The sequence below is a fragment of the Leptospira harrisiae genome (assembly GCF_002811945.1).
Taxonomy (GTDB): Bacteria; Spirochaetota; Leptospiria; order Leptospirales; family Leptospiraceae; genus Leptospira_A; species Leptospira_A harrisiae.
Genome location: NZ_NPDX01000001.1, coordinates 807,399 through 865,069, shown reverse-complemented (window position 1 = coordinate 865,069; position 57,671 = coordinate 807,399). Strand labels below are relative to the sequence as shown.

Below are 57,671 nucleotides of genomic sequence, written 5' to 3'. Positions count from 1 at the left end.
CGAACGTTTGTATGTATGAAGTGATAGTTGGTAGTTCCCAGACAAAAAGTATTCTTTTGCATGGTCTTTTTCACTTTTTGCCATCACAAGGTATCTTTGGATTTTTTCTTTTGTATCCCACTCCAAAGTTCGAGTTCCAGTTTTATCTTCTCCCTCGAGAAGGATCCATTGTCCCATGGCTTTTTGGTAGAGTCCGTTTGCCGAATCTTCCATGGGAAAACAGAGTTTTCGCTGTGTGACAAGAAGGTCCCCTTCCGCAATCGAAAGTGTTTTTTCAATTTCGACTCGGTTACCTGTACGGTAAGTTTCTTCTACTTGGGAACGAATGGATTCAATTGAAGTTTTCCCAGTATCAGGTTCCAACTTCAACTGTTCTTTGATATCGAGTACAAGTGCTATTTTTCCATCTAATTGTTTTTTGCGCTCTCGGTTGGACATTGTCGTTTTTGCCACAAGCCCCAACGTAAAACTTAAGATGATAACACTTGAAATCCACTTCATTTTATTTTTTCTTTTCTTCTGGGTAGATAGCTTTCCCGTTTTCATCAAACTTCGGAGTAGAAGGAACTGACTCACGCCTTGCTCCTTCTGTCTCTTTGATTTGAGCATTGGCTTCCATGAGTAAGTCTAATTTTTTAGAAGTGATGAGTCCGTAGTTGTCATCATGTTGTTCTAAAAGATCCAGAGGTTTTGCATCTGGATTGCCAGGGGGCACAACCGTTCTTTCCATACGTTTATTTTCTACGAAGTTAATAATCGTATCTCTCACCTTTTCGTAGTTACGTTGTTTTTCTTCGTTACGAGCATCTTTTAGATCTTCATTGGAACGGTATTGGTATTCTGGTTTGTCCTCGTCTGGCGTTTTGCTATAAATCATTGCAAGGATAGCAAATCGTTTCGCACGACGTAAGGTAAGAATCCCTTCTTTATATAAAGTGAGTTTGTATCGGTATTGGTGTGGGCTGGAATTAAGACCAGTTGTATAAAGGTCTTCAGAAGAACGAAGGTCACGAAAACCAAGACGTAACAATGCTTTGGCGTTATTGTCATTGGAACGAATGATGGTAGGAGCTGCGGCTTCGAGGAGTGCTCTTGCATCTTCGATATACTTTTGAAGTACAATTTCAAAAATATTTTTTAATTCCCCTTGGGCTTGGCGGAGCTGGCGAAATCCATACACATAGTTACTTTGCAGATACCACATGTTTCCACTAAAGTCAGATTGGTTGGCTGCTTTTAAGAGTTTGAAATAATCAAAATCCAAATTCTTTTTGGAAGGATCTACAGCCGGAGTTTCAGCTCCTGGTTGCGCCGGTGCTTGAGTTTCTTCTTGCGAAGGAGCCAAATTACTCAGAGCGACGTTGATAAAATTTAAGTTTTCTTTGTTTTCAAAGATTAAAATCCCCAGATTCGTCTGTTCTGGTGATACTGCGCTGATATGTGAGATATGACCCACAACCATTGCAAAAAAGAGGATGAATTTCCATTTTCCCATAGCTCTACCTTGTTTTTATATATCGGAGCTACGGGAAAAACCAGGACTAAATTTTACATTTTTTGGATTCGTTCGATGGCAGAAATCACATCTTCTCGCTTTCCAAAGGCTGAAAGTCGGAAATACCCTTCTCCGGCAGGTCCAAATCCCGATCCAGGAGTTCCAACCACTTGTGCTTTTCCCAGAAGATCGTCAAAAAATTCCCAAGATTTCAGTCCGCGTGGGGTTTTTAACCAAATGTAAGGAGCGTTCGTGCCTCCAAATACAGTATATCCAGCTGTAGCCAAACCCTCTCGGATGAGTTTTGCGTTTTGCATATAGTAGGAAATTTGTTCCTTAATTTCCACTTGGCCCTGTGCGGAAAAAACTGCCTCAGCTCCTTTTTGTGTCACATAAGACACTCCATTGAACTTGGTTGTATGGCGGCGGTTCCAAAGAGAGTTAAAACTAATTTCTTCCCCTGCTTTTGTTTTTCCTTTTAAGTCTTTTGGAATCACTAGGTAGGCACAACGAGTTCCTGTAAAACCTGCGGTTTTGGAAAAGGATCTAAATTCCATAGCCACTTCTTTGGCTCCAGGAATTTCATAAATGGATTTTGGAATTTCTGGATCTTGGATGAAAGATTCGTAAGCCGAATCATAAAGGATGATACTTCCAATTTTTTTAGCAAAGTTCACCCATTCGGTAAGGCGAGCCTTTGTTGCTACCATTCCCGTTGGGTTATTCGGATAACAAAGGTAAATGATATCTGGTTTTTCTTTTGGAAAATCTGGTTCAAAATTGTTTTCTTCCGTTGCTGGCATATAAATGATATTCGCATATCTTCCGTCTGCACCCACTTCTCCTGTTCGACCTGCCATTACGTTTGTATCCACATACACCGGATACACGGGATCCACCACGGCGATTTTACTATCTAAAGAAAAGATTTCTTGGATGTTCCCGCAGTCACATTTGGATCCATCAGAAACAAAAACTTCATCTTCTGCGATTTGTACGCCACGAGCCGTATAATCATGAGTTATGATTTTTTGAATGAGAAAGGAGTAACCTTGTTCTGGACCATATCCATGAAAACCCGCAGAACTTCCCATTTCTTTCGCAGCATCGACCATCGCATTCACGATGGTAGGTGCGAGTGGCAATGTGACATCACCGATACCAAGACGGATGATTTTTGCACTTTGGTTGGCATCGGAATAAGCCTTCACTCTTCTTCCGATTTCAGGAAATAGGTATCCCGCTTTCAATTTTAAATAGTTTTCATTTATCTGAGTCATTTTCTTCTTTATTTTCCTCTATGAGTTTTCTCGATCTAAATCCTTCAAAATAACCGTGTTCGTATAACACATCTTCTTCGCCCCAGGTCCAACAATAGAACCCGGTGCCATGGTCAAAATCAACCAACCACAATCCTTTCACATCAATCTGCATTGCCAAAATTTCATTTGTCCAATGTTTTACAATCTCACTGATTTCTTCTTCTTTAGCTTCTAGAATATTTTCTGGTAATGGTTTATTCCGAATGTCATCAGCAAGAACACTAGCTCTTAAATAATATTCGCGGGTAATATCACGAACCAATGGGAGAACCTCCCTTGCTTCAATGAGTGTCCAAAATTTTTTAGTCAAAATCCACTCCGAGACTCAGACAAAGTAAAACCATTCTGACCACCACACCATATTTCGCCTGACGGAAGTAAGCTGCATTCGGTAAATCATCTACATCCGTAGAAAGTTCATTCACACGTGGGAGTGGATGGAGGATGGTTGTGTCTTTTTTGGAGGCAAGAACTAGTTCTTTGTTCACCTTATAAATATCTTTTAGTTTTTCGTATTCTCTGTGATCTGGAAATCGTTCTTCTTGGATCCTTGTCACATAAGCAACATCAGCATCCCAAAATGCTTTGATGTCTGTGGTTTCTTCCCAAGTCATAGGAAACCCTTCCAAGTTCTTTTTGTACTTTTCAGGGAGTTTTAATTCTTCAGGACTAATGAGATATAAGTGAACTGGATAATGTCTTAAAAGATTGATTAGGGAATGGATGGTCCTTCCGTATTTTAGATCTCCGATAAAGGCAATGTTTAGTCCTTCGATTTTTCCTTTCTCAGAAACTATGGTGTATAAATCAAGAAGAGCCTGTGTGGGATGTTGGCCCGCTCCATCTCCTGCATTGATGACGGGAATGTTCACTGCCCCTGCTGCAATCCGAGATGACCCTTCTACAGGATGGCGGATGACTGCTATGTCCACATAGGCTTCAATCATCTTCATGGTATCATAAAGAGTTTCGCCCTTTGAGATCGAAGAGAACTGGAATCCCACTGTTGAGATGAGCCTTCCCCCAAGCCTCTCCATCGCTGCTTCAAATGACATACGTGTTCGTGTGCTTGCTTCAAAAAATAAGGAGGCAAGGAGTTTTCCATTCAGAATTCCAAACGCTTCCCCCGATTCGTGAAGGACACTCATACGGTTTGTTTTTTCGATTAAAAAATCCAAGTCTTCTTTGGAAAATTGGAGGGTGTCTAAGATGTTTTTGTGGGAGTAGGAGTACATAGTTCGGAAATCTTTTCTCAAGGGTTTTTGGTATCGAATAAATCGAAAACATATTTTTTGGTATTTATGGTCGATACGATTCAGAACAAACTCCAAGATATGGAACTGGTCACCCAACACCTGGTCCAACCAGACGATTTGAACTACCATAATAATCTATTTGGGGGGAAAATGCTCTCTTGGATTGATGAAGGGATGGCAATGTATGTAATGAATAAAATTCGTTATACCAATATTGTCACCATGAGTATGGACAATGTGGTATTTCGTTCCCCTGCTCGGGCCGGAGACATCATCCAAATTTACGGAAAAATTGTAAAATATGGAAAATCTTCTGTGACCTCTCGCACTTTGGCCATCACGAACAATCCACAAACTGGAAAAATGTCTGCGGTGATTGAAAGTGACATCACCTACGTATGTTTAGGTGACAATGGAAAACCAACGGCTTACTTTCGGCACTTTACCCCAACCACTTAGGAAATAGAGTTTGGTTTACGCCCAGTAAACCAAAGATCCTTCCGGCGATAAAATCTCCCAAGTCATCTAATGTTTTTGGCATTTGATAAAATCCAGGAGATGCAGGAAGAATGATGGCACCAGCCTCATCCAAACTAAGAAGATTTTTAAGATGGATGCGGTTGTAGGGAGTTTCTCTTGGCACAACGATCAGTCTTCTTCTTTCCTTCAAAGTGACATCAGCCGCTCTCTCAATTAGATTTTCTGTGAGGCCTTGCGACATCGAAGCCACCGTTTTCATACTGCAGGGAATCACAACCATTGCATCCCAAGTGTTCGAACCACTGGCAATATCAGATCCAATATCGAAAAAATTACGAATATGAAACTTGTGTTTGGTTTGAGGTTTCCATTTTGATTCTACAAAAGATAGAATCTCTTCTGCTGACTCTACCTTCGTTTCATACTCTTCGGAAAAAATACGTAAGGCAGCTGGACTTGCTGTGATGTAGGTTTCGCCTTCTATCTCAGACAAAGCACGAAGGAACCGGGCAGCATAAATACTTCCACTAGCACCGGCAAGGCCAACTACTAGTTTCATTAGAAACTAATACCCGAAGAAATTTTTAATAAAAACTCATTCCACTTATCAAATAAAATCGCAAGGAATAAAACCACACTAATCCATGAATTGATTTGATAAAAAACAATCGGTAAATCTTTAGATTTGTACTCGTATGAAATTTTATGTTCATACAAAACTAAAATTCCAATTACCGAAAGGATAAGGAAATACATAAGTCCAAGTCCGGCACTAATTCCCGCAAAGATAAAAAATAAAAAGGAAAAAACATGGAGAATGATAGCAATGGCCCTTGATTTGGTTTCCCCTAAACGAGAAGGAATGCTATGAAGATTTTCTTTGGCATCAAAATCCATATCCTGAATGGCATATAACACATCAAAGGCGGAGATATGAAAGAGTAATCCCAAAGAAAATAAAATTGGAACCAAGTTCACCGTTTCTGTGATGGCAATCCAAGCACCAAGAGGGGCAAGGGAAATTGCAAACCCCAAAACCAAATGGCAAAACAAGGTGAATCTTTTGGTGAGTGAATAAAGGAATAAAACAAAAAGAGCAGGAAAAGAGAGTAAAAATGCCAGTTTGTTTACAAAGAAACTGGCAAAAATAAAAATAAAAGAGGAAAGCCCAATGAAGAGAAGAGCCGAAAGTTTGGAAATTTTTCCAGAAGGGATTTCTCTATTTTGGGTTCTTGGGTTTTTTTCATCAATTTCCGAATCGACATACCGGTTGAATCCCATGGCAGCACTGCGCGCAGTGACCATACAAACAAGCACAAGGGCTCCAATTCGAAGTAAGTCACCGGTATCTAGAGTGGATTCAAGATAGGCCAGGAGGAAACTAATCCCTGCGAAGGGCAAGGCAAAGAGTGTGTGGGAAAATTTTACCATTTTAGCGTAAAGAATAAGATTTTTAAAGAAGTTCATGGCATCCTTTCTGCCCTTAGATTAGACAGACTGAAGGTTTTTTGGTTCATTCAGATTCGATTTCTTCCGTTCTTAGAACCAAGGTCCCAAATTATGAATATCCGTCTTTCCTTTCTTGGAAGATACCCGTTTCGCAGTGTTACATTCGGGATTTTTCTTCTCTCCACCGTTTCCTTCGCACATCCAAGCCTAGAAGACAGACCTTTACGTATCTTTTTCCACTGCGGGAAAGAACTCTTTACTAGAATGGATGAAGAAGGACGTGGGGGACTCAGTGCCCTACTTGGATTTGTCGAAAGAGAAAAAATGGATTTGGACCTCAAACGTGGGAAAGGGTACATGTTGTACCCTTTTACTCCCAAAGATAAACCATTGGAATTTCCATTTGATGGATTCACTCTTGGGAAACCCAGAGAAATGAACCATGGTCCCGTCAAACTTGGTTTAGGTTCTATCCAGGAGCTCATCGATGTCAAAAATATTGAGGACTATGATGGTTGGATTGTCTATGTCAATAGCGACGACGAAACCAAAATCCCACTCCTCCCTTGGCAGAATCATCCTGAAATTCCTCTCTTCCTTCTTGTCGAGGGGAAACCACTTTCTCGTTTTCGATATTTATCGAACGTACACCAAATTGAATGTCCAAAAGACTATGGTAGGCTTGGAACTTTAAATTTATTCTTTCGTAAACGAAACTTAATTCGTTTGGATTATAAATTAGAATCGATTAATTTATCAGATAGAAATCGTTCTTGGAAACAAAGAAAGGAATCAGAAACTGAAGAAGGATTAGAAAAACCTACTCCGAAAATGAAGGACATAGGGCAGAAAGTGGACAAGCCGAACAAAATGTCCGGCGGGCCTGGCAGTACTTACGACCGAGAAATATTAGGTACAGAGATAGGTTTCGGCAAATCTCCTTAGGGGTAATTTTCATCATTTCCCGTTCAATTTGAACGGGGTCAGTTTTTTTTGTGAAACCCAATCGTTTGGTGAGTCGTTTTACATGAGTATCTACGACAAAACCTTCCACCACTCCATAAATTTCAGCGAGTACCACATTGGCAGTTTTTCTTCCAAACCCAGGAAGTTGGATGGCCTCCTCCATAGTCTTTGGAATTTCACCACCAAATTCTTCTAGAACCATACGAGCAAAACCTTGGATGCTTTTGGCTTTGTTTTTATAAAACCCGGTTGAAAAGATTTTTTTCTCTATGGCCGCAAGCGGCGCTTTGGCAAATGATTCAAGAGTGGGAAAGGTTCGGAAGAGTTCTGGTGTGACTGTGTTGACTCGTTCGTCCGTACACTGTGCACTGAGAATGACAGCAATTGCCAATTCGTAAGGTTTAGTAAAAAAAAGGGGAGTTTCTACGGCACCGAACTCCGCCTCAAGGAGGCGGTAGACTTCGGTGATTTTTGGTGTTTTTCTGGATTGTTTCAATCCAAAATGGCAGTCTTAAAAACTTAAGCTGCTGGTTGTGCTTTTGGAGTGATTCCTACGTATTTTTTAGGAGTGATGGCAGTGATATCGCCGCCGTGGTCTTTAATTGCCACTTTCAAACCTTTTTTACGAAGAGTTCGCAAAGCACGTGTAGAAATCTTAACGCGAACCCAACGGTTCTCGTCTTCTAAAAAGATTTTCTTTGTGATCACATTCACCTTCCAGATACGGCGGTTCTTTTTATGAGAATGGGATACATTGTTCCCTGCCGTCGTTCCTTTTCCGGTTACTACACATGTTCTAGCCATAATTATTACCTTGTTTCGCTATGTTTTTGTACCCTCAGAATGGGTCAATTCGAAACGAATCTTTTCCTGAAAGAATCGAAGTGCATCGATGGGCGTGTCGGCAAACCCAAACAATTGTAGATCTTCTTCCGAAATCAATCGCATCTCTGCCAGTTTTTTGAAATTGATCACCTGAGTCCAAAACTCCGTCCCATACAAAAGGATAGGGATTTTCGTTTTTTTTCCTGTTTGGACCAAAGTTAAGGTTTCAAAAAGTTCATCAAAGGTTCCAAACCCACCAGGAAAGGCAACCATTCCCCTACAAGTTTTCATAAACCAAAGTTTTCTCATAAAAAAATAATGAAATTCAAAAGCAAGTTCTGGATCCACATAAGGATTCACATGTTGTTCATGTGGGAGTACGATGTTTAGGGCGACCGATTTGGATCCCGCCTCTCTTGCTCCCCGATTCCCGGCTTCCATGATCCCAGGTCCGCCACCAGTACAAATATGTAAGTTTCTAGTAGGAGTTTCCTTTTTTAACAAGTCAGCCCATTCGGAAATCAATCGCGAAAATTCGCTGGCTTCTTTGTAATAATGACTTAAAGATTCAATGGGTGAAGGAGGATTTTGTTTGGGAGTTTCCGGGGAAGGAATCCGTGCAGAACCAAATACAACAATTGTATCGGTGATTCCATGTTCTTGGAATTCTGCCTTAGGGTGAAGGTATTCGGAAAGGATACGGATGGGGCCGGCTTCATTTCCCCATAAAAAACTTTGATTCTCAAAGGCTAAATCATTCATCTTGTTATCATAGATCGACCGAATGGTATAAAAAATGCGGAAAATCCAAAAAACACTCCCGATTGCGATTTCTTTAGAACATCTCCCTATGACAGAGACCCAATTGAAACAAATCTGTTTGGACTGGGAGGAGGATGGCTTTTCCTTTTTTCGTCCTGCGGTTGTGATGGATTGGAATACTGAACCAAAAGCATTAGGAAAAACAAAGTTAAGTATCAATCTAAATTTAAGTTTATCATTTTGGCAAAGTCTTAAGCACTGGCTCACACCAAATAGATATACACAAAAAAAACTCGATAATCTAACCGATATTTTACGAGATTTTATTTTCTTAAAAAAAAGAAAAACTATCCAAAATGGTTTTGGATTTATATGGAATCAATTTTGGAACACTCCCCTTTCAATTGTTTGGATGAATTTAGGATTCACAAAACTGCGAATGGATTTGAGATTAGAGGAAGATTCTCTTCCCCATTCCATTCCCATTGTGAACTCAGGAGAAAAAAAAATCTACTTTCGTACGGGATACCTAAAATCCATTCAATATCGATGGATCAAAAAAGAATTTAAACACCCTTATCCAAAGTTTGCAGAAATGTATGTTAAAACACGAGACAAACATATTGATGAAACGATTGGTAAGGTATTTTACAGCTTTTTAGGATATTTACTCGAAAAAGAAACCGACGAATATCTGTTACCTTACTTTGGATTTCGTTCTGTTTTGCCGAACACGATCAGAAACCAAATTCCTAAAGAAATATGGAATGTGATCCAACCCCAAATCCAATCAGAATGGAAGGAGGAAAATCTTTTTGAAAATGAATTAGAATTTAGGACTGTCTACCAGGTTTCCACTTCTTCGCAGAATCATCCAAAATGATAAAACGAGAGTTTTTTCCAATCACGACTTCATTGATTTTTTTATCTTGCAAAGCTCGGTAAACAGAAGTTCGGCTAGTGTTTTTCTTTTCAGCGAAATATTTAATCTCTAATAAATTTTTACTGATTTGTTTGCATGTGTTCACTAGGGCATCTGACATTGTTGAACTAACCTCTCTACCTTAGACAGATTGTTCGTTAAAGAGATGATATTTTTTTAAAAACGATCCAATCGAATGCGAAATTCGATCATTTTTTCCGTCTTAGGTGCAATCGTTTTAGGATTACCACCAGGGAAATGTAAAAAGTTCCCAGTGCCTGTCATAGGTTCTATCGCTATAGATCTTCGATCTTGTGGAGTATATACCTGATAAAACTCACCCCCTTCGATGATGAGTTTTTCTTTTTTATTCATAGAGAAAAGACCAATATAAGAATTATTTCCATCAATGGATGCATATAAATCATCCAAGTTTTTTCCCATAAGAGTTTCTTCTGAATTCAAAACCACATCTTCTTTCTGGATTTTTTCAGGCAAAAGATAGTCTCCTAACTTCACTTTATGAAACCCACTTCCAATTAAAAAAAGATCATCGATAGATTCATCCTCATTCCATCGAAAGTAAGGATGAATTCCCAATGCAAACGGAAATTCTGTATCGGATTCGTTGGTCAATCGGTAGATGATTTTTAACTCCGATGGAAACAATTGGTAACATTCTTTTACTTTGATTTTGGAAAGCAAACTTCCTTTCCAACTTGTAGGAATTTCCATTTCAAATTCCACATAAGAAACCCCATCACTGATCTTTTCTACCACCAGATGCCTGGGTAGATTGTGGTAGAGGCCATGCAGAGGGATCCCGTTCCCATCAGTCAGCCAGTGGGTACTGGGATAAAATGGTTCCCGGGCCCAAGGGTTCGGTTCTAGTCGATTCACCCAAGGAAACATCAAAAAAGAACCTGAAGCAAAAAAAGGATCAGGAGCCCTGTGGCCTGATACCACAGATACGGATTTTCCGTCCACTGGCGATAAAAGATGCAAACCGAGCCATTGGCCACCACCGGTTGGGTGGATTTCAAAACAAGACTGTTTTGTTTTCAGTTGGTACAAGATTTATCTCCCAAAAATGATTGAAGTCATAGTTTGCGATCTTAGAAAGGTTTGTATGCCTTCAAGAAAGCCTTTTCTTTTCGTTTGCGTCGTTCTGCTTTCGGTTCTCTTTACCGAATCTTGTGTCATTGGAAACAGTATGAACCTGTTTCCGCAAAGTGGCAAGGCTGATTTCGAAGAGAAACTCATAGCCGGAAGAGATCAAGAAAAAATCGTCATCATTTCCATCGAAGGAATGATTACCGATGATTCCAAAGATTCTTTTTTTGGTCCCCCAACAGAATCAATGGTAGCTAGGATCAAAGAATCCTTAAAATACGCAGAACGTGATCCTGACGTCAAAGCAGTGATCTTAAAAATCAACTCACCGGGCGGAACCGTCACAGCTAGTGATATCATTTACCAAGAAGTCTTAAAATTTAAGAACAGAAAATCCATTCCGGTTTTTGCAGGATTTATGGATACAGCAGCTAGCGGTGCCTATTACATAGCAATGGCTACAGACGCAATTGGTGCTCACCCAACAACTGTTACAGGTTCTGTTGGAGTCATCATGTCCGGATTCAATGTAAAAGAAGGTTTGGATAAAATTGGTGTCAAAGATCAGTCATTTACATCTGGTCCAAACAAAGCACTTGGTTCCCCAATGACCGAAATGACTCCAGAACAAAGAAAAATCTTACAATCGATTATTGATAGTTTGTATGGCCGATTTTTTGAAGTAGTCAAAAAAGGGAGACCAAACGTAACAGAAACTCGCCTTAAAGAAATTTGCGATGGAAGGATCTTCACTGCAGAACAAGCAAAAAAAGAAGGGATGGTAGATTTCATCGGATACTTTGATGACTTCGTTTACCAAATTATGCAACACCCAAAATTCCAAGGAAATCGCCGAGGTGATCCAAGGGTGATTACTTATCAAAGAGGCAAAGGCCGAGTTGATAACATTTACCAAGCTACAGAAATAAATAAAAATCCGTTTTCATTCGGTATTGCTGATAAGATTTTAGGAACGGGAACCAATGCAAAATTTCTTTATCTTTGGGATCTATAATTTCAAGGCAAACTAATCAATGTTATTTAATTCTATTCCCTATTTAATTCTTTTTGCTTTCACTTATTTAATTTACTGGAATATCCCACAAAAAGGAAGAAAACCATTACTTGTAATTTCTTCCCTTATTTTTTATGCGTATTTCAGTTTTCCTTTTCTGTTTCATTTCCTCTTGGTGATTTTAGTCAACTATGGATTTAGCGAATGGATTTTTCGTAAAAAAGACAAAGGGGAAAAACATAACCATTTACTCTTTGCCATTGTAACAATAAACCTAATCAATTTAGGTTTTTTTAAGTATTTCTATTTCATTACAGGTTCTTTATTTTCTTTGACTGGTTATCCCGCATTCAAAGAAATTTCAGGATCTTGGAGTATTTTTTTACCTCTAGCGATTAGTTTTTACACATTTCAAATCATTGCAGTGCAAGTGGACATCCACCGAGGAATCATTGAAAAAAGAATGTCCGCAGTGGACTATTTTTTATTCATTTTATTTTTCCCCCAACTGATTGCAGGACCAATCATGAGGTCTCAAGATTTTCTTCCGCAACTTGATCATCCGACCATTGATTCTGATAGAATGAAAAAAGGTTTGTTTCTGATCATTGGCGGACTTTTCAAAAAAGTGATCATTGCAGAGAACATAGCTCCTATCATCTCACCAATTTACATGGATCCTTCAAAATTCGATAGTTTTTCGATTTTTTTCAGTGTCCTTGCCTTCGCAATACAAGTGTATTGTGACTTTTCTGGATACACTGATATGGCACGTGGTTCCGCAAATTTGCTTGGGTATGAAATTCCCGAAAACTTCCAAGGACCATTTTTTTCTCAATCATTTCGAGAACTCTGGTCGAGATGGCATATCACACTTTCTTCCTGGTTGCGTGATTATATTTACATTCCACTGGGTGGCAGTAAAGGTTCTATCTTTCGTTCCAACGTAAACTCATTCATCACGATGTGTCTCGGAGGGTTATGGCATGGGGCCAATTGGGCCTTTGTGTTTTGGGGTGCCTATTTGGGAGCTCTCATATGGATTGAAAGATCATTGTATTTAGGTCGTGGGAAAAAGAAATTCCTTCCCGATACAATCCCTTTTGTGGGAGTGATCCGAACTATCGTGATCTTTATCATCTTTACCTTTTCAGGAGTTTTCTTTCGAGCTGCCGCGCGTGGTGAAGAATCGATGAATGTGGCTTACGAGATCTTTAAAGGTGTTTTGACATTCCGCAATACTGGCGAAACTTTAAGTCGTGTGGATGAACTTCCCACTTTCATTGCTTTGGGACTGATGTTTAATTGGTTCCAATATTCAAACTTTGTTTATGAAAAATTAAAACCTTACCAAAATATCCTCCTTCCCATTCTATCAGTAGTCATTCTGCTTTTACTCGGAATCTTTGGAGACGGTGGACAAGATTTTATTTATTTCCAGTTTTAAATCCTTACTTCAAAAAAGTAGAGAAGGGAACAAACGAACGGAAGGAAGGTTTTCCTTATTTCTTTTCGTTTGTTTTTTGTTCTTTCCTCTCCAATGTGCTCCGAAGATAGATTGGATCAGAAAACTACCTCCCGATTTTCCCAAAGACAAAAATATTCCTCTTGGTATATACCTCCGACCAACGGAAAAAAAATCACCGTATAACTCAAAACAGTTCCATTTACACTGGAAGGAGGAAATCCAACTCAAACCAAACTCTCAGTTTTTGAAAACATGGAGCGAGTGGAAGGTTTACGAAGATCATTCAGAATTTCACCAGAAAGAAGGGATGGGAACTTTTGAAAAATCAGGAGAATGGGTTTTATTAACAACAACTTCAATCTCCGAAATAGAATGTAATTCGAAGCAAAACACCAAATCCATTCCACAGGGAAAAGATTGGCTCTCTTTGTTTCCGTGTAAGCCTCAACCGACTAAATCCATTCGGAAATCGGAACATCGGTTGTTGTATTATTTTGATGGGAAATCTCTTTACCCCTTACAATATGAATCGGGATACAACGAAGCAGATTTTGGCATTGCTTGGGAATCAGACCTTCCCTACACAAAGTCTAGTTTGTTCGAAAAGGCTAAGTTAAAATATGGGAAAAAAGAATTCCAACCCCACGTGTACAACCACGTGAAGTTGGATTGATTCGAAGAAGAATCAAAAAAGGGTAACCATCTCTAGAAAGAATCATTTCATATTGGTTTATCGGAATGCCACAACCGCACAAGCACGTGCATACTCTTTGTATTCTACGTTTGCTTTATGTTCAAATTTTGTAATTCCGTGGTGGCGAAAGGCTTCACTTGCTTTTTTGGCATGTGTTGAAGCTTCGCAAAAGTTTCCAGCTTTTGAATGTGCTTGGCTTGCAAGATATTGGATAGAAGCAAAACTTTTGTGTTCGCTCATCCCAATGGCTTCTCTAATTTTAATTGCTCTGGAATAATGTCCGGAAGCCAAATCAAACTCTCCCATCCCCTCTTCTTCACTCGCAAGTTTCACAAGTTCATTTGAGATGGCAGTGAGCGTTTCTTTGTCATATTGGCTGATGAGGGAATCGAGGTCTTCATTCATAAAAGAAGACTCTCCAGCTGAAATAGAAGCAGTAAGTGTCAAAACTAGAATGGTTAGAATTGCCTTTTTCATATTCCCTCCGAACCGATGGTTCCCTTAATTTAATGCAACTATCGTGCCAGCCTGAAAATGGCCTAAACTAAGAGGGATTGGCAAAAGAAGGCCATGCGACTGGGAAATGCGGCCTCAATTTGCTTAAAATGTACGCAGAATGTTGAATTGGAAATTAATTGCCTAAAGAAAGGGGAAGGATTTGAAACTAGTTAGCAAGTAAGTCTTGCCTGTGAAAAAGGAAAGTGGCTTACTTTAGTGCGTCAGTTTCTCTAGAAAGCAAGTTTCTAAGCCTTGTGCGTGAAAAAAGTAAGGCACTTACTTTAGCGCCTCAGTTACCTTGGAAAGCGGGTTTAAATTATTTCAATTCCTCGTCCGAAATTTCTAACTCCCTTTGGAGAAAATCGGTAAGATCCATGGAACGGTAGTGATCGCGATCTCCATCACACTGCCGTCCGCCAGGAACTGCAAGTGTACGGCCAGCAATAGTAATCGGCTTTAGAAATAAATTCCCTGTTAAAGGACAGTTAGGCCCTGGAGAAAGTCCATTAAAAGCGCAAGTGGCCCCCTTTACAACATCGGCAGGTATTTCTTCTGCTTTTCCATTTGGATAAAACGCAGGATAAGGGCCTTCATTGTACCAACGAGAATACATTTTTCCCCAAATTGGAGCGGCAACTCCTGCGGCAGTGACACCTTTTCCAAGAGAGAGAGAAGATTTATCAAACCCCATCCAAACAATGGATGTGTATTTTGGGTCAAAACCTGCATACCAAACATTCGTATAAGAAGAAGTGGATCCTGTTTTTCCACCGGACTCACCCTTATAATTTCCTTTGTCTGCTGCTCGAAGTGCTTGTGTTGGTGTTCCACCCATCGCAACCCCAATTAACATCTGCTTAATGATATAAGCTGTGGATTCAGGGATGATTTGAATGGATCCATTTTTTGCTTCTTCAGCCAGTGTTTCCTGAACTTCTTTTTCTTTATTATAAACAACAGAACCACTTTGATTTAGCACATAGCGAACACTAAACGGGATTACATCTTTTCCTTTGTTTGCTAAAATGGAATACCCCAACGCCATTTCGTAAGGAGTGAGCTCGGCCACACCAAGTGCAAGGGCAGGACCAGTCGGAAATCTCGATTTATTTGCTTTAGTGACTTTGGATGCAAAATCAATGACTGCATCGGTTCCTGTTCTCATAAGTACCTGAACAGAAACAATATTTAATGATAGAGATAATGCACGAGAAAGTGGAACCATTCCTCTGAAATCACCTGAAATATCTTGAGGTGAATAACCTTCTCCTTCTTCGGTGATTGTAGTGAGAGGTGCATCCATAATTCCAGTGCCAGAACCAACTGCTCTGTTTTGTATTGCTGCTGCATAAACAAATGGTTTGAATGCGGAACCTGTTTGGCGTCGCGCTTGCATGGCTCGGTTAAATTGATTCTTCGGTGAAAACCTGGATCCACCCACCATAGTTTGGATATAACCTGTTTGGTGGTCGATTGTGATTATTGCACCTTCTACGTGTAAGTTGGAAGAAAACACAAGAGATGATCTTTGAAATTCTTTTACTGCAGAACTTTCGTTTTCAGAAGGAATGAAATCGGTCAAAAGTTCTAATGCAGGGGCCATTTCTTTTTCTAAGTGAAGTCGAAATACTTGTCTATCATCCAAACTAGTTACGTAAGGAACTCCCACTGGGAAAATAGAACCGAATAAATTATACAAAGAAACTAAGCCTCTGTCAGCCCTACCTACATAACGAAAGTTTGCACCAAAAGCATATTTATCTTGTTCGATGAGTCCCTTTCTAAGTTCTTCTTCAGCAATCTCTTGTTTTCTAACATCAAGAGTTGTGTATACTCGGAGACCACCAGTATACAATGCCTCTTCCCCTAATTCCTTCTCCAAAATTTGACGTACCCACTCAGTAAAGTAAGGAGCTCTATTGAGTTTTGCCCCCCATGTAGAGCGAGATGGTGATTGAGTGATGACAACAGGCCAATATCTTTCCCAAAATTCATCGTGGATTTTTTGAACTTGGTCTTTTGGAATAAAACCATTTTTAGCCATAAGTCCCAAAACCACCATATGGGCTTGTTTTGCTTCTTTCGGATTCTTGAACGGAGAATAGGTTACGGGTGCTTTCGGAAGTCTCGCTAACATTGCCGCTTCTGCAATGCTTAAATCTCTTACATCTTTCTGGAAATACACATTGGCTGCGGAGGAAAGACCTGTCGTTCCATGGCCTAAATAAATTAAATTAAAATAAATTTCTAAGATTTCTTCTTTGGTATACTCTTGTTCAATTTGTAAAGTGAGAAGTGCTTCTAAAAACTTTCGACCAAATGTCTTTTTCCTTTGTTGTAAAATCGTCTTTGCTAACTGTTGGGTAAGAGTGGACCCACCTTGCACAATCCTTCCAGCAAATACGTTTTTAATTGCTGCACGAACAATGGCTAAAAAATCGATTCCAAAGTGATTGAAAAAGTTATCATCTTCCACTGACAAAAATGCATGAATGACATGAGGAGGTATATCGCTGTATTTTAATAATTCTTGTTTGTGGCGATAAAGTTCAGCGAACAAAACACCATTCGAATCATAAAGTTTCGTAGGAGTTGTTGGCTGGTATGATGCCAACTTTTGTAACTCCTTTCCTTTATTTACCTCAGAAAGAATGTATCCAAAAAAGAATCCGCCGAGTAGTGCAATACTAAAGAAAGTTGTGATAGTGATTCGAAGTGTTTTTTCTTTGTTCATGGTATTATAGGTGGAAGCGTAATCCTTCCCTTGCTAAATGAATTTTTAATTTTTTTTCGCCTAATTGCTCTTTATGGAGTTTGGCATCATTATAAATTTCGTAAATTTTTTCATCTGAGTAACTTGGCTCATGGTGGGTGAGCACTAAGTTTTTAACTCTCCAAGATGTTGCACAGTTCACAGACATTGTATATGCAGTATGTCCCCAATCAAACTTAGAAAAAGATTCATCTAATGTGTATTGAGTATCGAGTATGAGTAGATCGGCATCAGCAAAAAAAGGATAACTCTCATGGATTAAATCCATGTCTGCTCCAGTAAACTCAGCATCCGTAGCAAATATAAATATTTTACCGGCTCTATTCGTAAACTTATAAGCAAACGAACCTCCTGGATGTTTTAAAGGATAACATTCTACCTTCATCCCAGAACCAAACTCCAAAACATCTCCCGGAAAGAATAATTTGAAATCTTTTGCAGAGCCTGTTCCATCCAAGGGAACTGGAAAGAACTCTGGCTCTTGTTGTTTTTGCAAACGCGATTCCAAATCGGAATAAGGAGAATAAAAATTCAAAAGAAAATCAGGGAAATAAATGGGTTTAAAAAAAGGAAGTCCCTGGATATGGTCCCAGTGCGTATGTGTGATAAAGAAAGAGACTGTCCTTTTTAACTTATTGGAAAAGTATTCAGAAACAAGTTCGTCCCCCAAATTCCTAAGTCCAGTCCCCATATCCAAAACAAAAATTTCTCCATCATCGTCTGTGACAGAAACGCAGGTTGTGTCCGATCCCGTGACAAATTTGAGATGGTAGGGAAGGTCTTGCCAAAATTCATCTGCCGAAACGCCAGCCCCCGATTGCCGATAGAGGTCTAGAATATCGATAATTTTTTTGCGGTAGTCTTGGTTTCGGAGGGGACTCGCTATGGAGCCGCGGACTCCGTAGAGTTGCACAATCACTTCCTCGATGCTAGGAAATCGACTTTCCTTGTCACTCAAGATTTGCGACCTTGAATTTATGGCCTCTCGTTACCCAGGATATGAACTCCGATTTGGACCCTCAATGGTTCCCGTTGTACGCACTCTCATCATCATCAACGCAGTATTATTCCTTCTGCAGATGATAACGAAACTGGCTTTCCATTCTCCCATTTTGGAACTTTACTTCGGCCTCACCCCGGAACTGGTTTTCTCCGGTTGGATTTGGCAGCTCCTAAGTTATGCCTTCCTCCACGGGAGTTTTCTACACATTCTTTTTAATATGCTGAGCCTTTGGATGTTTGGTTCAGAACTTGCGGAAATCTGGGGTGAACGTGCTTTTTTAAAATTTTATCTTTTCACAGCATTCCTGGGAGGGGTTGGCACAGTGGTTGCCCATTTTTTTGGCATCCCCCAGGGTCTTGTGGTAGGGGCAAGTGCGAGTATCTATGGTTTACTCGTTGCCTATGCAATGACTTGGCCGAACCGCGAACTTCTAGTTTTTCTGATTTTTCCCATGAGAGCCAAATACTTTGTGATGATAGTGATGCTCATGGTACTTTTTGCCCAAGGGGAAAGGGTGGCGCATTTTGCGCATTTAGGCGGAGCCATTGGAGGATTTTTCTTAATGAAAGTTTACACTGGCTGGAAAAAGAAAGTGAGTTCCCTTCCGACTTGGTCTCTTTCTCGTTACTTACAAAAACGTAGATTTATGCGATACCAAGAGGAAATGGCAAAAAGGGAAAATGCAAAAACAAAGGTGGACGAACTTTTAGAAAAAATTTCCAAAAATGGGATGGATTCCCTCTCCCGTAGTGAAAGAAAATTTTTAAACGAAGCTTCACAGAAATACTTCAACGAGTGAATTCTAAAGTTTTCTTTTTCCCGGAAATTCCACCCCGGTCACCTTACTATAATTTGGCGATTGAAGAGGCTATAGCTTTAAAATTGGTTTCCGAAGGTATTACGGCTGGAGTTCGGCTTTGGAAAAATCCAGATTCCATCATTTTAGGTCTCTCAGAAAACCCATTTCGTAACATTAAGGAAGAAGTCGTGGTTCGGTATGAAACCGTTGCCCGGAGCATTGGTTTTCATAAAAAACCTAAACCTAATTTTTGTTATATTGCAAGAAGGGCCTCTGGTGGCGGAACTGTCTTCCATTCTCTTACAGGAAATATCAATTATTCACTTTATTTCAATTTAGATATGAGAAAGGATCTTTTCCCTGTTAAAGATTCCTATGATATCCTGCTTGGGATTGTGGCAAAATCTTTGGGAAAACAAAACATTCAATGTTTTCCAAAGGGAAAATCTGATTTGGTTTTAGAAAAAAATGGAATTTTTAAAAAAATTTCAGGCAACGCACAATTTCGAAAACGGAATTGTATTGTCCAACATGGGACACTCATTTTAGAAGACCAATTAATTGAACGTGTGGCAGAAGTCCTCCACCACCCTCCCGAAGAACCCGAGTATCGCAAAGAAAGAGGGCACAAAGATTTTCTCACATCTCTACCTGATTTTTTTTCAGAAAATATTTGGGCGAAGGATCTCATTCGAGAAGTTTTTTCTTATTTAGGAGAACCAGGGCCGGAAACACCTGAAGATTTTTCAAAAATTTCCTTCTTTGGCCCCGACTTTTCTACTTTTCGGAAACACGTGCTCCAAGAATCTGAATCTATTCGCAAGAAGAAATACCAAAATCCAGAATATACACTTCACAGAGAAATTCCCACATGAGTTATTTAGAAAAACAAGATCCAGAAGTTTACGCCGCATTAAAAAAAGAAGATGAACGCCAAGAACATTCCCTAGAGATGATTGCTAGTGAAAACTTTGTTTCGCGTCCTGTGCTCGAAGCTTACCACTCTACTCTCACTAACAAATATGCAGAAGGATACCCTGGAAAACGTTACTACAACGGTTGCGAAAATGCGGACAAAATAGAACAACTTGCGATTGAACGTGCAAAAAAAATGTTTGGTGCAGAATATGCAAATGTGCAACCACATAGCGGTGCGCAGGCGAATATGGCAGTATTTCTTGCAACTCTAGAACCTGGTGACAGTTTCCTTGGAATGAATTTAGCCCATGGTGGTCACCTAACACATGGTAGTGCAGTCAATATCAGTGGAAAATATTTTAAGCCAATTCCTTATGGTGTAGATGAAAAAACAGAAACAATTAATTACGATGAAGTAGCAAAACTTGCCAAAGAACACAAACCAAAACTAATCGTTGTTGGTGCATCAGCTTACCCGAGAACCATTGATTTTAACAAGTTCCGCGAAATTGCAGATGGAATTGGTGCTAAAATCATGGCTGATATTGCACATATCTCAGGCCTTGTGGTTGCCGGCGAACACCCAAGTCCTATCGGTGTCTGTGATTTCGTCACAACCACCACCCACAAAACATTACGTGGACCAAGAGGCGGACTCATCCTTTCCTCGGCAGAACATGAAAAGATTTTAAACTCACGAGTGTTTCCTGGAATCCAAGGGGGACCACTCATGCACGTGATTGCTGCAAAAGCTGTTGCCTTCGGAGAAGCTTTACAACCTGATTTCAAAACTTATATCAAACAAGTAGTAAAGAACGCAAAAGTCCTTGCAGATACATTCCAAAAACGGGGTTTTCGTGTGGTTTCTGGTGGAACGGACAACCATATCGTTCTTCTGGATGTATCCGTCAAAGGACTCACAGGAAATGATGCGGCAAATGGACTCGATCATGTGGGAGTGACTGTTAATAAAAACGCCATTCCATTCGATAAAAATCCCCCAGCAGTGGCATCAGGAATTCGACTCGGAACACCTGCGCTTACCACTCGTGGTCTAAAAGAAAAAGAAATCGAAGCTGTTGGAAATCTAATCTGTGATTATCTAGATCATTTTGGTGATTCTACTTGGGAATCAAAAGTAAAAGCAGGAGTCAAAGAAATCACTTCGGCTTTCCCTATGACAAACTTCCGATTAGAAAACTAACTCTCGCTAAATGATAAAACCTCTCTCCGTTCCGAATATTCATTGGAAAGCGGATCGGGGAAGGTTCTTTCCAAAATTTCCACTTCATTTTTACCATAAAATAAAATCGTAGAAGCACGGGTTCCGTATCCAGGAACACGAATCCGTATGGATGATAAATACCTTTCGCGTTCGAGACCAATTCCGGTGTCGGGAAGGAGTGAATCTTCCTTCACTAGATCCGCATCAGAGAGTAATCGAAAAAACTCTAAAGTGACACGGGAAAGCCAATTTCCATCCATAGGAATAGAATCAAACACTTGTTCCACGTTTGCTTTTAGTTTTGCAGTTTTTGGCCATACGGTATTCCAACTTGCATTACTCACTGAATGAAATCCTGGTTCCAATTCTAAAACGTGTAACGGATCTCCTCCGATATAATTTGCATCTTTGCCATCATATACAAATAAATTGAATCCTTCATATTCACTTGCATTGGAAAAAACTTCTTCCCGATAACTTCGAGAAGTGAGTTCTTTGTTTGATTGTAAAAAATCTAATACAAGTTTGCCTCTTGATTTAGGATGGGGGTGCGGCGACTTTCGTAAATTTCTTACATTGGTGAGAAAGGAAACCTTTCCGGAAGAATTGGCCCCGAGCCAAGTCCCCCCTGCTTTTAAATCTTTTCCAGCAATGATGTTTGGACTCGAATCCCATAAGTGGAGAGTCTCCGTTGGCCTTTCAAAAAACTCATCCCTGTTGGAAACAACGACAAGCGGGTAATCCGGATGTACCTTATATGCAATTACAACTAAGCACATGTATTGTAAAAAGACTAAAAAATATGGCAAAAGAAAGCGAAAAACCTGGGAAATATTTAGATTGAACGCCGAAAACCATATTAAATCATGATTTGCAGTACGATATGAAAGCATTGGAAGCAATAAAAGCCGTCTCAATTTTCCAGGAATCCGTTCTGGATTGGCATAAAAAAGAAGCCCCTCATCCGAACCCTTACCCAGAAGGGAGTCTCGAATCCACTCTTTATCAAAAAAACCACATCGATACCATCCAATGGCATATTGAAGATGAAATCCGTAGGCCCGACATCGCTTTGGAAGATGTTGTGGCCCTCAAACGAAAGATCGATAAACTAAACCAAGATAGAACAGATATGGTGGAAAAACTAGATGATTTTGTGATAGATATGTTTCGTTCCATCACTCCGAAACCAGACGCTAGGTTAAACTCCGAATCGCCAGCTTGGTTACTCGATCGAATGAGTATTTTGGAACTCAAGATCTACCATATGGAAGAACAAGTTTCTAGAAAAGATTCCTCTGCCACGAAAGAACACATTGCTAAATGCCAAGCCAAACTAGATGTTCTCCTAGACCAAAGGGAAGATCTTAAAAAATGTTTGGATGAACTTTTTTCCGACTACTCAGAAGGAACCAAAAGAGTAAAAGTTTATCGTCAAATGAAGATGTACAATGATCAAAATTTAAATCCGTCATTGTATAAGAATCAAAAATGACAAACCTTTTGGTATTACGATTTTCGGCGATGGGAGATGTGGCTTTGATGACACCAGCCCTCATCGCCATAGCAGCTAAATACGCTAATATCCAACTGACAGTTGTTACAAGAGGAAACTTCGCACCTTTTTTCTACAATATCCCCAATCTTAATGTTTTAGGAATCAATCTAAAAAAATACAAAGGAATTTTAGGTCTCTGGAGGATGTATCGTGACATCGCCAAACTGGGACCATTCGGTCATGTGATCGATTTGCACGGGTCAGTCCGCTCTAGATTTATTGCCTTTTTATTTCGTAGCCAAGGTGTTCCCTATTCCAAAATCATTAAAGGTCGAAGGGAAAAACTAGCACAAACAAGACGTTATAATAAAAAATTAAACCAACTTCCTCATACAGTAGAACGTTATTTAAATGTTTTTCGAAAAGCAGGATTTGATGCACCTATTCGAAAGGGCCCATGGTTAAATGTTGATGGGGAATCAAAAGTGTATGCTCGAGATTTTTTTAAGTCCATAGGTATCGACAAAAAAGAAGGACAGTGGTTTGGATTTGCACCATTTGCGGGACATGTGCTCAAAGAATGGAGTTTTGAAAAATGCAAACGTCTTGTCGAAGTTTTGTTAGATGAATTCCCAGATTGTAATGTATTTTTGTTTGGTGGAAAAGACGAAACAAAAGAATTAGAAATCCTTCGAAACCACCAAACACGTGCTCATATCGTCCAAGGTGGAAATTTAGGAATCCGTGGGGAACTTGGGATTATGGATAGGTTAGATGTTATGATTGGGATGGATAGTTCCAACGTTCATATCGCTGCCCTTCTCAAAAAACCTGTGATTGGAATATATGGAACCACACATCCGCTTTCTGGATTTGGTCCTTTTGCCCAGGAAGATTCTGGAGTTTTACAAGTGGATTTACCTTGTCGCCCTTGTTCCATTTATGGAAATACCAAATGTTGGCGTGGAGACCATGCCTGTATGGAACTCATTGACCCACTTGATGTTGTTAGACGAATTCGACTCATTCAAAATGTAAATACACTTTGGTAATTTAGGTTTATCTCTACTCAGTAAAGATCTTGGAGGTTTGGATGTTTTCTCGAACGAATGTTTTTCAATCTCCTAAATTTTTTAAAATCAAAAACCTTTTTTTATTTCTAGTTTTTTTCTTATTTGGAAATTCCTCCCAACTTTGGTCAGAAGATTTTTCTTCTGAATTCCAACCGGTGATTCTTCCCTCACCTAACAAAGCAGATTATGAAGAACAAATTAAGTGCCAAGATTTGTATTGTAAAAAAGTTTCTTATACTGAGGATGGCGCTTACCTAGATGAAGTTTGGTTAGAACTAGGCAAAAACAGTGGTAAGGTGGTAGTCGACTTATTAGACCACCCCCTCTCTCTCAGTGAATCGAAAATGGATGGTATTACTGAATATTTGCGAGAAATTGCCAAACGAGATGGTCATGTGAGTTTAGAGCCATTTTATATTGCGACGCGCGGATTTGGATTCACCGATGTCCCTATCGTTAAGGATCTTTTTGGGCTCAGTTATAATATTTACAAACGAATCCGTTCGGTATTAAAATTTGGAAGGATGGGGCATTACAATGCGAAAGTACTTTACCATCCAACTACTGGCAAAGTTTTACAGGTATTTTTCTTTCACAAAAATTTTGGGAATTTATGTAATACAGTTTATTCAACATGTGATCGGATTGAATACATTGACGACGCTCTTTTTGACAAACAATTATCCCTGAGGTTAAGTGAAACTAACATTAAGAGAATCGAGATTAGTTTCAAACAAACTCCGGCAATCCTTCCCCAAATGAAACTTGATATTGGGAACCTACTGGATACTAATCGTTCGGCAAGACTTTACAAATGGTTAATCATCACAAAAAAAACAGAAACCAAAACTGTGACTCGCGAACGTTTTCTTGGTGCCGAACTTGCCATCAAAGTTTTAGATTATACCCTCAGCGCCTACGAAATTGTAGAAGCAGTGCAACTCTATATACCAGCTCGCGCCAAACAAGCAGAAGTTGTCTATGAAGATACAGAGGAAGGTCGGATGTTACGATCTGTGATTTTTTATCCAGTTGTGGACAAAGAATGAACTAAGATATAATATCTAGTTTTGTTTTTCTGATTTTTATCATCACCACAAAAAACACACAAACAATTCCAGCTGATTCAGGAAACAACACCGTAGTCATATTCCACTCAGCAAGTGCGGCCAATGCCAAAAAATTACGAAACAAAAAGATAACAATCCCTGTAATGAGAGATCGTAACTCAAGAGAAATAAAACTTGTCATTGCATAAAGTCAAAAAACAAATCAAAGATATTTGATTTTTTCACTTTACCTTTCATTGCTTCGATTACTTTGGAATACACTTCTTCCATTGTATCAACGCATTTTTCCATTTCATGCCCTGATGCAATTTGAATGGAATTCTTAGAAAACTTAGCGTACTCATCTGGATTACGAATAATTTCTAAAGCACCTTGCGCAATTCCTTTGGCATCAAATGACTTGGCAATGTATCCGTTTTCGCCATGCCGTATCAGTTCTGGCAAAGCAAAAGCATCTACACCAACGGCTGGAAGTCCACAAGCTATTGCTTCTAAAACTACAAGTCCTTGGGTTTCCATCGTTGAGGCAGTCAAAAAAACATCATACTTGGGATACTCTTCATGTAATACAGCATTAGGAATAAAACCTTTAAAGCTGACAGCGTCTTGAATCCCTAAATGTTCGGCTTGTCTTTGCAAAGAAGGTATAGCGGGACCTTCTCCAATGATAGTGAGTGTTGCTTTTGGGTAATATTCATGAATGGTTTTAAAAGCATTGAGCACAACATCACAATTTTTTTCATAAGAAATTCGACCCACATGCAAAAATTTGGGCGCATCACCACTAGAATAAATTTTTGGAGTTCCTTGGAATCGTTTTAAATCCATTCCATTGGAAACTACAGTAATGGGGCGAGTGATTCCATATTCAATCAGCTGTTCTTTAATGAGATGGCTTGGCGATATCACCACATCACATCTGTTATATATATCGTTACAAATCTTTAAGATTATTTTTTTGCGAATATTAAAATTATCAAATTTTACAATTTTGTCCAACTCATCAATATTTAGTTTTTTCTTAAACTTATTGGCTTTAAAAAAAAGTTTATCGAGTTTAAACAATCGATAAAAAGAAACATACATTTCTTGTTCCGCCATCAAAGTGTGATATGTTCCTATAGTGGGAATCCCAAACCTTTCTGCTGCATTGACAGCATAAAGCCCGAGCAGCCCAGGTGTATGAATGTGGATTAGATCCGGCTTAAAATCTTCAATAACTCGTTTGATTTTGCCAGGCGAAGGCAAAACTACCTTGATATCGGGATAACTAGGTAAATATCCAGAGCGAAATCGAACCACTTGGATTTTGTCCGTCATACGTTCAAAGTCCCCATCCCCATATTTAGGGGCACAAATACAAAATTCATGGCCTCGCAAAGCTAAAAGTTCAGAAAAATTCTTAATGGAAACTGCGACTCCGTCGGTTTTCGGCAAAAAAGTATCGGAAAAATATAAGACTCGCAACTGTTACCTCTTTACAAATTGGAGAAAAGCATTAGTCTCATCCAAAGTTATGCTTTACCGAATCTATCGATCGTTTCTCGCTTTGTCCATCATTTCCTGTGCCCTTTCGGTTTCCCTCAGCCAACTTTTTTTACTCCTATCTTTTGTTTTTTTCCTCTTCCTACCCGAAAAACCAAAATTCAAAAGCCATTTAGTCAAAATTCTATTTTTATTTTATGTCTGGCAAATTGTAACCGTTTTGTATCATTTCGCAGGTTCAGGTTTTGATTTCAATTCCATCAAACATGCGTTTCGTGATGAAATGAAAGATATCTTTCTTGTGACTGCATTTATTTCTGTTCAAGGAATAAAACCGGAAGATAAACAATTCCTATACAAAACTTTTTTTATTTTTGCTCTAATGGTGGTAATAACAGGTTTTGCCTCTATCTTTTCAATGACAAGACTCTCGAGGTTAATATCAGACCTTTACAAAACTTCTACTTCTTGGCCTTACCAACACCATTATGGAAAAATCACTAACATCAATATTTATCTGCCCATTGGACTGATGAACACCCATCTTACCTTTGGAGGTTTACTTGCTTTTATTTTCCCAGGATTTGTCTTTCGATTATATGATTCATTATATAAAAAAGAATCGATTCCTAAAATTTCTATCAACGCCACATTACTTTTATTAGTATCAGTTGTTTTTTTATTCAACAATGCAAGATCTTCACTTCTCGGAGCATTGGTCAGCACGATATTCGGTATTTATATTCTTGTTTTTATAGATAAAGATATCTCAAAAAAAATGTTAAAACGGATCGGTGTTTTCATACTTTTAGTATTCATTTTTGTTTTTGTCGGATACAAAACAACTAATGCAGTCAAACGAGTAGTAGATCCATTATTTGGTGGTGAAAAACATACAGACTCAGGAAGAACTTTTATTTGGGACTCTACATTTCCATTGATCGAAAATAATCCAATTTTTGGAATAGGATCAGGGAACTACCAAAAAGAAATCGAAATTTCAAGAAAAGAGAAGGAAAAAGAAAATAAGGAACTTAGCTTTTTTTATGAAGTAACCCAAAGAGGTCATGCACATAATGATTATTTCCATTTAACTGCTGTCTTTGGAGGCCCACAGGGTATCCTCTATCTTATGTTATTTGGAGTCATTCTATACACTCTCCTCAATGGGAACATTCCTAAAAAAATTCGCTTTATGACTTATGGACTTGTTGGATTTTTCTTTTCTGGACTTTTACAATGTTATTTCCAAGATGATGAAGTTTTAATTGTATTTTACTTTTTGCTCGGATACCTCAATCTGTATGCCGAGTTAGAAAAAACGACAACCGAATTAAGGATAGAAGGATAAATCAATGGCACCAAAAAAACTCTCTCCCCAAGGTGAATGGTTTGTAGATGCAAATGGACGAAAAGTAATTTTACGCGGTATAAATTTAGGCGGAGATACCAAGGTACCCTTTCCGAATGGAGGAACACAATTTCCCACCGATTTTTCCGACCACAAAGAAGTTAGTTTTATCGGAAGACCCTTTCCTCTTTCTGAAGCGAATGTCCACTTTACGAGGCTCAAACGATGGGGATTTAACGTAATACGTTTATTAACTACATGGGAAGCAGTCGAACACAAAGGTCCGAATGAGTATGACGAAGCCTACTTAGATTACTTTACAGAAATCGTTCGTTTGGCTGGTGAAAATGGTTTTTATGTTTTTATTGATTTTCACCAAGATGTTTGGTCAAGGATGACAGGAGGCGATGGTGCCCCTGGTTGGATTTTTGAAACCTTAGGAATTGATTATCGCAAACTTTCAGAAGCAGATGCAGCAATTGTTATGCAAAGAGCTTACGACTACTCAAGACCTGGAATCCGTCAGGAAGAAAATTACCCTACTATGTGCTGGTCACAAAACTATCGTTATGCTGGTAATGCCATCCTCTGGACTTTGTTTTTTGGTGGAAAAGATTTTGCACCCAACTTCCTCATCAATGGAAAAAATGTTCAGGATTATTTGCAAGGTCACTATTTGGGATGTATGAAACAGATAGCAGAACGAGTCAAAGGTTTTGACTTTGTTTTAGGTTTTGATTCTTTGAACGAACCCGGAAAAGGGTTTATTGGTCGGGCCATGAATGATCGTGGCCTAAAAAATACAGAAGTAGACCCGGCAAAACCAGGACTTGGTTGGTCACCCATTGATGCTTTATTCTCATCTCATGGTCATTCGATTGATTTGCCTTACCTTACGCTCAAAGTTTGGAAAGGTGGATTTGTCCCCACTAAAACAGTCACAGTCAATCAAAACAAAGTCTCTATCTGGTTACCAAATTCACCTGGAGATCCATTTCAATTAGAAGGCGCATATACCATAACAAAAGACGGAACACCCTTTATTGAAAAAAATGATTATTTCCAAAAAGTAAATGGAAGGACCATTGATTTTGATGCGGATTACCTAATTCCTTTTATGCGCACTGTTGGTGAAACCATTCAGGAAATTAGAAATGATTGGATGGTTTTTATCGAAAGAGAAGCCTCTGATGCATTCACTCATCCACACTTAAATGGAGAAACGCCTAAACTTGCTGTGAATGCTGCCCATTGGTATGACATCCTTACACTTCTATTCAAAACATTTTTATACCCCATAGCCATTGACACGCTCACCAAACGACCAGTATTCGGAAAATCTGGAATAGAAGCTATGTATGTTCGCCAACTCACAAGAATCAAAAATACAGCGGACTCAGTGCCAGGAAAAATTCCAAGTCTCATTGGTGAGTTCGGAATCCCTTTTGACTTACAAGGTGGAAAAGCATACAGAGAATGGAAAAAAGGAAACCATTCTCCGAAAATTTGGAAACGTCATGTAATGGCCCTCGATGCCATGTACAATGCAATGGATCAACTTTTTTTATCTAATACGTTATGGAACTACACCGCTTCTAATGAAAATGATTTAATGGTCGGTGATGGTTGGAACCAAGAAGACCTCAGCATCTTTTCAAAAGACCAAATCATTCCTGGATCCGATCCTGATGTCTATGGTGGCGGGGGGAGAGCTATCGAAGGTTTTTGTCGTCCTTACGCTGCCTTTACCCAAGGTATCCCAATCAAAATGAAATACAATTTAGAAAATCGAGAATTTCATTTCGAATGGGTATCAGATATTTCCATCCAAGAACCATGTCTTATCAAAGTTCCAAGGTTTGTTTATCCTAACGGAGTACAGATCGTACTTTCCAACGCAGAAAAAATTTCTGAAACAGAAGGTGAATTAACAGTCAAAGGAAATGGAGGGAAGTCTACTCTCATCCTAAAACCACTATGATCGATTTACAATCTTTACTTCAAAAATATCCTTGGGAAGACAAATGGAAAAATCTAGCAAAACCTATGGATTATCTTTGGGAAATTGACCTTCCCGTTACGAGAGAAGAAATGTGGCCTCACCTCATTGACACTTCTTCACTCAATAAAAGAATGGGAATGCCTCGATTTGATTATAAAGAAATAAATGGAAAACTGATCGGCAAAACCAAAGTGGCAGGTTTTTCATTTGAATGGGAAGAAGTTCCATGGGAATGGGAATACCTCAAAGAAATTTTCCATGCAAGGATTTATACAAAAGGGTTTGGCCATTACATTAGAGGAAAAATATTTTTAGAACCTTTGGGGGAATCAAGAAGCAGAGTTTATGTTTATTTTGGGTGGATTCCAAGAAACTTTTTTATGCGCAAACTTTTAGAATTTGTTATGCCTAAAATGGGAGAAGATTTTCGCAAAACATTAAATGAAATTGCAGAAGAAGTCAAAAAAGGAAAACAACAAAAAACAATCAAACAAGGAAAAGAATCTACGTTCACACCTGATGCCCAATGGATTCACAAAGAAAAACTAGATCAAGAAAAGGAAAAATTGATCCAACTTGGTATCACAAATGATACAGTCACTTCAGTATTTGATTGGATTAAATCCGCATCCGATAACGACTTATATAGAATTCGCATAAAAGAAGTTAGTCTAAAATTAGATTTAGACCCAGATGAAGTATTGTTTCTTTTTTTACACGGCTGTCGATTAGGTTTGTTTACTCTTAGTTGGGACATCGTTTGTCCGCATTGTCGTGGAGCAAGAACATCACTATCAAAACTCAGCGACATTCCTTCCAAAGACCAATGTGATGTATGTGAAATTGATTTTGATACGACTGGTGTCAACTCCATCGAAGTAACTTTCCATCTCCACCCAGGAATCAGGATTGTCGAAAAACAGATGTACTGTGCTGCAGAGCCTGCAACAAAACAACATATACTTCTAACTAAAAAAATTGGAGGAAAAAAATCCTATTCTTCCAGCCTTCTAATTGGTTCGGGTATTTTTAGGCTTAGAAAAAAAGGAGATAAAAAATATCGTTTAGTTGATATCAAACCGAATAACCAACAAACAGATATTTTATGGCTCTCCGAAACGAAGGAAGAAGAAATTAAAGTTTCACCTCGACCTAATCTCGTTTTTGAAAACGAATCAGACGAAGACATTACTATAGTTTTAGAAGAAAGAAGCGAGGACCAAACAAGTTTAAGACCTTCAGAAATTTTTAACTACCAAGAATTCCGAGACCTTTTTTCAGAAGAAGCCATTGCCACGAATCTTCAACTAGACATTGGAATCAAAACTATCCTTTTCACAGATATCGTAGGTTCCACAAAATTCTATGAATCGGAAGGCGATCATGGCGCCTTTTTGCAAGTAAGAGAACATTTTATCAAAACAAACCAAATCATCCAAAACTTCAGAGGAGTGGTTGTTAAAACCATTGGTGATGCAGTTATGGCGAGTTTCTCAAGCCCCTTACAAGCACTAAAGGCTGCAAAAGAAATGCAAGAATGGTTTCATCCTGAAAACAAACATACACCTGTTAGAATACGAATTTCAATCCATTCAGGAAACTGTTTGGCCGTAAACCTAAACAGTAACATTGACTATTTTGGAAACACTGTCAACTACACAGCAAAACTCCAAACCGTCACCAATTCGGGAGAAATTTCCTTTAGTGAAACTATCTTTCGAGATCGAGACATTCGCGAATACTTACGGGCAGGCGAAATCAAATTGCGAAAAACGGAATTCCCTCTCCCCTGGGCGGACCGAACCGACTTTGTTTATATTTGGAAAGTATAAACAAAGTCGGCGCCTCGCATTGGTTTGGTGCAATAAATTCCTTAGTCCAATCGACCGCGCTTTCCGCTACAATCTTTCGCCAAGCGAAAGGATTTTCGCTTCAATCGCTGGCGCAAAGATTTTGAGATAATGAGAATTATTTAGAATCGGGAGGAACCAAGTAAAGTTCGAATCCGTTTCGGATTTGTGGTTTTACAGGATCTTCAAGAACAATTGAAAGAGACTTTGCATTATCCGAATCGCCAAAATTTCTATCTCCTATTGTAAGAAACAAACGATGTTCATTCGAGGCCGGAAAATAGCTTACAGAACAATTGAAATATTCTATTGCAAAGGTTAGTCTTTCGCAATTGTTTTGGTCACAGAATTGTTCATAAAACCATTTACTATTTTTTATGTGAATTTTTCCTTCTCCAATAATTAAATATTCTTCCTTTGTTCTCGCAGGACCTCCTTGAAGAACACTAATTGTTCCCATCTTATCAATATAATAATTGAGTGAAGCTTCACTAAAATTCGGACTAGTCCATTTTGTATTTTTGAAAACTTGATCAATAGCATTAGAATTCGCATTTCTCAACAAAATAAAACAAGCTAACTCATCTTTTTTCGTGATACATCTTACTTTTTTAGCAGAATTTTCAACCTTTGCATTTTCGAAACAACCTGCTTCCAGATCTAGGTAAAAGGGGTCTTCATCATTTATTGTAAGTTCTTGTTTTTTACAAAAAGCTAAATTTAAAAAAAATGATAAAAATAAAAATATAATCCTAAACTTCATCTTAGTCTCCAACTCTAATTTGTGGTCGTAATTCATAAAATTCAGATCTAGTTAAATAAGTAGATTCCTCTGAACTTTCTAGTGTTTTAGAAATTCTTTCGTTTATTGATTTCTTTGATAATTTTTGTTTCTCTAAATTCTTTTCCAATTCTTTTCTTAAAATCTTATTTGTCTCTGATCGAATCCAACGATTATCAATACCTTTGCCACCACGTGATTCTGCAATTTGGTATTCAAAGACCCCTAGCTCTGGATTGAATCGTTTGTCCGTTATCATATATACATGATCTGATTTCACTGCGGAGACCTTACTATTAGATAAATTTTCATTTGCTCTTGTGATTCCAATGAGACCAACATTCAGCTCTTTTGATTTAAAATTAGCAATGTGATCAGATAAGTTTTTACTCGTGGTGAGGCGATCAGATACCAAGGTCATAAAACTTGAGGATTGGCGAAAGTATTCCACCCCGTTATAATGCACATTTCGATTGTCATATTCTAAATCCATATTTTTAATTTCATCCGGCATTTGGTATACATCTGTATTTAAATTTGCAAAACTCCCGTTCGTGGTGATTCCAGATGCATTGAGAACCGCTCCAATAAATCGGATACAATCTAATCCATCCACTGATCGAAACCCATTCGCATCTACAGGATTTACAGCAGATACCACTTCTTTTCCATCAATTAATTTGTATCGTTCATACGAAATTTTCCCTTTCAGAGATTCCGCTAAGAGTTTAGCCACATTTACCGCATGTTCGGTGACAAGTTCCTTGGTAGAGAGGTCAACATTTTTGGAAGCTTCGGAAATTTCTTTCCCTAATCGTCTCAAATAGGACGCATTTGTTTCTTTTTTTGTATCTTGTTTTAGATTGATTCCTGCTAGAGCCTCAGTAGATGGAACATAAATCGTCTTTTCTGGTTCGAATGGAAACTGAGAATTACCTTCTCTCAATCTTATGTATTCATTTAGTTCTTTTTCAATACTCTTTGGAATGGGAACATCTTTACCACCACGGAGTTTTTTTAACTTCGCTTCGATCTCTGTGGTATCCGAACCCATTTTACGCAGTTCATAAAGTTTTTTTTCTGTATCAAGGCGAGAGTCTTTTGAATAGTCGTCGATCAAACTTGTTTCAATTTTTTTAATTTGTTCGCTTTGTGTTTTTTGGTTTGTCTCAGAATTGGAATTATATTTGTCGCTGGTATTTTTATCTGAGGAAAAACCAATCGCAAACTTAGAAATCGCATCCCAAATACGAGTGACTCCTCCCTTAAATGGATTTGTAAAATTCCCAAAGAAAGATTTATCGTTTGAACTTTCAAAAGTTAAAGATTCTGATTCAGATCCAATGGAAATGGGATCCACTAAACTTTCGCTCAATCGGTTTCGGATTCCCATTCCTAAACTAAGTCCACCTAATAATAAAGTTCCCATGGTACCTGCTGCTGTTGCAAAATCAGAAAAAAAATCAGAATCACTTTCCTGCAATGAAACAGTATCTTTATCGCCCGTATCACTGGCATCTTGAGCGACATTAATATTTTGTTCAGCAAAATTCATTTCTTGCAATTCGAAGCCATCCTCCGAATTAGTTCCCAAAGTTATCCCTTGTAACTCTGATGAGGTGGAAATACCATATCTATCAATCGAAGATGTTAAACCAAGTTTTGAGTTTGGGTCTATATAACCAATACTTCCACTCAAGCCCCCTCCGTTCAGATCATACATCATAGAAAAATTCCAATCATTTCTTGGTCCTTCACCAGTGGGATTGTAGTTCAATCCTACATTGGCAGCACCATTGGTTGTTACATCTGCTGATAATTGCACCCCTCCACCCAATGACTTAGAAGCTTGGACGGAAGTATTTCCCATCTCAGAAAAACTCAGACTGATATTACTAATTGAATTCCCGATTCCCAAAGAACCTCCCCAACCATTTTTTTCTGAATAGGTAATTCCTACCCCAGGGATCATTCCTTTCAAAAATCCAGACTGTATTTTCCCCATACCTTGAGATATACCACCGAGTACACCATTAGCGAAGCCTGCCACTGCTCCTTTTGGACCTTCATGACTTCCCGCAATTGTTTGTATAAAAGTAGAAGCAACCGCTTGTCCTACTTGTGTTGTTGCTGGCAAAAATCCATTAGAAATACTACTCACTGCCTTACCAATTGATGAAAGTGCTGAATTAACCCCTGTTAACATTCCACTTGCACCCAAAGTAATCGCTATGGAAGCAGCATTTACCACTGTTTGCCTCACGGCATTCGACTTTGCTTTTTTATCAGTTTTTTGTTTTTGATAAGACGAATAGGAAGAATCAACAAGTTGCCCAATCACACTTTCATCAATTCCCATTGATTTTGCGATTTCTTTAGCGAGTGCTTTTTTCCCAAGTTCTTCAACTACTGCTTTTGAATCCCGTAGATTCAGATATTGGCTCTGGTATTTGGTCCAACTCGCCTGCATTCCGAATGCTTGCAAAGTATATCCAAAACTGGCACTAGTAGATGCGCTGTGATTTACATCTCCTGCGTTGATGATTTCATTTGTATCTTCCATAATGGATTGAATTTCATCTTCAGGAAGTCCGACAGCCACAATGGCAGTTTTAAGCATTCCACCAAACGCACCAACTATCTGCGATCCCATATCAAAAATTGGATTTTTTGCCATCTTCTTATTTGCTTTTTTAGCTTTCCGTTGACTGTATTTATCACCTAATATTTTCGAGATCGCTTCCGCAGGTATACCCGTACCTCGAGAAATTTCCATAGCAATTCCATTCTTAATTAACAGTTGTTCGTTGTCACTAATCTCTTCTAAACTTTTGCCTGACCCAGCAATTTGATCATTCAGTTCATTATACTTCCGCTCCCCAACTGCTAACTTTGTAATTGCCATTATAGGTGCTTGTATCATATTTAATGTAACGGTTGAAAGGCCTAACGTTACTGCGTCGGCAGCCTTCAGGGTAGTTGAAACTGTTTTAGCTACTATCTTTTCCATGGCTTGAATCGGATTCTCTATAGAGATATATTGATCGCGCGATTTAATTTTTCTCGCTGTTCTCCTCCCCCTCATAAAATCGATCACCATCGATGCAGTTTGAATATCAGATTCACTTCCACCGGTGGCATTGATCCATGCCTTCGCCAATTCGCTATTAATTGCCGAATCAAGTTTCCCCTTCAAAGATGCTCTCATACCTGAAGCACCTCCAGTAAAATAAGCAATTGCCAATTCTTGCACTAAAGAATCTGCACTTTCTTGGGATTCTTTTCTTATAAAAAATAATTCGCGATTCCGATTATTTACATCTTGGATGGAATTAATATTTGAAGTGATATATTTTTTATCATTTTTTAGAGAGTCAGCTAAAAAGGATTGGGCTATATCGGCTTTCTTTTGAAAAAGTGTCGCCCAATCTTCATCCCTCCATGTAGTAAAAAAACTATTCCCATTAGGAACATTTATTTTCCCAATGGAGCTTAATTGAATCTGACGAATTTCTTCTGTTTTTCCTGCATTGTATTGTCCTTCTTCATTTTTACCAGCAAGTAATCCGTTATAAATTTCTTTTTTTAAAGTAAGGACACCGTTTTTACGATCAATGGTCGTATCATATTCTTTCTTTAATAAATTTTTACACAAATCTGCGCTAGGATTTTCGTAACAGGAACCAAACCGACTTTGTTCTTCCTCAGTTAGTTGTGAACCGTCATAGGAACCTAACAAAATTAGTTCTTCTTTAGTTAACTCACGCCCACCTAACGAATCAAAATTTAGAGAATATGCCATTTGATTGATGAGTTTTGTTTGTTCTGAGCTTTGAAGTTCTTCCAAGTCACGATTCATTTGGACAAGAGATGCATATTGACCTACGCCAGTGATGGTTCTTTGGAATTCAGACAACAATCCAGACCCGCCAATTTGAATTCCCCCTATTGATTCCTCAAAATTTGCTAAAGAGTGATATTCTAAAGCTTTTGCATCCAGAAATTCTTCTTTTTTAACTTGGGGAGTCCAAACAGAAATCACAGGAGGAGGATTCGTAGTTGTTTCACCTGCTTGGTATAATTCCGTCCAAGTTTTTAATCCAAGATGTTTTTCATCTTCTAGACGTTGTAACCATTCCTCCTTAGAACGTTCTATTTCTAAACGATTTGCTTCAAATTTTGAAGCTGCTTCAAGAACCAGATTGTTTCTATTTTCCTTCCAGTCTTCATAACGATCAGAATATTCTTTTACTTTTGATTCCCAATGAGACACAGCAGGGAGTAATTTTTTTTGGAAATGATCTGATTGTCCATCTAACTGAGAATAGTTGTCTTTCCAATACAAAGAAGACTGGGAAGAATTCTCATCATACATTTCATAAAGAAGCGCATACCCAATCGCTCCCATTTGAAAACTGATTGTTCCTGGAGTAAAAATAGTTATAAACCGATCCCCAGTCCAATACCCGTATTTCCCTTTTCCATCTAACAATAAGTTACCGTGAGTATATGTTGCCCCATCAAAAGGAATATAAAAATCCCCGATTTTTTGATTGTTAATAAAATGGTAAGCGTCAGTATATAAATTGGCCGAAACTAAGGATTGCACCCGTCTCCCACTACCTAGCTTATTATTAATAATTGAGATAAGCCGCTCGGTATCAGAATGGTGAATTGACTGGAAAATTCCCTGCATTTCTGGGTCAAAAACTTGTCCAAACGTCCCCACTTCACCACTTCCGCCAGTCAACCAATTTTCATATTTATAACCAGAAGAAAGATCATGATAGGTCTGATTCCGAAGCCTCCACTCAGCTCCAACCAAATCAAAACTTGACTTTGATTGATTTAACTGAATCTGGAAACCAGTTTGGTATGTATAAATCTGATCTTTGAATACCGTATATTCCGAGAATGCTTTGTTGGATTCATCTGATAAAAAATCTCTAATCTTTGTCGATATAGAAGTTAAAAGTGAATCTGGATCAATCTCAGATTGACTTAACTGAAGAGAAAGTTCCCCAATGAATGTTGAAAATAACTTTCCGGCATCATTAAAACTTCCATCAAAATTTTTATATTGGCAACCTGTCGAAACAGAACATGAGGAATCCAAACCTGTTTTTAATTGAGTTACAATTTCATGTAAGGCAACCTTAACGGTATCCTTATATGAATTAATAGCATTTAGATTTTCAGAAAATTTATTTTCAGTCTCAGACAATGATTGGATATAGTTTTGGTAATCGCTTTCCAGTTGTGAAATTGAATTCGCAAAAGAATCCAATCCTTCTTGCCGGGTTTGGTCCCACTGAAACTCCCATTCTTTAGCAGATTCCAAAATTTGATTTCTGTTTTCAGTCGCTGACAATTCTTCAGCAGTATAATCCTCATACAAAGACTTTTGACCAATTCGATAAAAATACAAAGCATCTACTTTCCCAGTTTCTAATTTATCTAAAAAAGCGTTACGATTATCAAAATAATCATCAATCAAATCTCTTTCCCAAGCAGAATACAAAATGGAAATTTCAGTAAAGAGTGAACGCCTCCTCTCATCCAGATAACCATCATTTGATACAAAGGCATCCTCTCCATTTTCCTGTGATAAAATTTGTTCCACAATTTTGTCTGCATTTTCCTGCCACTGACTCATCGATAAATACAAAACTTCGTGGACCCTAGATTCCCATTCATCAAGTGAATTGGTGAAATATAGATTTCCATAAAACTCAGAATAGTCAGAGGATTGATAAACTGGTGGGTTCCAAGTTTCTGAAATACTTTGACTATATACATTACAAGTGAAAGAGAGAAAACCAAGCGAAAAGATAATAAAAAAATAAAAGGAGGATTTTGAATTCATAGAGAACCTCAGTTCTCTTAGGTCTCAAAAAATAAGTTTGGTTTTCATTATTCTCCATTTTTGCCATATTTTGAAATACAACAGAAAAAAAATAGAGATCAGTAAAAACCCTCCCATAAAAAATCTACCACCCTCCCCCGGTAGTATATAAGACAAAGTTAATAAAAGAAAAAAAGGAATAAAAAGTTTCCAGTGAAAGGAAGTTTGCGGGAACCATGTTAGCAAAAAAAATATAAATGAAGCCACAGATCCAAAAAGAAAATAGTCAGCTCCCAATACAGAAACATCGATTTTCCAAAGCAAAAACAAAACACAAATGGAAACCAACCAAAACGGTTTATTTTTTTTCCGATACAAAAACAAAGAGAAAGCCAACAAAAAAAATATTGGTCTGTATTTTGGTAAAGATTCTTTAAGTGGAGCAATCACCGTGAACTGAACCTTTTCTTTTGCCAAAAACTGTTTCATTTCTGATTCTAATTCTTCCCAGTGAATTGATTTACCTTTTACCAAAATTTCCAAACTGGTTTCTCCATTTTTACGATAGATCCTAGCTGGAGTTTTTACAGTTTCGTAATTGCTCAAAGAAGATGTAAAAACTGGAATTCCTAGGTTCATTTTTGTTGGTTTGGTGGGATACCTCTCCAATTTTTTCTCTTGTTTGGCAACAAAACGAATGTCTATTAACTTTTTATCTAAAATCATTTTACCCACGATAGAAGATTGTAATTCAATGGAGCGCTCTCTAAGAGAATCATCCCAATCCAATCCTAACATATTACGATAATATGCGGAAGTTTGTAGGTCCAATCCTTCTGCCGAAGGTTGGAAACATAAAACCACTTCTTCAACTTCTTTTTTTGTGCGTATCCACGGCGTAAGCCAAAGAATCGTTTTTTCTAAAATTTCTGTATTTGCATTAGAAAAACGAATTTTCCGATCCGAATTAACATCAGACTCACCTAACAAATGGAAATAACCTGGTTCTATAGGTAGATTTTGGAACCCAATCTTTCTACCTAATTCGTTCAAACGAAAATAAAAAATAGCATTTGATGGATTTTGTTTCACCACAAGAAAATCAGTTATTTTTCTCATTAGGATGACACTTTCTACTTGTTTGGTAATTCGGATAGATTCTTGTTCTGGCAAAGAAGTTGGAAATTCCAATCTTCCCATTTGGATCGAACCATATGGAGCTACCACGGTTTGAAGTCCAAAACTCGAAAAAAAAGAAACCAACACCCCCATCATCAATAAAAATAAAGGCAGGATTAAATTTTTTTTTTTAGAACTTTTTATCTCTCTAGTGAACATTTCCTTATGAGAATGATAAATTTCTCTAAAAGAAAATTTTAAAGAAGGGTTTCCTTTTTTTGAAAAAGATTGGAGAAGATTTCTTGTAAATGGAACTAACAATAAAAAATAAAGATGAACTAAAAATAGAAGCCCAAAAATTTTGGGAACCCAATTCAAAATAATAAAAAACCATAGGAGCGAAAAGGATATAAAAAATGAAAAAACCCACTTCCCCATTCTTCTGATTGGAAAGAGAACTAAAAAATATTTCCAAACTAAAAACAGAAATAAAATCGATCGACCAATCGGAAACAATAAGAGGCAACAAATACCAAGAAAAATAACTAAAACAATATAAAATGATAATAAACTAACAAAAATAAATTCCCACTCGACTGGATAAAAGAACGGTACAAAGAAAAATATCAAATCTAGAAAAAGAAATAAAATAAAAAAGTGATACAAATCATCAAAAAAATCCTGCTGACTTGTATACAACAAAACCCAATCTTTATGATTTTCTAAAATTGAATTTAATTCCTTTGTTATTTGATACAAAGAAGTTCCATTCTTTGCATGGACCAAAATAGTTTCTGAATGTAATCCATTGATTCGTGTTCCGCGAGAAGATTTTTTTTTCTTTAGTTTTCACATCCCCAATCGATGAGACCAATAAACCTTCCCCAAAGCGAGAAGGAATTCCCAATTTCGACCAATCCTTCGGATTGGTAGGAAAATCTTTCTGAAACCACAAACCATTGCTTGGATCAAAAAAATAACCGAAGTTGTGGTTACGAATGGCAGCAAACACGACCGATAAAGATGGAAATTCGAAACCTTGGATCCGTGTGGGCATAATCTCTAAAACAATTTCTTTTTCAAAATCAGAATGATGCTGAAAAGAAGAAACACCCGCAATGGTTCGAATTTTTTTCTCTAACTCTTGTCGACTTTGGTCAGAACTTTTCTGAACCTTTTGCAAAATGACAATGAACTGGTCTTCTGGCTTTCCCGTTTGGATCTTTGGTGAAAGAGAATCCTTTGGAAATCTTTGTCTTTGCAGTAAATATTCGTTTCGAATTGCAAAAACAATATCTTCCTGTTTTACATTTTTTTCCAATTCCAAATGGATATGTGCATTCCCACGTTCAGAAATAGATTCTATTTGTTTATATCCAGAAACACCTTTTAAAATTTGTTCCCAGGGTTTAGTGATTTCTTCTTCCACTTGTAGAGCAGTTTTACCAGGCCATTGGATTTTTATCTGAATGGATTCAGATAATTCAAAAAATGATTCTTCACCTAACAAAAGATGATTCAATTTCAAAGTAGAAAACAGACAAAAAAACATCAACAGTGCAAAAAGCCGATAACGAAACCTTCGAATGAGATGTAACTTCACTGTATTTTTTTCCAAAATTTTTGAAAAAACAATGGGTAGAGATAAAAAACAAAAATTAATGAAATCAATATGCCCACAAACATTGTAGTAGCGATAGACCTAGAAAATTCGGAACCTGGGCTTACAAAAAAAATCACAGGAAAAAGTCCCATCATTGTTGTACCCGCATTTAGTACAATGGGCAAAGCCAACCAACGGAAAACATTTTCTTGTCTTTCACTCGCTGCAACTATATGATTCGAAACTTCAACCCATCTTTCACCAAACAACGAAATACTATCGATGGACAATCCAAGCAAAACTACAAAACCTATATAGTGCCCCAAATGAAAATTCGTAAACAAACAAATGATAAAAATGTATGTGACTACAAGATAAACAAAAGCAATGAGAAGATAAAATGCCGGGATCCGAAATGATTCATAAATACCAACTAGAGCCAAATAAATAAAAAGAAGAGAGACTAACAGAAGTATCAAAAGAATCAAATAGAACTTTTTAATTTCCTCATCAAGAGAGACTTTCAATAAAGACAAACGGCCTTTTGGATCTAAAACCATTGGGTCCAAGTCCAGAATCTGACCAACCCATTCTAAATAAAACAATCCAGATTCCCTACGAAACTGATCCAAACTTTCTTTTTTCTTTGTTGTAAAAAGGGTACTGAGAAAGGTAGATTCATTGGTTTTTGTTTTGAAACTAATCGTAGAAAACTCATTTGAGTTTGTTTCCTTAGAAAGAAAGGGCTCTAATCCTAGATACAAATCCGTTTTGTTTATATCTCCGAAAGAACCTAAATATTTAGGAGATTGTTCGTATAAAAACTTTTGTTTTAAATCTTCCTCATTCGGATGCCAAGCAGGATCTGGGATCTGAGTTCGACTCCAATCTTCGAGTGTAATTGTTTTTGGTAAAAAATCGAATTTACCATCCGAACTTTTTGTATTCGATTGGCTTTGAAAGTTTATTGCAATTTGTTTTAACTCTTCCCAATTTTCATGAAGAAAGGTGACCGAATCAATAGGAATGAATGGCAAAGCTCTCGTCACTTGCGAATGTATTTGCTCCAATTTCCAATCCCATTTTGATTGCCAATGTTCGTGAGAGAAAATCAAATCTAACTCTTTTTCCTTTGTGAAACCTAAAAATTTGAATTCAATTGGAATTGCTTTTTGGGGATGTTGGACTTTGTCATCATAAGAATAGATTGGTGATACAAATGAAGAAAGTCCGGGATCAAATATTTTGATTTTTTTCTCCAAAGCATAAACAAAACGAAGTTCCTCTTCCAAACTCATTTGATGTTTAGGTACCATTTGTAATCTAATTCCAACAGAACTTTGTTTTGGAAAAATTTCAAATTTCAACCCTAAACAAAAGTAACAAAAAAAAGAAACTAGAACCATAACAAACATTACTATACGGAGGTTCCTCAAAGAAAATAAGTGATTTGTATTATTATAAATTCTTAACAAAAAATCTTCTATTATCGATTTTTTATTTTTGTATTTTAATTTTTCAGACATCAATATAGAAAGCAATGGTACAACAAAAACAGAAGAGACAAAAGAACAGAAAACCAAAAGAGCAATACACACTCCGGAATCAAAAAAGAAATCTCTCCAATGCATTTGATAAAAAAGAAGAGGAATAAAAACCACAATCGTTGTAAGAGATGAGGAAATGAGAGAAACCAATACGGACCGAATTCCTTGTGTCACAGCATCCAGTGTTGGGAAGTTTTCAGACAAATGTTTTCGAATGGCAAATACAGTCAGATTACTTGCATCAAATAACAAACCTATCCCAACCGAAATTCCACCTAAACTTAGCAAGTTGATTGATATTGAAAAAAATAGAATCAGATGAAAAAACAAAACAAGAGAAAATAGAACAGACCCAAATAATATCAAAGCGGGCATCAAAGTCCGATATAGTAAAAATGAGAATAAAAAAGCAAACCCTAGTCCCCAAATCATATTAAAAGCACTTTGGGTGATTTGATTTTGTAGTTCCGTAGATCCATCGTAAAAAATTTCTGAAGCTAGGATTGGATCTGAGTTTTCTAATTTTGATTTAATTTCAGAAGACAACTTCAAAGGGTTTGCCACTGATTCAGTAAAAATGGAAATATAAATTGAATCTTTACCATTAAACCTTGTGAGTTTTTCTTTGGGTGATTCCGCTTCATATATTGAAGCCAATCGACCGAGCGAAACGGAGTTTCCGTTTCCTAAATGGATTGGGAACTCAAAAAGGTTTTGGTGATTAAGAATATCTGGCGAAAACTTTAGTTCTGTCTCATTTGTATATTCTTCTACTAGGCCAAGAGATCCACCACGAATTCCTGCAAGGATCTGCAATTCCAGCTCGTGGATGTTAATCGGAAATACATCCAAAACCTGAGGCCTAAGAGATATAAAGGAAGATTTTATGGGATTCCCGGAAATCCTAACTTCCGTTACTCCAGAAATTCTTTCCAATTGAAATACCAATTGTTTCAAATGAAATTGTAACTGAGATAAATCAGAACTTCCTTCTTTAGGGATTAGGATTTCAAAAAAAGGGTGGTCATCTATCTCCCCTTGTACCAACCGCGAAGTACCGACTCCAAAGGGTAGTTTATCTTTCATTTCCAAAATTGTTTGGTATAAGTCTTCCTTAAAATCTCGAGTGGAAACATCAAATTGTAGATCTATTTGTACGATGGACTTATTGTGTTCGGAAATTGTGCGGATTCGTTCTACAAATTTAACCGAAGATATCATTTCAGAAATCGGCAAACTGACCATTCTGTCTGTATCCTCGGCAGAATGATTGGGAAACTCTGTAAGAATGAAAAATCTAGCCGGAGTTAGTTTAGGTAATAACCAAATTTCTAATTCAGAGATTCTAAAAAAAACGGCAATAACCATTGATATACAAATTACAGAATACAGACGTTTGTGTTTGAATAAAGAGAGAACAAATATTTCTATCTTCATAAAACTAAATTAGTTTCTATTTCATCTTCAGAAGAAAGTCCAGAGAGTATTTCCAACTCATTTAATAAATATGGCTTTACTTGGATGAATCGTTTTTCTATTTCACTTCCATTTTTTATATTCACAAAAAAGCCACTTGTTTCATCCCCATGAAGCGAAGATGTTGGAATTAGAATTTTTTCAGTTACCTCATCTAACTTAACTTGCAAAATCCCAAACATTCCCGGTAAAACAATCTTCTGGTTTGGGTCCAATCGAACTTTGATCCCAATGCTATGAGATCTGGGTTCCAAATATCCACCGATTCGATCCACCTTACCTTTGATTGATGTTAAATTTGTTTGTGAAGGTAGAAAATAAACAGATTTTCCCGGAGAAAAATGAACCAAATCGGTTTCTGCAATTTGGAATCCGACTGAAAGTTCTCCTTTTTCGATCAAAACCATAACTGGGTTTTGATTGGTTAACTCTCCCTCCTTGGTCTGAATTTTTAAAATTTTACCTGATTTCGGAGCACGCAAACGTGCTTCACTTAACAACTGTTCATTTGATTTAATTTGATTTTTTATGATTTTTAATTGGGATAAACTGAGCTCATATTCTGAGCGTTCTATTGATGTATTTTTCTCTTTCCATATTCTTAATTTTTCTTCAAATCGATTTTCCTCAGACTCCAAACCTAAGTTTACACCAGAAAGAAGATTCTCACGGTCTCGGAGTAAATTTTTATATTGTGTTTGTTTGGACTCTTCTTCTTGTTTTATTTTTTCCACCTCAGAGAGAGAAACAAAACCTTGTTTCCAAAGAATATTTTTTTTCTCTTTCATATCTCTAATCAGAGTCCATTCTTTTTCAGCCAATTCAATCCATTCTGTTTTTTTATCAATTTCTCTAAGTTTGTTTTCAACTTGCTTCTCAGCCAATTTCCATTTTTCAAAAACGATACCAGACTGGGATTTTGCGATTTCCAAAGATAGTTGTAATCTTTCCCCTTCTAATCGTATCAATTCATCATCAATTTCCAAAAGAATTTGTCCCTCTTTGACAAAGTCTCCTTCTTGCACAAAAATTTTCCGAATCCGACCATTCTGTTTATTATGTAATTGAATTTCTTTTGTAGGTTCCACAACGGCTGGAAACTCCAGTAACCTATTCTCTTCAATAATTCTTGGTTTTACAAACGCCAAACTTTGTTTTGGCGCTTCCATAGCGGAGACTTCATTTGTTTTTCCCCATTCGTTTGGGAAATATAGAAATTTTACCAAAAACGGTAATCGATTCCGAATTTCTCTCGTAGACAAATAGGTATAAAGGATGGAGGAAAAAAGAAATAAAACTCCCAATACAATTGATTTACGAAACCAAACTTTTAGATAATCCCAAATTTTTCTATTCATACATTTGCCAATGCTAAAACAAAAAAGACAAATAGGATTGGATTTACAAAACCCAAACTATGAGATAAAAAAGCAACAAAATGATCTCGAGAAACAAACAAACGTTTGTATAATTCTCCGCTTTTGATGAGAAAAATTAAAAACAAAGCAGTCCAAAACATTACAACCAAAATTGAATAAAAACTAGAAGCTAAAAACAGACCCAAAAATTGGTTCCCTAAAAATAAAACACAAACAAAGAAAAAAAATTCATGAAATAAGCTTATCATCAATTTTCCAATATTATTTCGAAGTGTTTCTCTTGCCCTATGAATTAAGGAAAAAAGAAAATGAATACAAAGTGAAAGAGACAGATACAAAATCGAAACGAATAGAACACTGAAAATTTGAAAGGGATACAAACTCCATAATGAAACTTGTTTTCCTGAGGTTATTGCCTCCATTTCTAAATTACGATTGTCACTCATAAACTCATCCCAATTCCAAAAACAATGTATTCCATAAAGAAAAAGATAAATTGAAAAATAGAAAAAAGGAGAATGATAGATGAATAAAATTCTTTCCTTAATTGTATTCGCAATCATATCTCTGTAGCGTTTAATTCGTTTTCCAATCTGAGTGATATTCATTTAGTAATCTCCAATTCCTTTTCTAATCTATCTAAATGGGTTTGGAATTGTTTTGCTTGGTCCAAAAATAGTTTTTTTTGCTGATTCGGATGTTTACTGTTTTTGAGTTTTAAATACAATAAACAAGCCTCAGGTGATATAGGAAGTAATTCGATTAATTTAGATTCGTCTTCAGCTGAAATCGTTATGGGAAATTTTGAGACAATCACTGCTTTAAAATACAACAAAACTAATTCAGGAGTTTTGTATGTAAGTTCTGACCAATGGGAGAAAAACTCTTTCCAATCACCTAAATAAAACAAAGTTTTAGTATAAAGAACCTCTTCTAATGGTAGTAATTCTCGTTCTTTCTTTTTGTCCGTCAAAATAGAACTGACTACTGTTAGATGTCCGGAATGGTAAGCATCTGCCAGAACTTTCAATTCAGATGGGACTGGAATCTGTTTTTCAGAGCACTGAAAAAAGAGAACCGTGAACAAATGAACGAAGGCCAATTTTTTTTTCATGGCTGAACTCCTAAATTTTTCGGCAGAGATTCACGAATTGGCAATGGATTGGATTCATCCCAATTCCAATCAAATCGATTGATTTCCTTGTTTAATAAATGAATCCAAACCAATCGAATCGAAGGTCTGATTTCTCTAGATGAAAAACAAAAACGCAAAATAAAAACTTCGTTTGCCCCCACTCGCTCCGCTTGTTCTTTCCAAATTTGAGTTCGAGGTCGGATTTCCGCTGGCGGAAGATGCAACTGATTTCGAAAGTTATCTAAGTGATTTTCTGGAGTCGAGACCTTCACCTCATCCCAAAGTTTATCTCCGATGACGATAGAATAACCCATCAATTCTAATTCTTCCTGTATCTTAAGACTTATCTCTTTTTCTTCTGAATAACTGTCGTAAAAACCTGGCGATACAGAATGAAAGAATAGAATCTTTTTATTATTGGGAATGGGGTATGTAACTTTTCTTAGATTGTTTTTACTTCCAATACAAGTGAGAAAAATGAAACAACCAAAGACAAAATAATATTTCATTTTGCTTCTACCTGAATGGTAAATCCTACTTTCATTCGTTTCCCCGAAACAGACTTGGCTTCTGGATCTAATCGAAATTCATAATACGGGTAAAAGTTAGGAGCCCGAGCAGAGAAAGATAAATTAAAATCTCCACCAGTTGAAATATTTCCGAACAATGTCCCATTACAACTTGCTTCACTTTCCGCAAAGGAATAAGTCAATTGTTTACAACCAAATGGAGATACTGATTGGCAATGTGACCAATTCCATGTCGACAGACGAATGTTTGTTGATGGAGGAGATATCTTTGATAAACGGGACGCTCCAATCACAGATGTTGTATCCATATATTGGTTAAAAAAAATTCTAAAGTTGTCTGTGTTTACATCTGCACAATCTGAATTGGTTCCAGGTCCTCCGAACCCAGAATCACCACCGCGAAAATGATAAGAATTTGGGCTTAGAATGGGTAGTCCTCGGCTCCAAAAACAAAATCCAGAATCCCAAACAGCTCCAGTATCTGACCCTAATTCTTGAATCCCCAAACTGCAGTTTTGTGATTCTAAACCAAATCCAATAACTTCGGGATCATTCAAATCAGCCCCTACTAAAAAATCCGAACGAACGACTGTTGAGAGTTCCGCACCATCCAATGAATGAAGGCCAACTGGAAATAAAATATTATACCTTGTTTCGGGTGACCAATTGGTGTCAGGTAAAACAGTCAATGATGTGGAAGTTTCCCATTCCAAACGGTAAGAAATAACCGGCTCAATCCGTAGACCAAGTCCAACTTCAACTTGGTTCATTGGTTTGGAAAATTGAACTTGGATGGGAGAAGGACCTGGAATTCCTGAACAAACAAGATGATCACCGTCTAACAACAAATTATTGGCTATTCCACCTGCCAAACATTCGGAATCTGTTCCAGTAAAAGCAAAAATCGAATTTACTTCAGGAGACCCTGGAGTTTGTTTTTCACCCACACGAAACGGAATTGTATATACTCGATCCAAATCCTTTCCTGTTTTATCTTCGCATTGTTTGGTGAGCCGGATCACATAACCTCCGGATGGCAAATCTGTTTTCGGAGAATATTTTAGAGTGAACTCGGATGTTTCAAAACTCCCACGAACCGCAGGATCCAAAGAAAAAGCTGAGACACATGACTGAATCGACATAGCTTTACTAAATACAACGGAGATATTTGTTTTTGGATCTACATTGTTTGCATCTGACGAAGGAGAAAAAACAAGCACTTTGGGTATATCATTTGTGTTTAAAATTCCAATCCAGTCATCTAAGGAACCTATTTTTGAAGAACATTGAAATAACAGTGCGAATAAAAACAATAATTTCCATCTAACGAGTTTCATACGGATCCTCCATTAGAAATGGGTAAGGTTTCTTTTGAATTGGTTCGTTTATTTTTCTTATATCATTTTGAGGGAGATCTTTCCAATCCGCGAGAATCTTTGAAAGATCACTTGGGAATCGATTGGGTTCTAACCGGTAATAACGATTATCAAATGGATTTTCTCCAAGCAACAATACGAGTTCCAATGCCGTAGAAATATATTGGAAGTAAGGTTCCAACAAAAGTTCGAGTCCAACAAATACTTCTTCCTCTGATTTTAGGTATTCGATTTCAGAGATGAGTCCTTGTTTATTTTCTTCCCGTTTGGATCTGTGTTGGTTTAAATTAGATTTAGTACTTTCTAAGTAGAGATTGTATTTTTGATACAATTCATGTAATTTAATTTCTATTGAATGGACTTGGCTAAAAAAACTAATCTCCGATTGTTTCCAGTCAGCTTTGGCTTGCAAAAGACTCATTTTGGAATCGAATATTTTTTTGTTTCGGCCTAAATCATCAAATAACCCAATAGATCCACTTTGAAATGAATTTTCACCAGGACCAACTGGTTGTGGTCCATAACCTGGAATTCTTTGGATTCCGTTTCCTTCCGACTGGATTCCGTTTTGTGTGTTAGACTGAAAACTTGTTCCACCCAAGTTAGCTTGAACACCCACACTAAGTCCATAAATTTCATTCTGAAGTGGGAAACCTCCATTTCCACTTTTTCCGACATAACCACCTAACACCAATTTTGGCTTCCAATCGTTTTCCAAACTTTCTTCTTCAAGTTCTGCTAATTCTATTTGTAGCCTTGTTTTTCTCCGAAGTGGATGATTTTCATTTACAATCATTTGGTCTGAACTTGGATCAAACAGACGAATGCGTTCCGTAAATCCTCCCGCAAGAGAAATAGGAACATTCGGATCGAGAGACATGGTTTGGTATAAATCCAAAATAGCGAGTTTTTTTGCGGATTCAGAATGAATCCATTTGGATTGGAATTCAACTTCCCAAACTTTTCGCCATTCTGATTCGCTTTTAGAAGAAAGGCCAAGTTCCATTTCTTTTTTCCGTTTTTGCTGTTCCAGTTTGTAACGTTCTGATCTAAGTTGGTAAATCGAATCAACTAACTGTCGTTTTTGGAAAGAAAGATAGGCAATAGATATGGATTTAAATATTTTTTCTCTAAGAAGTTTTTTTTCTTCAGAATGGATCAGTTTTCTGATTTCCAATTTTTGTTTTTCTCTTTCTGTTTCACCTCCATCATATAAAAGTTGTTGAATCTGCAAACGAACATCGCGGTATTCCTGGTCAATCTGTTCTGGGTTTTTAGAAAAGATCCCAAAATAATGAACTCCTAATTTAGGTAAGTATTGTTTCCATTTCTCCCGAGACAAAATTGGGAAAATTTCCGAACGAACCTGTTCCAAACCCAAACTTCCATTCCGCTCCATCCCAATCCAAACGCAATCCTCCCATAACAATTTGCCCTCTGCCAACAAGGGACCAAAGAGTATTCCGATACCAAAACAAAAAACCCACAACTTATAGCACATATCAGTAGATAGGTGATAAATTCAGAGATTGGTTCTAACTTATCGTTTTTGTAGGGGATTTTTCGATTTTTTTTTTGGTTTTTTTAGCTTGTAAGAGGAGTGAGTTCTCTTATAAAAGTGGCATGATTCGGATCATTGTTTCCATTTTGTTTCTTCTTTTGACCACAACCCTTGCCGCCGAGGAAGTAGGGATTATTAGTTTCATCCAAGGAACAAATTATCTTTCTGGGCCTCGTTTCAAAAAGGGAAAAGAGCCAGTAAAGTTAGGTAGTATCCTAAAAAAGGGGGATACGATCACTACAGAAAACGGAACTTGTGAAATCCAATTGGCAACGCAAGCGACTGTCCGATTGTCCAAATACTCCTCTATCCAGATAGAAGACCTTCTCAATCCCAAATCAAAATCCACTACGCTCAAACTCGTTGGCGGAAAACTCTTCGTAAAAGCACACAAACCAGCAGCGGGTGTTCCAAGCCAAAATCAAATCAGTGTGGTCAATCCTAGTTTTGTGGCAGGTGTTAGGGGAACCGAATTTTTAGCTGCTTCTCCTGACGTAGGCGGAGTTGACGAAGACCTTAGTACCGTTGAAACTGGAGTTTATGTAAACGAAGGGACTGTGGCAGTTAGCCCAGACAAAAGAGGAAAACCGACCCTTATTACTGAAAACGAAGAGGCTATAATTTCAGGAAAAGATTTAAAAAAACAGATTTTAGATGAATTTGTAAAAGATAAAATGCGCATTTTTGAAGAGTTCAAAGCTATCAAAGAAGAAAACTACCAACGAATCAAAGAACAATACGAAAAGAACGACCAACTCATGAATCAATACAAAGGCCAAGGCAGTGGAGACGAGTAATGAAACAATTCCTAGTTCTCTCTTCGATTATTTCTCTTTCACTCTTTTCTTCTGACAAAATTGGAAGGTTACCTGTTTATAAAATTGCAATAGAGACAATTTCTTCATCCGACGATGCCTTGACTCTGCGTGATTTTATTAGAGAAGAAATCCAGACTACATCGCGGGGAGTAGTGACACCGGCCTTAAAAGAGTTTGAGCCTGGTATTTGGGAATTTGATAAAGAAGGAAATCCATCGGAAGAAACTGTTCTCCGTTTAAAACGACTCACAGCCATGGATAAACTCCTTCTCGTTTCTACGGAAGATGGACAGGCGGTGATTTCCTTTGTGGATGTTTTACACCAAAAATTGGAATACCGTAATTCACTTCCGGAGAGTCTTTCGAAGGCTCTTGTCTCCGATTTCCTCGGATTTTTAGATAAAAAAAATATTTACTTAGCTTTGTCAGAAACGGGTTCAGGATCCAATGCCCAACTCAAAATCAATTCCTTAAAACCAACTTATGTTGCCGGTGAACCCATTCGTTTTGAAATTGAATCTGCAGAAGACAACTATGTCTATGTCGTATTAGTTCCCGAAAATCAAAAAGGAGAACCAATCCTCCTATTTCCAAACCAAATTCAAAATGATAATTTTGTCCGCAAGGGCGATCGCGTGACTATTCCTGATAAACGAATTTCGTTTAGGGCATCCTCTACTTCTTCTAAAGACAAGATACGTGCTTTTGCTTCTCGCGAGGAATGGAAGGAGTTCCAACTCAGAGGCAAAAAAGAAGATTCTTTCTATAGGCTCCTGCCCCCAGCTGTCACAGGAACCAAGACCAGTATCAAACCAATGATTGTATTGCCCAATACTCTCACCGCATCCATTGAACAAAGTCCAGTGATGGAGTGGGAATACCAAATCCTCTCTCGATAAATTCTTGCAAAAACTTCTCAGATCTTTTTGATCAAAGGTATGAGAAGTTTTATCATTCAAATCAGCTCCCTCATCGCACTTAGTACACTCGTCTCTTGTTCGTTATTTCAAAAAGATGATAAAAAAGACGAAAATGTCCTAGGAGCACTCCTACTTTCCGTTTGGGCCTACAACCAATCGGCTGGTTGCTCTGGACCCAAGTCTGGATTTACAATTTGTATTCCCAAAGGAATCGCTGAGTAAATCATGAAAAAGATTCTTTATACGCTCATATTTTTTGGGATGAGCCTTCATCTTTCCGATTTCAACAAACTCACCCGTTTGAACAGAAACGACCAACTCATTCATTTATTTAGTAATGCCATCCATTTGGGAATTGGTTCCGAAAAACTTTGGTCGGCAACTAGTGCAGATAACTGGGGTTTTGTGCGCCAATCAGCCACCTGGGCTCGGGGGAATTCAGGAATCATCGATTCACTGATCCTTGCATTAAAAAACGCAGGTTACTTCAATAGTTCTGCACCAAGGAATGATGTCTTAAACAATGTCAATTTAAGCGGATTTGGTTCTGCAACTCTTACTATCAAAATCAGCCAATCTATTTCAGGAATCGCTTCCACTGCTTATACGGGTACCAAAACATTTAACCATTTTTTTGAAATTAAAAAAACAGGGGCCTCCACTCCCTCCTTACAATTGTTCTTCGATGATCCAGAGACAACTTTAGGAAACGATGGAGCTTTGGTTTACTATCGATTGGTTGATTTTGGAAATCCTCAATTTGCCAATGTAGGAAATGTCATCACTGAAAGTTATACTGCAAATGATTCAGTGTATGGAACCAAATTCCAAACTTATACATGGAGAAACGGACCAGAAAACGTAAGTTGGATTAGTAAACATGGTCGAGTGGTTCTAACGGAAGTAGATGCGGGAAGACAACTTTGTTTTCGCTCTGTGGTTCGTTTGACCTTTACGAAACTCAAAGAAGTGAATCCATCGGGAGCAACGGCATTAGACAATTTAAAAACTGTCTGCAACACAGCGCAAGGAACTGGCTCTAGCGACCAAATTTACTATGCATTGGCTTATATGCAAAAGTTTGATTCTCCTTTCCAAACGACTGCCAAAGCAACATTTACTATGAGTACCGCAAGGCCGGAAACAATCTGTGCCATACCTGAAACTCCATCTTCTCCTAATGTCCGTTTGTCTTATGGAATTTTTAATATTAATGGATATGTAACGGATCAGTTGTTAGCGGCCCAAGTTCCCCAAGACTATCCAAGTCCAACTGTTGGTGGAGCCGATTTTATGTCTGTAGATGAAGCTTTTAATAGAACTTATGTTGCCTTCGGTGCAAGTATTTCAGGTCAAACAGCACTAGGCACTGTCAAACAATACGAAACTACTTCCAAAGCGTTTTTGGATGCGTTTGATGGTTCCGACCAAAACCTAACATTTAAATAACGGTCATCAGAGAGACCAAATTTAAAAACCGCTAGTTGTTTCTATAAATTGCGTTGGAGAGAATGGATCCAGTGATACCCACGATCTCCAACCTCACATAAGAATCTTTTTCTTGAAATTGATATTTGGCAATATTTGTGTCCGGGTCCACTTGTAAAATCTCACCTGATTGGCCAATAAAACGTATTTCTAAATAACGCTCGTTAGAACTCAATAGAATCTTCTGGTCCGTCACTTGGATTCTTGGAACCTTTGGATCGTCTGCTCCATGGAAAAACTTTTTCACACAATAAAACGATCCTGATTGTAGAGCCGATAATACGGAGGATTGGTCTTTTGTTCCTTCTTTTGTAACGATATAACGAAGAAAACTTTCCCCTTTCCGCCCTCTTTGGTTGCCCAACATTTGAATGGCATTTTTCCAACTTGGCTGCTCAAAACGTCTGATTGAAGTTTCAGGAAAATAATGTAAGTCATCACTTGCCATACAGTGAACATTTCGTCCTTGGCTAAGTAAATTATCCAAAATTTTTGAATCATCTCCATACGGAGAATATACTTCTACAGCTTGAAAACCACCTAAAGAAGTCATCTCCTCTCTGGAAAAAGAATCAAATAGTTTAGGATGGGGTATGATAACATATCCACCTAACTTTTGCATACGATCCATAACCCAATTGAGATTTTCTCTTGTAGCATAAATTGGGAAATAATCATAAAAAGATTTTTTAATTCCAATGGCCAAAAGATGGCGTTTTTTTATATTTTGTCCCCATTCCAATCCACGAATGTATTCTGGATTTTCTGTCTCGGAAATTTGACCATAATCAGTGATGGCAACATTTGAAAAACCTTCTCGTTTGTATTCAGAGACAATTTCTGAAACTTTATGTCTTTCTGGAGTAAACCAAACCTCGTCAGAATGAGTATGTAATGAAATCTTTTCTTGTCCTTCCCCTTTCCAATTTTGGTATGGATTGGCTAGTTTGGATCCTTGAAATGGTGAGGAAGGTAGGATAATCGTTTTTCTAAGTAGAAGAACAACCGCTAGTTGGTAAACGGCCAATATTCCAAATAATGAAATTAAAACCAGTACGTAACGATACTTCCATAAGGATGGTCTGTTCGCCGTTTGCCTTCCGGTGTCGGTAATGGGTGCAGGAACATTGAAAAGCATATCCAAACTCTATAGTTCTTTTTTTCCAATTTGATTCCAGTTTTGTTACAAAATGAATACAAACCTAAGAATTCAAATCTGCTTTGACAAAGCAGACTGAATTATCTGTCTGGAGACTGTGAAATTCTTATCTGTCCACCGCACTTTTCTGATCTTACTTTTTGCCTTAACCATATTTTTATTTTATGGAAATACCTCTCCCTTGGTTGACCAAGATGAAGCAGCTTATGCTGGTTTTTCTCGAACTATGGTGGAAAACGGAGATTATCTCAGAATGGAATTCCCCTATTCCACTCCTCATCGCAAACCACCACTTCATTTCTGGATCACATCCTTTTTTTTCAAAACCTTCGGTGTTTCCGAATGGGTTTTGCGTCTATTTCCCACAATTTGTATCTTAGGAACAAGTTTATTAACTTACCATCTGACAAACGTTATGTTTTGTTCAAGGACAGCATTATACGCATTTAGTATATTAGGATTTTCTCTGTATTTTCCACTCAATGGGAAAATAGCTTTGGTCGATTCTCCTTTAGTTTTTTTTGGAATGGCTGGGTTTGTATCTCTTTACCATTGGATCAAATCTAACAAAAAACGTTTTGTTTTTTTGTTTTGGTTCAGTGTTAGTTTAGGGCTACTTGTAAAAGGTCCTCCCATCTTGATTTTCCTTGGAGGGACATGTGTTCTTCTTTTAAGTATCAACGAAATCCGTTCTAAAATTTGGGGCCTTCATCCCTTTTTATGGCTTCCTGTTAGTGCGATTCCATTATTTTTATGGGGTTACCTTTCATGGCAAAAAGATAATGGAGAACTCATTCGATGGATGTTGGACTGGTATATCTTTCGTCGTGCGACAGATCCTGTTTTTGGTCAAGCGGGCCCACCCGGCACCTATCTTATGTTATTCGTAGTGACGTTATTTCCCTGGACTAGAATTTATTTATCCTTTCTCTATGAAAATGGTTGGAAACTATTTGCCTTAATCAAAACAAATGGTCTAAGAGTTTTTAAAGATCTTTTCCCTTGGCTTTGGAAAGAATCCGATTATACATTTACACCAAAACGTTTTTTACTCCTTGGACTTGTTTTTTCTTGGATATTTTACGAAGGATTGGCAAGTAAACTTCCTTCTTATCCCCTTTCCGCTTATCCCATTCTTTCCATTTTATTAGGAGACCAACTCGCGAGAAAACACAACCAAATCTATATGTATCGAATTTACCTAACGGTCTCACTTGTGATGATAACCATCATTTCTTTTGTGATCCTTCCCAAGTTTTCGGAAATCAGAAAGGATACGAAAAATATGGCAGGGATTATTAACGGATACGTTCCCATCGAAAAAACATTACATTCATTTGGGTCACATGGAATCCCGAGTTTCGCATTTTATTACCACCGGCCCATAAACGAAATCACTTGGTCTGAAGTCCAATCAACCAAAGGATACTTATTAGTCTCTGATTCTGACTACCAGATTTGGAAAGGTATGGGAGTGGATTGGGAACCTGTGGGAGATTCTTTTTCTATCTATGCCTATGATCGAAATAAAAAACTAAATCTTAGGCTTGTCAAAACAAAAGATCCTTAGTTCAAAAATCGTTTTTTTATGTTTGGTGAAGGAACCATACAAGCTTCTGCTTTCCCAAACCAAACATACCTACGTTTGGCGATAAACCGATAAATCGAATTTCGAATCATTCGCGGGAAAAACCAGAATCCAAAAAATAAAAACCAAGGGAATTTTAGTTCCCTAACCAGTTGTAAAATGGCATCGGATTCTAAATACAATGTATCTTCTTTCCAATACAAAATGCTATCCGGAAGATTAGGTATTAAATCCTTTGAAAAAAGGGATTGAAAAGTTTCAGAACCAATGGAAGAAAAATATAAATTTTCTTTTTGGTTTCTTTTCAGAAGGAACTGAACGGATCCCATACACAAATGGCAAACCCCATCAAAGAAAACAATTTTACTTTTTTCCGGTGGCATCCTTTCCCTCTACTTCCAAACTGACATAATATCAATTGAAATCGAGTCTAAATCAATAGAGGTCTTTATGTTTCCTGAATTTCATTCTGAAAATCTTCCTAAAAAAGAAACTGCCATTTTAGAAAAAATGGAGTCTAACAAAAAGTTCATCCAATCTCTACTGAATAACGACAAACCAACATTTCAAAACTTCGTTAAACCTTACCAAAGAATCCAAACAGAGTTAAGTGATCTTGTTACAGAAATTTCACATCTCAATTCAGTCAAAAACAGTGACGAAAGCCAAACCATATATAGCCGGCTTTTACCGAAACTAAGCGAATATTATACTGACCTTGGACAAAATGAAGATATCTTTTCTGCATTTTTGAAAATCCAATCAGCAGAAACAAGTTTGTCTAGTGAAGCCAAAAAAGTATTAGAAAATGAAATTCGAGACTTCCGATTGTCTGGGGTGGGACTCGAAAAAAAAACTAAAGAAGAACTCAAACAAATTGTAATACGATTGTCAGACCTTTCCAACCAATTTTCACAGAACGTTCTGAACGCAACCAACGCATTTTCTCTTAAACTGACAGAAGAAGAGGTAAAAGGACTTCCCGAAAGCGAAAAAATTTCAGCAAAACAAGAGGATGGAAGTTATTTATTTACCTTACAATTTCCATCTTACATTGCTTATATGACCTATGGTGAAAACAGAGAAATTAGAAAAAAACTCTATGATGGATATTGTACACGCGCACCCGAAAATGGGAAGTTAATGGAAGAAATTTTGGAGCTACGAGAAAAGGAAGCCAAACTTCTTGGTTTCTCTTCTTACGCTCATTTGAGTTTGGCAACAAAAGTAGCAAACAGTCCAGAACAGGTTTTAGAATTTATAGACCATTTAGGTAAAAAAGCAAAACCTATCGCCGAACGAGAGCTAGATGAAATTAAAAATTTTGCTAAAAAACTAGGGTTATCCAATCTTGAACCTTGGGACCTAACCTACTTTTCAGAAAAACTAAAAAAAGAATCTTTTTCTTATGATGAAGAAATCTATCGCCCCTATTTAGAAAAAGAAACTGTAATAAATGGTACCTTTGTATTTTTGGAAAAACTTTTGGGTGTAAAATTTAAACAAGTAAATACAACCGTATGGGAACCATCTGTTCTTTGTTATGACCTAGTTGTTGATGGCGAAACAAGATCACGATTGTATTTGGACTTAGAAGTACGAACAGAGAAAAAAGGTGGAGCTTGGATGCACAATTGGAAACCGCATTTCCAAGATGAAACAGGAAAAACCGAACTTCCCGTTGCCTTTGTGGTTGCAAGTTTTCCTAAAGCCACAAAAACACAACCTTCACTGCTAAGACCAAGTGACGTTGTCACTCTCTTCCATGAACTAGGTCATGCCCTCCATCACCTTCTTTCGCGAGTCAACGAACCGTTTGTAAGTGGAGTGAATGGAGTTGAATGGGATGCAGTGGAATTCCCTTCTCAATTTTTAGAAAATTTTGTTTATGAACCAAAAGTTTTAGAACTTTTTGCCAAACACTACGAAACAAAAGAACCCATTCCGAATTCTTACATTGAAACCATGGTAAAGGCCAAAAACTTTATGTCTGCGATGGGAGTGGTTAGACAATTGGAATTTGCTAAATTTGAT

Annotated in this window: 51 protein-coding genes (2 of these 51 cut by a window edge); 20 read left to right on the top strand and 31 right to left on the bottom strand. The window is 37.6% G+C overall.

Annotated features, from left to right (window positions below; genetic code table 11):
• The 5 genes in view from CH364_RS04005 to pyrB are tightly spaced (at most 53 nt apart) and all read right to left on the bottom strand, a layout consistent with a single transcriptional unit that may run on beyond the window.
• Window positions 1-501: the 5' portion of a hypothetical protein gene (locus CH364_RS04005; RefSeq protein WP_100742312.1), read on the bottom strand. It extends 138 nt beyond the left edge of the window; 501 of the gene's 639 nt are visible here — the first part of the coding sequence; its start codon is at window positions 499-501; its stop codon lies beyond the left edge, outside the window.
• A 1-nt stretch (window position 502) separates the two neighbouring features.
• Window positions 503-1,495: an adhesin OmpL37 family surface protein gene (locus tag CH364_RS04000; RefSeq protein ID WP_100742311.1), complete on the bottom strand. Its 993-nt coding sequence runs from the start codon at window positions 1,493-1,495 to the stop codon at window positions 503-505.
• A gap of 53 nt (window positions 1,496-1,548) precedes the next feature.
• The gene (locus CH364_RS03995) at window positions 1,549-2,775 is read right to left on the bottom strand and encodes an LL-diaminopimelate aminotransferase (RefSeq protein ID WP_100742310.1); all 1,227 of its coding nucleotides are present in this window, start codon (window positions 2,773-2,775) and stop codon (window positions 1,549-1,551) included.
• Window positions 2,759-3,127, bottom strand: coding sequence for a DUF2203 domain-containing protein (locus tag CH364_RS03990; RefSeq protein ID WP_100742309.1), 369 nt, complete (start codon window positions 3,125-3,127; stop codon window positions 2,759-2,761). Before CH364_RS03990 ends, CH364_RS03995 begins: the two co-directional genes overlap by 17 nt.
• Window positions 3,120-4,052, bottom strand: coding sequence for an aspartate carbamoyltransferase (gene pyrB / locus CH364_RS03985; protein WP_100742308.1), 933 nt, complete (start codon window positions 4,050-4,052; stop codon window positions 3,120-3,122). Before pyrB ends, CH364_RS03990 begins: the two co-directional genes overlap by 8 nt.
• A gap of 66 nt (window positions 4,053-4,118) precedes the next feature.
• Between pyrB and CH364_RS03980 the strand changes: the two genes are divergently transcribed.
• Complete coding sequence (locus tag CH364_RS03980) at window positions 4,119-4,532, top strand: acyl-CoA thioesterase (RefSeq protein ID WP_100742307.1); 414 nt, start codon at window positions 4,119-4,121, stop codon at window positions 4,530-4,532.
• Here CH364_RS03980 and CH364_RS03975 read toward each other — a convergent pair.
• The 5 genes from CH364_RS03975 to CH364_RS03955 form a co-directional block, all read right to left on the bottom strand.
• Window positions 4,516-5,112, bottom strand: coding sequence for a UbiX family flavin prenyltransferase (locus CH364_RS03975; RefSeq protein ID WP_100742306.1), 597 nt, complete (start codon window positions 5,110-5,112; stop codon window positions 4,516-4,518). The genes CH364_RS03980 and CH364_RS03975 overlap by 17 nt on opposite strands.
• Window positions 5,112-6,020 (bottom strand): UbiA-like polyprenyltransferase, encoded by a 909-nt coding sequence (locus tag CH364_RS03970; RefSeq protein ID WP_100742305.1) that lies wholly within the window; start codon window positions 6,018-6,020, stop codon window positions 5,112-5,114. Before CH364_RS03970 ends, CH364_RS03975 begins: the two co-directional genes overlap by 1 nt.
• Window positions 6,021-6,822: 802 nt before the next feature.
• Window positions 6,823-7,464, bottom strand: coding sequence for an endonuclease III (gene nth / locus CH364_RS03965; protein WP_100742303.1), 642 nt, complete (start codon window positions 7,462-7,464; stop codon window positions 6,823-6,825).
• A gap of 23 nt (window positions 7,465-7,487) precedes the next feature.
• Window positions 7,488-7,772, bottom strand: coding sequence for a 50S ribosomal protein L28 (gene rpmB, locus CH364_RS03960; protein WP_100742302.1), 285 nt, complete (start codon window positions 7,770-7,772; stop codon window positions 7,488-7,490).
• 18 nt (window positions 7,773-7,790) lie between these two features.
• The gene (locus tag CH364_RS03955; RefSeq protein WP_100742301.1) at window positions 7,791-8,555 is read right to left on the bottom strand and encodes an LOG family protein; all 765 of its coding nucleotides are present in this window, start codon (window positions 8,553-8,555) and stop codon (window positions 7,791-7,793) included.
• 34 nt (window positions 8,556-8,589) lie between these two features.
• Here CH364_RS03955 and CH364_RS03950 point away from each other — a divergent pair, with 34 nt between their 5' ends.
• On the top strand, window positions 8,590-9,438 hold the full coding sequence (locus tag CH364_RS03950; RefSeq protein WP_100742300.1) for a hypothetical protein: 849 nt from the start codon (window positions 8,590-8,592) through the stop codon (window positions 9,436-9,438).
• Here the strand turns inward: CH364_RS03950 and CH364_RS03945 are convergent.
• Together CH364_RS03945 and CH364_RS03940 are read right to left on the bottom strand one after the other, a co-directional pair.
• Complete coding sequence (locus CH364_RS03945) at window positions 9,389-9,598, bottom strand: hypothetical protein (RefSeq protein ID WP_004787737.1); 210 nt, start codon at window positions 9,596-9,598, stop codon at window positions 9,389-9,391. The genes CH364_RS03950 and CH364_RS03945 overlap by 50 nt on opposite strands.
• Before the next feature lie 56 nt (window positions 9,599-9,654).
• Window positions 9,655-10,551, bottom strand: coding sequence for an aldose 1-epimerase (locus tag CH364_RS03940; RefSeq protein WP_100742299.1), 897 nt, complete (start codon window positions 10,549-10,551; stop codon window positions 9,655-9,657).
• A 55-nt stretch (window positions 10,552-10,606) separates the two neighbouring features.
• Between CH364_RS03940 and sppA the strand changes: the two genes are divergently transcribed.
• From sppA to CH364_RS03925, 3 genes are read left to right on the top strand one after another with little or no spacing between them, the layout of a single operon-like run.
• The gene (sppA, locus tag CH364_RS03935; protein ID WP_165779475.1) at window positions 10,607-11,605 is read left to right on the top strand and encodes a signal peptide peptidase SppA; all 999 of its coding nucleotides are present in this window, start codon (window positions 10,607-10,609) and stop codon (window positions 11,603-11,605) included.
• A gap of 19 nt (window positions 11,606-11,624) precedes the next feature.
• Entirely contained in the window at window positions 11,625-13,052 is a 1,428-nt protein-coding gene (locus CH364_RS03930) for an MBOAT family O-acyltransferase (protein ID WP_100742297.1), read from the top strand.
• Window positions 13,021-13,746, top strand: a complete 726-nt coding sequence (locus CH364_RS03925; protein WP_207762206.1) for a hypothetical protein — start codon at window positions 13,021-13,023, stop codon at window positions 13,744-13,746. The genes CH364_RS03930 and CH364_RS03925 overlap by 32 nt, the downstream gene beginning before the upstream one ends.
• Before the next feature lie 57 nt (window positions 13,747-13,803).
• On the opposite strand, the gene CH364_RS03920 is transcribed toward CH364_RS03925, so the two are convergent.
• The 3 genes from CH364_RS03920 to CH364_RS03910 form a co-directional block, all read right to left on the bottom strand.
• Window positions 13,804-14,244: a tetratricopeptide repeat protein gene (locus CH364_RS03920; RefSeq protein ID WP_100742296.1), complete on the bottom strand. Its 441-nt coding sequence runs from the start codon at window positions 14,242-14,244 to the stop codon at window positions 13,804-13,806.
• A 337-nt stretch (window positions 14,245-14,581) separates the two neighbouring features.
• The gene (locus CH364_RS03915) at window positions 14,582-16,999 is read right to left on the bottom strand and encodes a penicillin-binding protein 1A (protein WP_100742295.1); all 2,418 of its coding nucleotides are present in this window, start codon (window positions 16,997-16,999) and stop codon (window positions 14,582-14,584) included.
• Window positions 17,000-17,003: 4 nt separating this feature from the next.
• Window positions 17,004-17,957: an MBL fold metallo-hydrolase gene (locus tag CH364_RS03910; protein WP_207762236.1), complete on the bottom strand. Its 954-nt coding sequence runs from the start codon at window positions 17,955-17,957 to the stop codon at window positions 17,004-17,006.
• Between the two features lie 58 nt (window positions 17,958-18,015).
• Between CH364_RS03910 and CH364_RS03905 the strand changes: the two genes are divergently transcribed.
• From CH364_RS03905 to glyA, 3 genes are read left to right on the top strand one after another with little or no spacing between them, the layout of a single operon-like run.
• Window positions 18,016-18,840 carry a rhomboid family intramembrane serine protease gene (locus tag CH364_RS03905; RefSeq protein WP_100743390.1) on the top strand — a complete coding sequence of 275 codons (825 nt, stop codon included), beginning with the start codon at window positions 18,016-18,018 and terminating at the stop codon, window positions 18,838-18,840.
• The gene (locus tag CH364_RS03900) at window positions 18,837-19,715 is read left to right on the top strand and encodes a lipoate--protein ligase family protein (RefSeq protein WP_100742294.1); all 879 of its coding nucleotides are present in this window, start codon (window positions 18,837-18,839) and stop codon (window positions 19,713-19,715) included. Before CH364_RS03905 ends, CH364_RS03900 begins: the two co-directional genes overlap by 4 nt.
• Window positions 19,712-20,962 carry a serine hydroxymethyltransferase gene (gene glyA, locus CH364_RS03895; RefSeq protein WP_100742293.1) on the top strand — a complete coding sequence of 417 codons (1,251 nt, stop codon included), beginning with the start codon at window positions 19,712-19,714 and terminating at the stop codon, window positions 20,960-20,962. Before CH364_RS03900 ends, glyA begins: the two co-directional genes overlap by 4 nt.
• Here glyA and CH364_RS03890 read toward each other — a convergent pair.
• The gene (locus tag CH364_RS03890) at window positions 20,959-21,762 is read right to left on the bottom strand and encodes an NRDE family protein (RefSeq protein WP_100743389.1); all 804 of its coding nucleotides are present in this window, start codon (window positions 21,760-21,762) and stop codon (window positions 20,959-20,961) included. The genes glyA and CH364_RS03890 overlap by 4 nt on opposite strands.
• Before the next feature lie 104 nt (window positions 21,763-21,866).
• On the opposite strand from CH364_RS03890, the gene CH364_RS03885 reads away from it, so the two are divergent.
• The 3 genes from CH364_RS03885 to CH364_RS03875 are packed head-to-tail and all read left to right on the top strand — an operon-like array spanning window position 21,867 to window position 24,603.
• Window positions 21,867-22,478, top strand: coding sequence for a DUF4254 domain-containing protein (locus tag CH364_RS03885; protein ID WP_100742292.1), 612 nt, complete (start codon window positions 21,867-21,869; stop codon window positions 22,476-22,478).
• Window positions 22,475-23,533, top strand: coding sequence for a glycosyltransferase family 9 protein (locus tag CH364_RS03880; RefSeq protein WP_100742291.1), 1,059 nt, complete (start codon window positions 22,475-22,477; stop codon window positions 23,531-23,533). Before CH364_RS03885 ends, CH364_RS03880 begins: the two co-directional genes overlap by 4 nt.
• Window positions 23,534-23,574: 41 nt before the next feature.
• A complete protein-coding gene (locus tag CH364_RS03875; protein ID WP_100742290.1) occupies window positions 23,575-24,603 on the top strand; it encodes a hypothetical protein in 1,029 nt (342 codons plus the stop codon).
• Window position 24,604: 1 nt separating this feature from the next.
• On the opposite strand, the gene CH364_RS03870 is transcribed toward CH364_RS03875, so the two are convergent.
• On the bottom strand, window positions 24,605-24,805 hold the full coding sequence (locus CH364_RS03870) for a hypothetical protein (RefSeq protein ID WP_100742289.1): 201 nt from the start codon (window positions 24,803-24,805) through the stop codon (window positions 24,605-24,607).
• Window positions 24,802-26,091 (bottom strand): glycosyltransferase, encoded by a 1,290-nt coding sequence (locus CH364_RS03865; RefSeq protein WP_100742288.1) that lies wholly within the window; start codon window positions 26,089-26,091, stop codon window positions 24,802-24,804. Before CH364_RS03865 ends, CH364_RS03870 begins: the two co-directional genes overlap by 4 nt.
• Window positions 26,092-26,140: 49 nt before the next feature.
• On the opposite strand from CH364_RS03865, the gene CH364_RS03860 reads away from it, so the two are divergent.
• Genes CH364_RS03860 through CH364_RS03850 form a run of 3 tightly spaced genes read left to right on the top strand, consistent with a single transcriptional unit; the run spans window position 26,141 to window position 31,294 of the window.
• A complete protein-coding gene (locus CH364_RS03860; protein WP_100742287.1) occupies window positions 26,141-27,460 on the top strand; it encodes an O-antigen ligase family protein in 1,320 nt (439 codons plus the stop codon).
• A 4-nt stretch (window positions 27,461-27,464) separates the two neighbouring features.
• Complete coding sequence (locus tag CH364_RS03855; protein WP_100742286.1) at window positions 27,465-29,441, top strand: glycoside hydrolase family 5 protein; 1,977 nt, start codon at window positions 27,465-27,467, stop codon at window positions 29,439-29,441.
• Window positions 29,438-31,294: an adenylate/guanylate cyclase domain-containing protein gene (locus CH364_RS03850; RefSeq protein ID WP_100742285.1), complete on the top strand. Its 1,857-nt coding sequence runs from the start codon at window positions 29,438-29,440 to the stop codon at window positions 31,292-31,294. Before CH364_RS03855 ends, CH364_RS03850 begins: the two co-directional genes overlap by 4 nt.
• 136 nt (window positions 31,295-31,430) lie before the next feature.
• On the opposite strand, the gene CH364_RS03845 is transcribed toward CH364_RS03850, so the two are convergent.
• The 11 genes from CH364_RS03845 to CH364_RS03800 form a co-directional block, all read right to left on the bottom strand.
• Window positions 31,431-32,075, bottom strand: a complete 645-nt coding sequence (locus CH364_RS03845) for a hypothetical protein (RefSeq protein ID WP_100742284.1) — start codon at window positions 32,073-32,075, stop codon at window positions 31,431-31,433.
• Window position 32,076: 1 nt separating this feature from the next.
• Entirely contained in the window at window positions 32,077-37,959 is a 5,883-nt protein-coding gene (locus CH364_RS03840) for a TIGR04388 family protein (RefSeq protein WP_100742283.1), read from the bottom strand.
• 24 nt (window positions 37,960-37,983) lie between these two features.
• Window positions 37,984-39,129: a hypothetical protein gene (locus CH364_RS18790; protein ID WP_244280394.1), complete on the bottom strand. Its 1,146-nt coding sequence runs from the start codon at window positions 39,127-39,129 to the stop codon at window positions 37,984-37,986.
• A gap of 640 nt (window positions 39,130-39,769) precedes the next feature.
• Window positions 39,770-40,660 (bottom strand): efflux RND transporter permease subunit, encoded by an 891-nt coding sequence (locus CH364_RS18785; RefSeq protein WP_243401239.1) that lies wholly within the window; start codon window positions 40,658-40,660, stop codon window positions 39,770-39,772.
• Window positions 40,657-43,644 (bottom strand): efflux RND transporter permease subunit, encoded by a 2,988-nt coding sequence (locus CH364_RS03830; protein ID WP_100742282.1) that lies wholly within the window; start codon window positions 43,642-43,644, stop codon window positions 40,657-40,659. Before CH364_RS03830 ends, CH364_RS18785 begins: the two co-directional genes overlap by 4 nt.
• Window positions 43,641-45,041: an efflux RND transporter periplasmic adaptor subunit gene (locus CH364_RS03825; RefSeq protein ID WP_243401238.1), complete on the bottom strand. Its 1,401-nt coding sequence runs from the start codon at window positions 45,039-45,041 to the stop codon at window positions 43,641-43,643. Before CH364_RS03825 ends, CH364_RS03830 begins: the two co-directional genes overlap by 4 nt.
• Window positions 45,038-45,670, bottom strand: coding sequence for a hypothetical protein (locus CH364_RS03820; protein ID WP_100742281.1), 633 nt, complete (start codon window positions 45,668-45,670; stop codon window positions 45,038-45,040). Before CH364_RS03820 ends, CH364_RS03825 begins: the two co-directional genes overlap by 4 nt.
• A complete protein-coding gene (locus CH364_RS03815; protein ID WP_100742280.1) occupies window positions 45,667-46,176 on the bottom strand; it encodes a hypothetical protein in 510 nt (169 codons plus the stop codon). Before CH364_RS03815 ends, CH364_RS03820 begins: the two co-directional genes overlap by 4 nt.
• The gene (locus tag CH364_RS03810; RefSeq protein WP_243401237.1) at window positions 46,173-46,706 is read right to left on the bottom strand and encodes a hypothetical protein; all 534 of its coding nucleotides are present in this window, start codon (window positions 46,704-46,706) and stop codon (window positions 46,173-46,175) included. The genes CH364_RS03815 and CH364_RS03810 overlap by 4 nt, the downstream gene beginning before the upstream one ends.
• Window positions 46,703-48,064: an Ig-like domain-containing domain gene (locus CH364_RS03805; RefSeq protein WP_423790159.1), complete on the bottom strand. Its 1,362-nt coding sequence runs from the start codon at window positions 48,062-48,064 to the stop codon at window positions 46,703-46,705. The genes CH364_RS03810 and CH364_RS03805 overlap by 4 nt, the downstream gene beginning before the upstream one ends.
• Entirely contained in the window at window positions 48,051-49,604 is a 1,554-nt protein-coding gene (locus CH364_RS03800; RefSeq protein WP_208859276.1) for a TolC family protein, read from the bottom strand. Before CH364_RS03800 ends, CH364_RS03805 begins: the two co-directional genes overlap by 14 nt.
• A gap of 122 nt (window positions 49,605-49,726) precedes the next feature.
• Here CH364_RS03800 and CH364_RS03795 point away from each other — a divergent pair, with 122 nt between their 5' ends.
• Genes CH364_RS03795 through CH364_RS03780 form a run of 4 tightly spaced genes read left to right on the top strand, consistent with a single transcriptional unit; the run spans window position 49,727 to window position 52,851 of the window.
• On the top strand, window positions 49,727-50,461 hold the full coding sequence (locus CH364_RS03795) for a FecR domain-containing protein (protein WP_100742279.1): 735 nt from the start codon (window positions 49,727-49,729) through the stop codon (window positions 50,459-50,461).
• Window positions 50,461-51,381, top strand: a complete 921-nt coding sequence (locus CH364_RS03790; RefSeq protein ID WP_100742278.1) for a DUF4384 domain-containing protein — start codon at window positions 50,461-50,463, stop codon at window positions 51,379-51,381. The genes CH364_RS03795 and CH364_RS03790 overlap by 1 nt, the downstream gene beginning before the upstream one ends.
• Before the next feature lie 39 nt (window positions 51,382-51,420).
• A complete protein-coding gene (locus CH364_RS03785; protein WP_100742277.1) occupies window positions 51,421-51,624 on the top strand; it encodes a hypothetical protein in 204 nt (67 codons plus the stop codon).
• A gap of 3 nt (window positions 51,625-51,627) precedes the next feature.
• Complete coding sequence (locus CH364_RS03780) at window positions 51,628-52,851, top strand: LIC_12337 family protein (RefSeq protein ID WP_100742276.1); 1,224 nt, start codon at window positions 51,628-51,630, stop codon at window positions 52,849-52,851.
• A 31-nt stretch (window positions 52,852-52,882) separates the two neighbouring features.
• Here the strand turns inward: CH364_RS03780 and CH364_RS03775 are convergent, their stop codons facing one another.
• Window positions 52,883-54,028 (bottom strand): phosphoesterase, encoded by a 1,146-nt coding sequence (locus CH364_RS03775; RefSeq protein WP_100742275.1) that lies wholly within the window; start codon window positions 54,026-54,028, stop codon window positions 52,883-52,885.
• 118 nt (window positions 54,029-54,146) lie between these two features.
• Here CH364_RS03775 and CH364_RS03770 point away from each other — a divergent pair, with 118 nt between their 5' ends.
• Window positions 54,147-55,619, top strand: coding sequence for an ArnT family glycosyltransferase (locus CH364_RS03770; RefSeq protein ID WP_100742274.1), 1,473 nt, complete (start codon window positions 54,147-54,149; stop codon window positions 55,617-55,619).
• Here the strand turns inward: CH364_RS03770 and CH364_RS03765 are convergent.
• Complete coding sequence (locus tag CH364_RS03765) at window positions 55,616-56,020, bottom strand: thiol-disulfide oxidoreductase DCC family protein (RefSeq protein ID WP_100742273.1); 405 nt, start codon at window positions 56,018-56,020, stop codon at window positions 55,616-55,618. The genes CH364_RS03770 and CH364_RS03765 overlap by 4 nt on opposite strands.
• 67 nt (window positions 56,021-56,087) lie before the next feature.
• Here CH364_RS03765 and CH364_RS03760 point away from each other — a divergent pair, with 67 nt between their 5' ends.
• Window positions 56,088-57,671, top strand: the 5' portion of a protein-coding gene (locus CH364_RS03760; protein WP_100742272.1) for a M3 family metallopeptidase. 363 nt of this gene lie beyond the right edge of the window; 1,584 of the gene's 1,947 nt are visible here — the first part of the coding sequence; it begins with the start codon at window positions 56,088-56,090; its stop codon lies beyond the right edge, outside the window.

What these genes read in the sequence shown, in the direction of transcription:
- CH364_RS04000 (WP_100742311.1), bottom strand. Translation starts at nt 1,495, where the DNA reads ATGGGAAAATGGAAATTCATCCTCTTTTTTGCAATGGTTGTGGGTCAT.
- CH364_RS03995 (WP_100742310.1), bottom strand. Translation starts at nt 2,775, where the DNA reads ATGACTCAGATAAATGAAAACTATTTAAAATTGAAAGCGGGATACCTA.
- pyrB (WP_100742308.1), bottom strand. Translation starts at nt 4,052, where the DNA reads ATGTACTCCTACTCCCACAAAAACATCTTAGACACCCTCCAATTTTCC.
- CH364_RS03980 (WP_100742307.1), top strand. Translation starts at nt 4,119, where the DNA reads ATGGTCGATACGATTCAGAACAAACTCCAAGATATGGAACTGGTCACC.
- CH364_RS03975 (WP_100742306.1), bottom strand. Translation starts at nt 5,112, where the DNA reads ATGAAACTAGTAGTTGGCCTTGCCGGTGCTAGTGGAAGTATTTATGCT.
- CH364_RS03970 (WP_100742305.1), bottom strand. Translation starts at nt 6,020, where the DNA reads ATGAACTTCTTTAAAAATCTTATTCTTTACGCTAAAATGGTAAAATTT.
- rpmB (WP_100742302.1), bottom strand. Translation starts at nt 7,772, where the DNA reads ATGGCTAGAACATGTGTAGTAACCGGAAAAGGAACGACGGCAGGGAAC.
- CH364_RS03955 (WP_100742301.1), bottom strand. Translation starts at nt 8,555, where the DNA reads ATGAATGATTTAGCCTTTGAGAATCAAAGTTTTTTATGGGGAAATGAA.
- CH364_RS03950 (WP_100742300.1), top strand. Translation starts at nt 8,590, where the DNA reads ATGCGGAAAATCCAAAAAACACTCCCGATTGCGATTTCTTTAGAACAT.
- CH364_RS03945 (WP_004787737.1), bottom strand. Translation starts at nt 9,598, where the DNA reads ATGTCAGATGCCCTAGTGAACACATGCAAACAAATCAGTAAAAATTTA.
- sppA (WP_165779475.1), top strand. Translation starts at nt 10,607, where the DNA reads ATGCCTTCAAGAAAGCCTTTTCTTTTCGTTTGCGTCGTTCTGCTTTCG.
- CH364_RS03930 (WP_100742297.1), top strand. Translation starts at nt 11,625, where the DNA reads ATGTTATTTAATTCTATTCCCTATTTAATTCTTTTTGCTTTCACTTAT.
- CH364_RS03920 (WP_100742296.1), bottom strand. Translation starts at nt 14,244, where the DNA reads ATGAAAAAGGCAATTCTAACCATTCTAGTTTTGACACTTACTGCTTCT.
- CH364_RS03915 (WP_100742295.1), bottom strand. Translation starts at nt 16,999, where the DNA reads ATGAACAAAGAAAAAACACTTCGAATCACTATCACAACTTTCTTTAGT.
- CH364_RS03905 (WP_100743390.1), top strand. Translation starts at nt 18,016, where the DNA reads ATGGCCTCTCGTTACCCAGGATATGAACTCCGATTTGGACCCTCAATG.
- glyA (WP_100742293.1), top strand. Translation starts at nt 19,712, where the DNA reads ATGAGTTATTTAGAAAAACAAGATCCAGAAGTTTACGCCGCATTAAAA.
- CH364_RS03890 (WP_100743389.1), bottom strand. Translation starts at nt 21,762, where the DNA reads ATGTGCTTAGTTGTAATTGCATATAAGGTACATCCGGATTACCCGCTT.
- CH364_RS03885 (WP_100742292.1), top strand. Translation starts at nt 21,867, where the DNA reads ATGAAAGCATTGGAAGCAATAAAAGCCGTCTCAATTTTCCAGGAATCC.
- CH364_RS03880 (WP_100742291.1), top strand. Translation starts at nt 22,475, where the DNA reads ATGACAAACCTTTTGGTATTACGATTTTCGGCGATGGGAGATGTGGCT.
- CH364_RS03875 (WP_100742290.1), top strand. Translation starts at nt 23,575, where the DNA reads ATGTTTTCTCGAACGAATGTTTTTCAATCTCCTAAATTTTTTAAAATC.
- CH364_RS03870 (WP_100742289.1), bottom strand. Translation starts at nt 24,805, where the DNA reads ATGACAAGTTTTATTTCTCTTGAGTTACGATCTCTCATTACAGGGATT.
- CH364_RS03860 (WP_100742287.1), top strand. Translation starts at nt 26,141, where the DNA reads ATGCTTTACCGAATCTATCGATCGTTTCTCGCTTTGTCCATCATTTCC.
- CH364_RS03855 (WP_100742286.1), top strand. Translation starts at nt 27,465, where the DNA reads ATGGCACCAAAAAAACTCTCTCCCCAAGGTGAATGGTTTGTAGATGCA.
- CH364_RS03850 (WP_100742285.1), top strand. Translation starts at nt 29,438, where the DNA reads ATGATCGATTTACAATCTTTACTTCAAAAATATCCTTGGGAAGACAAA.
- CH364_RS03845 (WP_100742284.1), bottom strand. Translation starts at nt 32,075, where the DNA reads ATGAAGTTTAGGATTATATTTTTATTTTTATCATTTTTTTTAAATTTA.
- CH364_RS03840 (WP_100742283.1), bottom strand. Translation starts at nt 37,959, where the DNA reads ATGAATTCAAAATCCTCCTTTTATTTTTTTATTATCTTTTCGCTTGGT.
- CH364_RS03830 (WP_100742282.1), bottom strand. Translation starts at nt 43,644, where the DNA reads ATGAAGATAGAAATATTTGTTCTCTCTTTATTCAAACACAAACGTCTG.
- CH364_RS03825 (WP_243401238.1), bottom strand. Translation starts at nt 45,041, where the DNA reads ATGAATAGAAAAATTTGGGATTATCTAAAAGTTTGGTTTCGTAAATCA.
- CH364_RS03820 (WP_100742281.1), bottom strand. Translation starts at nt 45,670, where the DNA reads ATGAATATCACTCAGATTGGAAAACGAATTAAACGCTACAGAGATATG.
- CH364_RS03815 (WP_100742280.1), bottom strand. Translation starts at nt 46,176, where the DNA reads ATGAAAAAAAAATTGGCCTTCGTTCATTTGTTCACGGTTCTCTTTTTT.
- CH364_RS03810 (WP_243401237.1), bottom strand. Translation starts at nt 46,706, where the DNA reads ATGAAATATTATTTTGTCTTTGGTTGTTTCATTTTTCTCACTTGTATT.
- CH364_RS03805 (WP_423790159.1), bottom strand. Translation starts at nt 48,064, where the DNA reads ATGAAACTCGTTAGATGGAAATTATTGTTTTTATTCGCACTGTTATTT.
- CH364_RS03800 (WP_208859276.1), bottom strand. Translation starts at nt 49,604, where the DNA reads ATGTGCTATAAGTTGTGGGTTTTTTGTTTTGGTATCGGAATACTCTTT.
- CH364_RS03795 (WP_100742279.1), top strand. Translation starts at nt 49,727, where the DNA reads ATGATTCGGATCATTGTTTCCATTTTGTTTCTTCTTTTGACCACAACC.
- CH364_RS03790 (WP_100742278.1), top strand. Translation starts at nt 50,461, where the DNA reads ATGAAACAATTCCTAGTTCTCTCTTCGATTATTTCTCTTTCACTCTTT.
- CH364_RS03785 (WP_100742277.1), top strand. Translation starts at nt 51,421, where the DNA reads ATGAGAAGTTTTATCATTCAAATCAGCTCCCTCATCGCACTTAGTACA.
- CH364_RS03780 (WP_100742276.1), top strand. Translation starts at nt 51,628, where the DNA reads ATGAAAAAGATTCTTTATACGCTCATATTTTTTGGGATGAGCCTTCAT.
- CH364_RS03775 (WP_100742275.1), bottom strand. Translation starts at nt 54,028, where the DNA reads ATGCTTTTCAATGTTCCTGCACCCATTACCGACACCGGAAGGCAAACG.
- CH364_RS03765 (WP_100742273.1), bottom strand. Translation starts at nt 56,020, where the DNA reads ATGCCACCGGAAAAAAGTAAAATTGTTTTCTTTGATGGGGTTTGCCAT.